The organism is Symplocastrum torsivum (genome assembly GCF_059505465.1).
The window spans coordinates 1-57,671 of record NZ_JCACKQ010000026.1; the positions used below are offsets into that span (position 1 = coordinate 1).

Sequence of the window (57,671 nt, forward strand, 5' to 3'; positions counted from 1 at the left end):
AAGTATATTGTCTCATTGACAACAATTACTTTGCCTTAACTTGTCACGAATGGGTTAGGACAGATGTAACGACGCAAACGACCACATACCAGTAATAAACCTTCTGCCCTCTGCCGCCTACCTTCTGCCTTTCTTAGTCAATTAATAGCGGATACGTGGGTCAATTAAAGCATTAATAATATCGATCGCGATACTCGCGACAACGACAATGGTTCCAAAAAACACCATAATTCCTTGCACAGTTGGGTAATCTCTCAGCTCAATTGCCTCATACAGCCGATTGGCAAGTCCCGGCCAAGAGAAGGTTACCTCTGTCAAAACAGCACCCCCCAGTAGAGAGGCAAAGGTCAAGCCCATAATTGTAATAACCGGAATCAAAGCATTCTTCAAGGCATGGCTGATGAGAATTTTGCCTTCTTGAATCCCTCTAGCACGAGCCGCTTCTACATAATCTGCTTGGAGTGTCTGCTTGAGATTTACCCGAACAATGCGCTCAAAAATCCCACTGAGAAGAATCCCCAACGTCAAACTCGGCAGAGTGAGATAGTAGAGCGTGGTGAAAAACTGAGCCAAATTACCACTGAGGAGACTATCAACTAAATACAGTCCCGTTGGCCCAACCGGAGCGACTTCTGAGGGGGGAAAACGCCCACCAATCGGGAACCAACGTAACTGTACAGAAAAGATTAATTGCAACACCATGCCCGCCCAAAAGACAGGAAGCGCATAGGTGATAATCCCAAACAAGCGTCCCCCAACGTCAAAAGCGGTACCAGGGCGAGAAGCAGAAAGAATACCAATGCCAACCCCAACAGTCAACGCCACAATCATGCTGCACACCGCTACTTCTACGGTAGCTGGAAAGTACTGCTGGATTACTTCCCAAACATCTCGACCCTGATCAGTAATTGAACTGCCTAAATCCAACCGCAGCAAATCTCCTAAATAGCTAAGGTACTGCAACGGCAAAGGTTTGTTTAGCCCTAAGCGTTCGCGAAATGCTTCTTTGACACTATCGGGAGCGCGATTACCGATAACGGCATCAATTGGATCGCCTGGGGTGGCACGTAGCAGCAGAAAGACAATCGTGACGATTGTCCACATCATGAGAGGGGCAAGAAGTAGCCGGGTTAGGACGTAATACTGTAGGGCGCGAGAACGAGACATTTTATTGGGAAGGTGAAGAGGTGGGGAGAGTGGGAGAGTGGGAGGTGGGGAGGTAGGAAGTTAATATACATAAACTTTGGGAGTTTTTCACTGATCACTCCATCTCCCCATCCCTAATTTTTAGGCTTGTTTATCTACCTCCCAGAAGGACAAACCAAGAACTGGGTTAAGTTCAACGTTTTTTATGGGCTTTTGGGCAAAGGCGTAGTCAACTTTCTGCAAAAAGGGAACATAAGGGACATCCTGTGCCAGTAAGGTTTGGATCTCAGCAAAGATTTTTTTGCGGGCTTCGGTGTTTTGTTCTTTGCGTTCAGCCTGAATCAACTGATTAATTTTTTCGTTGTAGTAGAAGAAGCCTTGGCTTTGACTTGCACCTTCCTCACAACCTGTTGCTGCTGACCCTTTGTTGCAGGCAAATAGAGGGCTAACGTAGTTATCGGCATCGCCAAAGTCTGGGAACCAAGCCACTAAATAACTCGGATAAATTCCTTTGGCAACGTTAGCGAAAAGTGTGGTCGATTCGACGGGTTGCGGTTTGACTTGCATAATCCCATCGAGTCTTTGGGCGGCATACTCTTTGAGGAGGGTTACCATCTGCTCTCGCTCTGAATTACTAGAGGAGTACCAAATCTCAAACACAAAGGGTTTTTCTTTAGAAAATCCGGCTTTCGTTAGGAGTTCTTTCGCCTTTTCTACATTGCCGTCGCCATAAGGTTCTTTAAACGCGGGTACGTTGGTTTCAAAGCTGTTGGGAACGATGCTGTAGGAGGGTTCAGCGAGGTTTTTGTAGACACGCTCAATAATTAGGGGACGGTCAATCATTGCCGCGATCGCTTGTCTTACTTCTACCTGATCGAGTGGCTTTTGCTTGACATTTAGCACCAGGTAGTCAACACGAGTACTTGGCTTGTTTACAACCTGAAATCCTTTGGATTGGGCATCATTTTTGAGACTGACAACCTGTGAAGAGTCCAAGTCTCGATAGGCAATGTCTAATGCACCTGTTGCAAAGGAATTATATAAGTTGGCGGAACTACTTAGAGATTGAAAGTCAATTCCTTGATTGGCTGGTTTTTCTCCCCAATATTTGTCAAAAACATCAAGCTTAACGAGGTTGGGATTAAACGAAACGAGTTTATACGGCCCTGTTCCTACAAACTCATTTGGCTTAAATTTCCCTTCCCCAATTTCGTAAGCTTTGGGCGAGACAGCAGACATTCCAGAGAAAGCTAATAGCGATGGGAAGGGTGCAAAGGGGCTTTTAAGTTTAATCGTAAGTTCGTAATCCCCAGTCGCTTCCACTGATTCCATAACGTCGGAGAGCAGTGCTGAGGGTTTACCGCCGTTTTTGCTAAACCGTTCTAGGGAAAATGCCATTGCTTTGGCGTTGAACGGTTCCCCATCGTGGAACGTGACACCTTGGCGTATAGGGATGGTGTAGGTTAGACCATCCGCGCTCACTTTGGGCATTGCGGTGGCAAGTTGTGGCTCGATCTTGTCGGTGTCTCCGACGTAGGTATAAAGGCGATCGCCTAAATTGGTGATGATGTCGCTAATTGCTACTTCATAACCATCGGCAGGGTCAAGTGTCCGTGGCTTCTCGATTGAGCCGACGGTAATGCGATCGCTACTAGCGCCAGTGGCTGGACTAGAGGAACCAACCGGGGTTGATGTTTTTGGTGCCCCACAACTGACAATTAGCGCACAGCAAGCAATGGATAAGCCTAAGAATTGCCCAATAGACTGCCACTGTCTTAAACCCAACTTTGGGGAAACCGAGCTTAACCCAGAATTAGGTCGCTTTCTACGAAACAGACGAAACCAGTTCATAACAACTTGCATTCAGATTTTTTGAAATTGGCGATCAGCTACAAACAACTATCCCTGGATATACATTAAAGCTGAAACCTTATCTTTGCGTACTGTTCGTCATGAACTCAATTCAATCAGCAAGGTGGATTCAATAATTTACAAAATTCAAAACCCTTAGGGGCAGTACCCTGCCATGCCCCTTTCCTAGGAATTAGCGCTCTTCTGTCAGTCTAGGTGATCGCAAAGGCTGTAATCCTGATAGGACGTGAGTTTTCCCAATTGGTCTACATTTTTGAGTTTCTGATAGAAACTCACCCCTCAAATCGTTATGTGGAAAAGCTCTCAAGCTTTTACTTTGAGCGTGATTTTCCGAGACTGACAGAAGAGCGTTAGAGATCAATAAATCCATGCTCCTAATTCTAAATTGAGTAGTGTAGGGGGAAAGCCTTAGCATCCTTGGGCTTAACATACACCCACTGCTGTGGCTCCAGCTTCAACTCTTTAAACCGTTCCCGCGACAAATGTGCTGTAACGACCTGACCATCTTCTAGGGTTAACTCAGCTTGAATTTCCCAACCCAGATGAATCACCCGCGTTACTCTCGCTTTAGCGCTAGCACCATTGGATGTTGTTTCTACAATGACATCGTGAGGACGTAAGAAAATTTCTGGATTAGCAGAATCAAAGCCGCCATCCTGGAAAATCCGGGATGTGCTAGGCAAGACATTTACCGGACCAATGAAACTCATCACAAACGCCGAGGTAGGGTTATCGTAAATCTCTGCGGGTGTCCCTACCTGTTCTACCTGTCCTTTGTTCATTACGACGATTTCATCCGCCACTTCCATCGCTTCTTCTTGGTCGTGGGTAACGAAAACTGTTGTGACATGGACTTCATCATGAAGGCGACGTAACCAAGCGCGTAAATCTTTACGCACTTTGGCATCTAAGGCTCCGAAGGGTTCATCCAAGAGCAAAACTTGCGGTTGCACTGCTAACGCCCGTGCCAAGGCAACCCGCTGTCGCTGACCACCGGATAATTGAGAAGGATAGCGATCGCCCATTCCCTCCAAATGTACTAGCTTCAACAATTCCTCTACCCGCGCCTTGACTTTTGCCTTGGGCATTTTACGAATTTCCATGCCAAAGGCAATGTTCTTGCGTACCGTTAGGTGCTTGAACAAAGCGTAGTGCTGAAAGACAAACCCAATTTCGCGGTCTTGCACATTTTGGTGAGTGGCGTTTTTGCCAGTAATCCAAATATTGCCGCTATCGGGCATCTCCAAGCCAGAAATCAGCCGCAGTAATGTGGATTTCCCCGACCCGGATGGCCCCAAAAGGGCAACTAAGGAGCCGCTTTTGATCTCTAAATTTACTTGGTCAACAGCTTGAAAACTACCGAACCGTTTGGATACATTTTCAACAACAATAGCCACGGTGATGAACCTCTTGATGAAGCTTTCTATTATCTTTGGTGGTGTGGCGCGATCGCCAAGAGCCTATCTATAGCAGTAGCCACTGAGGTTAGGACATCATCGGAAGCCGAGTTCCTTAACCGGAGCCTATTTCACTGGAAGCTGACCGCCCAAAGCTGACTGCTGATTGCTATAAAAAGTGCTTTCGGCTTGTTGACCGCTATGACAATGAATTACCGATTCCCTGAGAGGATTACTGTAGTCTTATAGCACAAATCAACGCGATAACTATTGAGTTTAGCCTTATCGCCTAGCTGCCTATGGCATAACTAGTGAGCGGCAGCATCACTGTAAACGTTGTACCGATACCCAAAGCGCTTTCTACAGCAAGCTGACCGCCATGCAAGTCTACAGACTTTTTAACAATCGATAGTCCTAACCCCGTACCTTGGATTGAGCCGACATTGCTAGCTCGATAGAAAGACTCAAACAATCGAGAGAGGTCTTCTGGCGGAATTCCCATACCCTGATCTTGAATACGGAATGTCGCTACCTCATCTTGACAGGCGAGTTCAAAATTCACTGTCTCACCTTTAGGAGAGTATTTAACCGCATTAGAGAGCAGATTGGTCAGAATTGGTCGCAGGAGGTTCTCATCCAGGCAGGCATTAGAGCATTCTCCTTGACAGGTAAAGGTAAGACTGTGATGACTGTTGAAATTGCTCCGGAGTTCTTCAACTAAGTTACGACAGAACTCTACTAAATCTATAGCAACGGGCTTAAACTCCATTTTGCCAGCCTCTGCCTTACCGATGAGCAGCACATCATCCAGTAACTGAATTGTCTGATTAATAGCAGCTCGAATTCGCTGAAAATGTTTGCTTTTTTTCTCATCCATGACATCCCGGCAATAACGCTCCAAAAGTTCTGCGGAGGAGCGGATAGTGGTTAGTGGTGTGCGGAATTCGTGGGAAACAACTGAAACTAAGTCTGATTTAAGTTGGTTGAGTTCGCGTTCCTGTTCCAATGCGTTAATAATTTCTGTTTCAGCTCGTTTCTTGTCGCTAATATCTCTGCCTTCCCCAATCAGCATCACCACTTTCCCGGTTTCGTCTTTTAATGGCTTAAGGGAAAAATCAACCCACACCATTACGTTAAGAGCGTCCCGCACCTGGATTTCATCGCGAACCAAATGACCATCACGGGCGTTGGCAATAGCTGTTTGCAACCACTCTTGACTAGCTTGGGAGTAATTCCAACACTTCATCTCCCATAGCGGCAGACCCAGACAATCTTCTTGATTAGCGTGACTGAAGTCAAGGGCAGCCTGGTTAAATTCCAGAAGATTTCCTTCGGGTGTCAACAGCACCATTAATTGAAAGGTTTGGTCAAAAACCACTCGAAAGCGTTGTTCACTCGCTTGTAGCTGCTTGAGAATATGCCCGCGCTCGATCGCATAACGGATAGCACGGACAAGCGATTGAGTAGTGATTTGCTCCTTAAAGAGATAATCCTGCGCCCCTTGTGCTACGGCTTGTAGGGCAAGTTCCTCATCATTAACCACCGTCAGCACCACAACGGGGATATCGGGTACGGCTGTATGGAACTCGACTAGCGTGTCTAATCGATCAGAGTCTGGGAGAATCAGGTCTAAGAGAACCACATCAACTGTGAGATTGCGGCAAGCCTGGATAGCATTACTTAGCCGCTCAACATGTACCAAGTCCCAACCTTCCTTCTCTAAGCGAGAGAAAACTTGGCGCAGCAAAGTAGCATCACTAGGGCTATCCTCCACCAATAGGATGCGAATCGGTGTGTTGGACATAGTAGGAGGGTTTTTAGCTTAGAGTTCACCTTGGGGAGGAGCTAGGGGTATTTTAAAGTAAAAAGTGGTTCCTAGTCCGGGCTGTGATTCTGCCCAGATACTGCCACTATGACTCTCTACGATCTTTTTACAAATCGCCAGCCCGATGCCAGTACCAGAAAACTCGGTACGGCTATGGAGACGTTTAAAAACCTCAAAAATCCGCGTAAGATACTTAGATTCGATGCCAATTCCGTTATCACGCACGAAAAAGAGCCATTCCTGATTTCTCAATTGTGCTTGAATGTGTACTTCGGGTGGCTCATCACGGTGGAACTTAACCGCGTTGCTAATCAGATTTTGGAATAGCTGTATGAGTTGAGTTTTGTCTGCCTTAATCGTTGGTAGAGACTCATGAGTAACGGTGGCGTTACTGTCAGCGATCGCTACTTCCAAATTTGCGATCGCTTGACGCACCACAGCATTGCAGTCAATCGCGGCAACTCCTTGATGGTCAGTACCCAAACGACAATAGGTGAGCAAGTCTTGAATCAACTGCTGCATTCGCGTTGCGCCATCTACGATATAACTCATGTATTCCTGAGCTGACTCATCTAGCTGGTTTTGGTAGTCTTGCCTCAGAAGTTGAGTGAAACCCGTTATCGCTCGCAATGGCTCTTGCAAGTCGTGAGAAGCGACATAAGCAAACTGCTCTAATTCCTGATTGGAACGTTTTAAATCCGTCGTTAGTTGCTCTAGTTTCTGTTCGGTTCGCTTGCGCTCAGTAATGTCGGTGGAAATGCCACAAACTGCATAAGGGACACCATTGGCATCAAGTAGAGGAAACTTATTAACAAGGTAGGTGTGTATCCCATCATCAAGAGGGGCAACTTCTTCTGTTTCGATAGAGAGGCATTGGTCGAGGACTTGTTTGTTAATGGTGGCGTAAGCCTCAGCAAATTCAGCACCCCAAACTTCATAGATGCTCTTACCAATTAGTTGCTCATGAGTCGTGGACAACAGGTTTTCGTAGCTGCGGTTGCTCAGTAGGTGCCTGTTCTGCTTATCGATTACGAAAATGAAGGTTGGTGAGTTATCCAGGATTGCCTGTAGCTGTTGTTGACTCTCCCACAAGTCTGCTTCTGCTTGCTCGCGCACTCTAATTTCAGCTTGCAGTCGGGCGTTAGTCTGCTCTAACTCCGTTGTCCGTTGTTGGACTCGCTGTTCTAGTTCTTGATTAAGCTGTTGAAGGGCAAATTCTGCTCGTTTGCGATCGGTAATATCCTGGGTAATCCCAAGAATTTGAGAAATTTCCCCTTGTTCATCTAGCAGTGGTACATAATTGACAACTATCGTAAACGAACCAACCCTAGGTAAAGTGATATCACATTCACCTGTTTGAATGGTTCGAGTTTCCACAGCACGCTCAAGAATCGGCAGATACTTGGAAGTGATTTCACCAGACCAGATTTCCTCGTCAGTAAGACCGATAAGTTCTTCCAAAGGCTTTTCGGTGCGCTTTAGTCCCTCAAGATTGACAAACTGAAACTGCCGCTTAGCGTTGTAGATGATAAATGGGTGAGAAAAGTTATCAACGGCTAGCCGGAATCGCGCCTCGCTTTGGCGCAGTGCTGCCTCTGTTTCCTTACGTGAGGTGATATTAAAGGATGCTGCCAAGTATTGAATCGGCTTCCCTTTGGCATTGAGGAAAGGAAAAATAGTGGTATCTAGCCAGTAATCTGTCCCATCTTTAGCCCGATTCTTGACTTCTCCTTTCCAGATTTTCTTCCTAGCAAGGGTTAGCCACGGCTTTTGAGCGAATTCTTGGAAATGATTATCGGCAGTGAGCAAGCGGTAGTCTTGCCCGATGAGTTCTTCACTGGAATATTGGGAGAGTTGACAAAAATTGTCGTTGACATGGGTGATTATTCCGTTGGGGTCAGTAATCGCTACAAGTGCCGACTGGTCTAAAGCGAGGTCAAGCCGTTGGGCTTGTTCCTTTGTTTGGAGGTAAAGGTGAGATTGGGTAATTGCGATCGCGAGTTGGTCAGCAACGGCTTGCAACAGTTCCTTTTCTCCATCAAGACTGAACCAATTGGTGTCTCTGACCAAAATTAAATAGGCTATCAGCTCATTTTCAGCACGAACGGGGAGAGCTAAATAGCTTTGAGCCTTGAGTTCTAGATGAATGGGTTGAGGACTTGGTTTGACTTCTTGGAGTTGTATCGTCTCACCTCGTTGAGTTCGCACCTCAAAATCTGGTGGCACAGAGAACCGTCCGACTTGCGGCAACAGATTTTCCTGACAGTAAACCCGCTGAATCTCCAAGGAAAGCTCTGTGGGTTCATACCAGCCAAAAACCGCTCGTTCTAGTTGCAGCAGGGTTCCCACTTCTTCCACTGTTGCTTGCAGAATGTGATCCAACTCTAAGGAAGCACGAATCCGCTCGATCAAGCGGTTGAGCAGGGCTTCTTGAGACGCACGGGCGCGAGAACGCTCAGATACTAGCACAAGCCGTAATCCTGCCAGAGTCGCGATCGCTAGTAGTCCCCCCACCACTGTTGCCAACAAATTGAGGGCACTCAGTTGGGATTCAATATTGTGTTTGGGAATCACCAACGCGATCGACCAATCCGCTTCGTGCAGGGGCAAATAGCCAACATAAACCCAATCGCCAGCTAGCTGCACTAGCTCAATTCCCCGCTGCTTGCCGATCATTCTTGTGGCAATGTGCCGTAAATTCGGGTCGCTCGCTTGCAAAAAACTGGGAGCTGGTTTTTCCCATGTTCCCATTACTCTGGCATTCGGATGGACAATTGGCATTCCTTCTGAGGTGAGGGCAAAGGCGTAACTACCAGAGCCATATTTCAGACGGTTTACTACCTCAACAATCCGATCTATTTTAATTGCCGCCCCAATTATCCCAATTGGTCGTCTCTGAGCAGGAGGAATTGACCACACGGGAGCGCCCATTGGCACTGTCGCCCCATTGTGGGTGCGGCTAATAACGGGATCGCTCACATATACTTGTCCAGACATTGCTCGCTTAAAGTATTCGCGGTCTTTTACATTCTTCGCTCGACCCTTTCCGGTGGTGTTTTGAGAACCATCGGGGTTAATCATCGCAAAAAAGTAGAAGTCCTTCAGCCGTGACGCTTCGGATGTGAGATAAGGCTCAGCTACCGACCAATCCATCGTCCGAAATGTAGGAGTATTGGCAAGCATTGCAATCTCAGCCTTCCGAGTGACTAGCCAATTATCAATTTCGTCAATTCCGACCTGAACTCGCAACAAGGCATTTTGCTTTAAGTTGCCCAAGAGCAACTCTCGCACGACTTGATAGCTCAAGATAGCGGTTGTGCTTACTGCCAAAGTTGTGCTGCCGATGATTAGCAGCACCAGCAAATTCCGAGGCTGCCACCCTTGATGAGAGCGGCTTTTCCACAATTGGGTTAAACTCTGCCACTTTGACATTGTTAAGCCCCTTCTGATTTGACCTAAGTATGCTTCAGCTAGCCATAACTAGGAGTTTAGACTGTTCAATCGGTTCAGAGGAAAAAAGCTCTGGATTACTACGCCTGTGTTTGAAGATCACTGATTAGTCACCACACTAATTGTTAAGCTGTGTTGCGCTTAGTTGTTAAGGTGTATTTCAACTTGAGCGGATATCTAACGATGTTGGTTAGATAACCCGAAAGTCCGTGATACCATGCAGTCCGTAGCTCAAAGATTGATTGGGAGAAAACATGCCAGCACTAAGGGTTGCTGTTGTTGGATCAGGCCCAGCAGGCTCTTCTGCCGCCGAGACTTTAGCAAAAGCCGGAATCGAAACGTTTTTGTTTGAGCGCAAGCTCGACAATGCTAAGCCTTGTGGCGGTGCAATTCCACTGTGTATGGTGAGTGAGTTTGACCTACCACCAGAAATCATTGACCGACGGGTGAGAAAGATGAAGATGATCTCACCATCGAATGTCGAAGTCGATATCAATATTGAAAAAGAACACGAATATATTGGGATGTGCCGCCGCGAGGTGCTTGATGGCTTCATGCGCGATCGCGCCGCCAAATTAGGGGCAAAGTTGATTAATGGCACAGTTCACAAACTTGATATTCCACTCAAAGATTCCGATCCCTATACCCTCCACTACGCTGACCATTCAGACGGAAGTTTGGAAGGAACGCCAAAGACACTGAAAGTAGACCTTGTGATTGGTGCCGATGGCGCGAATTCTCGTGTCGCTAAAGCGATTGATGCTGGGGATTATAATTATGCGATCGCCTTCCAAGAGCGGATTCGTCTGCCAGAAGACAAGATGGCGTACTACGAAGACCTAGCTGAAATGTATGTCGGTAACGATGTCTCTACCGACTTCTACGCCTGGGTTTTCCCTAAATACGACCACGTTGCCGTTGGGACTGGCACGATGAAGGTCAACAAAGCTGACATCAAAAAACTGCAAGCGGGTATTCGCGCTCGTGCGGCCAAACGCCTAGCTGGTGGTGAAATTATTAAAGTTGAGGCTCACCCAATTCCCGAACATCCCAGACCTCGCCGTGTTGTTGGTCGGGTTGCTCTCGTGGGAGATGCCGCTGGTACGGTTACGAAGTCTTCCGGTGAAGGCATCTACTTTGCCGCAAAATCCGCCCGGATGTGTGCGGAGACGATTGTTGAAACCTCCAATGGTGGGACTCGCATTCCTACAGAAGCCGACCTTAAGCTCTACCTGAAGCGTTGGGATAAGAAGTACGGCATCACCTACAAAGTCCTGGATATTCTACAAACTGTCTTCTATCGCTCCGATGCCACTCGTGAAGCATTTGTCGAGATGTGTGCCGACCGAGATGTCCAGCGACTAACCTTCGATAGCTACCTCTACAAAACGGTAGTCCCAGCTAATCCTCTCATCCAGATGAAGATTACCGCTAAGACTATTGGTAGCTTGCTGCGAGGCAGTGCCCTTGCTCCCTAGCTGTAGTGAGGTTTGAGCTTTGGCAAATGCCAAAGCAGAGCGCTCTAGATTATCACGTCTTAATTGACTTGAACTTCTTATTAAGCCAGTGTTTCGAGGTCTTTACCTACCTAACACTGGCTTTTTTCATGTACTCACTGGACTTGTTTCGCCACCAGAGGTTTTCGGTATCGTGGCACTTAAGGTACTAAGGACAGTTGTTAGGGACGTTAGTGTGGTGAAGGTCTACCCCTAACTAAATTGATGACTATGTCCATGTCTTAGACCGTCACTGAGTCAACATCTGTCGTTTGCTGTTCACCATTAGGCAACTCTAAGCAGTAACCTGCTCCGTATACTGTCTTGATGTACCGAGGATGGCGTGGGTCAGGCTCTAGCTTGGTTCTCAGATGGCGGACATGAACCCGGATTGTTTCGATGTCGTCATCGGGATCGTAGCCCCACACTTCCTTGAGGATTTCGCTTGGAGAAACGGTTTGACCGTGGCGCTGGAGTAGGCAATGTAGTAGCTCAAACTCCAGATGCGTCAGTTTTACCGTCACATCAAACCAAATTGCTTCAAACCGTTCTGGCACGAGGGTCAAAGGCCCGTAGTTAAGAATTTCTGCGTGCTTCGCCGCTTGGGGAATCCGGTCTGTGCGTCGTAGTAAGGCTCGCACCCGTGCCAGCATCTCTTCAAGCTCAAATGGCTTCGTCAGGTAATCATCGGCACCAGCGTTAAAGCCTTCCACCTTATCTTGGGTTTGACCCAAGGCTGTCAGCATCAGTACTGGAATGTCAGACGTGCGCTCATCCCGGCGGAGTCGTTGACAGACGGTAAAACCATCTACCTTGGGCAGCATTAAGTCAAGCATGATCAGGTCTGGCTGAAGTTGCAGGGCTAGCGCCTGACCCTTGATGCCATCTGCTGCTTGATTAACTTCGTAACCAGCCATCTCCAAATTGATGGAGACTAATTCTGAAATTGCAGGGTCGTCGTCGATGACGAGTATCCGGGGCATCACTTAAGAGGTTGATTTGAGGTGTGTTTGTTAACGTTCAATAAGAACTGGAAAGAAAAAGTCAGAATACTTCACCGATTATAATGGCTGATTCTAAATTATTTCTAAAGAATATGTAGGGATTCAAAATATTCTGAGGTACAAGCTAAGATTTGCAAGCCTTTTAGCCCGAAGCAAGCGAATTGATTCTTGTTTTCATCATTTCTTTAACCGCGAGTGACTACGAACAGTCAGTCATGTTTGTCCTCTAACTTTACTATTCCTTTATGACCCATCCTGTCTACACTCCCCCTTGGTGGCTTGCAAATGGTTTGTCAATGACTCTCTACACGTCTTTGCGGGGTAGTCGTGATTACAAAAAGTTCGCGATAGATCCGGAACCGACTTACCAAGAGAAAATCTTTACCGGGGCTTCTGGAGTGCCGATTTTTGGGATTGTTGCCATACCGGAGAACCCTAGAGCCACGATTATTGGCACCTATGGGATTACAGGTGATTTGGATAACCAGTGGTTTCTAAGGCTACTAGAGCGTAAGGCGTGTGCTAGAGGGTATGCGGTGGTTCTCTTCGACTGGCGTGCCCACGGCAAAACGGCTGATTTATCTCCAACGTTGACTTCTGATGGCTTATACGAGGGAGAAGATTTTGTCCGCATTGCGGCAGAGGCTAAGGCAATGGGTTGTCCAGCCCCTTTTTGGTTTACAGGGTTCTCTCTGGGGGGACAACTGGCATTATGGGGTGTTAAAGCGGCACAAACAATTGCGACCTGGGGAGAGGATTTAGAGCTTCTTGAGTCAGAAATTGGTGGTGGTGCGGTGATTTGTCCGAGTTTGGATTCCAATCGATCGCTAAATTATTTAGTCAAAGACAGATGGGGCAGACGTTTGGAACAAGCGATCGCAAAACAACTCAAAAAACTAGCTTGGCGGATTTATGAGGCTCACCCTGGAAAAATAGACCGAGACGCAATCGAACGAGCTAATAGTATTTGGGGTTTCGATCACGAACTGGTCATTGAGCGATTAGGCTTCTCATCGGTAGAAGAGTACTACGACGCTAGCAGTGGTCTGCATCTGTTACCTCAACTCAAAAAACCAACTCTAATCTTATATGCTGCCGACGATCCCTTGTTTGAGCCAACGATTGTCCCGGACTTGCAAGCTGCCTGTGCTAACAACCCAGCAATTGACTTGATGCTAACCGCTTACGGTGGTCATGTTGGTTATATCAGTAGCCAAGCTTGCCAGCGTCAGTTTAAAGACCCTGATTGCTGGTGGGCATGGAATCGGGTTTTGGAGTGGTGCGATCGGCAGATGATGATTGAGGGGAAGTAGGGAAGCAGGAGGAGAGGATTGGTAATGTTTTACGCACGTCAACATAGGAATAGCGATCACTTTCGGGGTTCGCAGGTGCGATCGCACAGCCTTTGTCACTAAATATCACATATTAGTCAACCTAACTCCTAGCTGGGGTAATTTTATTGGTTGACTAAGTGACCAAGCCGCTTTAGCACTCTCAGAACGGTATACAAATCATCTCTGCTATCAAGAGCGAATAGATACGACTGGGCATACTTCGGGGTGCCTTGTTTTGTAAGTTTCAGGAATCTAAATTCAATACCATTCGTGACAAATCCAAATGCAGGTCTTTCAGAATTAGGATTACCCAGCATATAAGTTAGCGCTTGCGGTATGCCCACTTCCAGAGAGTATTTTGCAGCTTTTGCCTCAATTACAAGTATCCAAAACTGAGGGGTAAAAACCAGGAGGTCAAGCCGTCCCTTTACAAGAGTTCCCTCATCATCGGACACAATTTCTACCTCTTTCTCAGCCGTAAGGTAAAAAGGCGCACGATAAAAACCTGCCCATTTCAACAAGGGCGATAGCACTACGAGTTTGACGATGGGTTCGAGTATGGGATACCTAGATAGGTGGAGATAGTCTGCTTTTACCTCGTCTAGTGCTTGCTTTTCTGAATCCGTGAGTTCAGGTAAATCATCCTGCCACTCACTAAAGAACTGCTCATCATCACTGCGTTCTAAGCCAAATTTTTCGATTAAGTCGTTGAGATTTATATTTTGAGCTTGGATAGTTTGAACCATGAATTTATCTCCTTGGCGAATACTTGAGCATTATGACAATACAGGGCGCTGACTTCTCTCCTTAGTAAGGGGGGCTAGGGGGGTGAAGATAAGCGATCGCAAAAATATCGAGCATACAAATTGCACCAAGGCTTCACTTCATTCCTCTCTACCCGCACCAACCCCAAACTTTGTAGCTTAAACGCTTGCATTGATTCCAAGGTATAGACATCTCGTTTAAGGATGATTGATGATGATGCTGTGCCCCTACAATTAATCCCTAGGAACACTACTCATGTCCACAGCCCCTAATCTCGTCTCCGAAAATAAATGCTTCGGTGGTACGGTTGGTTTTTATAGCCATGACTCCCAAACCTGTAAGGGTGAGATGCGATTTTCTATCTACCAACCGTCCCAAGCGAAATCGGAACGGATTCCAGTTCTCTATTTCCTTTCAGGTTTAACCTGTACAGAAGAGAACTTCATGGCGAAGGCAGGAGCGCAGCAGTTTGCAGCTAAGTATGGATTGATTATTGTTGCACCCGACACTAGCCCTCGTAACTCAGGCATTCCTGGTGAAGATGATGATTGGGATTTTGGGACAGGTGCTGGGTTCTACGTTGATGCAACTGTTGAACCTTGGGCAGGGCACTACCAGATGTACAGCTATGTTGTGCAGGAATTACCTGCTTTGATTGCTGAGCATTTCCCCGTAAAACCAGAGCGACAAGGCATCTTTGGGCATTCGATGGGAGGTCATGGAGCCTTGATTTGTGCTTTAAAAAACCCTGAAAAGTACAAATCCGTTTCCGCCTTGGCACCAATTGCGGCACCAATGCGTTGCCAGTGGGGTCAAAAAGCCTTCAGCAACTACCTCGGTTCTGACCAAGAAACATGGCGTGCTTACGATGCTAGCGAACTGGTGTTGACATCTAGCTTTAAGCGTCCAATTCTCATTGATCAAGGTACGGTTGACCCGTTTCTAGAAAAGCAGCAGTTGCTTCCTGAGCTATTTGAGCAAGCTTGTGAAAAGGCAGGTCAACCGCTAACCTTGCGCTTTCAGGAAGGTTATAACCACAGTTACTACTTTATCGCTAGCTTTATTGAAGACCACATTAATCATCATGCGGCGGCTTTGTGTGAGTAAGCTTGCTAACGCTTGTTTGTCTCAAGTTGCGATCGCTTTTTCCAGTTTTCTGGGAGTGGTGTATATCTCTCGGTCTAACTGAGCGATCGCATTTTACTCCGGGAAATCAGGAATAATCCACTGGGGTGGCTGCATCAGCTTCTTTCTTCGTGCTTCCTCAGCAATCTTCAACATAGTGTCTAGAGAAGTCTCATTGATGAACTTTGTTGCATCTGCGGCAAACTCCTTGTTTGGGCATTTATCACCTAAAATGCAGCCGTTGACGCAGGCTTCAGCACAGTTTACGGTAGATTCCACAGTAACCTCCTTGCTCTAATTCTCAGGATAATCAGAGAGCAGATTCTTCAATCGAGTTGGTAAAAGGCTTTTACCTAACTAAATTTTTCTTAATCCATGTTTATCTTCTCTTTATATAGCATTAAACGAATCACTACGTCCAAAGCTTCGTCGTCTCATTAACTTGCACCCAAAAAGACACACTACTCGTCGATGACTCGTATCACTTAATCTATAACAAAGCATCACTAGCCCTCATCCCCTTTGATCACCTGTAACTAAAGAGAAATCACGACAATTGAAAATAGCCGTAGTTAGTAGTTATTCAGTGGCAATAAGGAGGTGTGTCGAATGCTAGAGAAGCTTGTGTTATCCATAATGGTTACGTTTTCTCTCTATCTATCTGTAGAATATAAATTTGGAACAGACCTAATTTCTTCAGTTATGCAACTGTTAGCATCTCCCAATCAAACAGGGAATTCAGTTGCGACAAGCCAATATGACGATTAGCACAGATTTATGGCAGTTTAATCAAGACCTTGCACAAGCTTGTCTTGAAAACCCTTTTGTCCAAGGCATTGGTTCTGGTACCCTTGACCGTTCTAAATTTGCCTACTACGTTGGTCAAGATGCCTTTTTCCTGGAAGCATTTGCTCGTGCTTACAGTATTGCTGCTGCCAAAGCTCTCGATTGGGAAGGATTTAATACCTTTCATACGCTTGCTGGAGGGGTTCTCAAAGAACTGACACTCCATGAACGTTACGCTACAGAATGGGGAGTAGATTTGCGAAGCGTTGAACCCGCTATGGCAACACGCCGCTACACTGATTTTTTATTAGCAACAGCTTGGGGTAGTGACGTTGGGTTAATCACAGCCGCAATGACACCCTGTATGCGTCTGTATGCATTTTTAGGTCAAAAACTCGCTCAGGGTGGAATTCCAGAACATCAATATGCTGACTGGATTCGCACTTATAACGATGAGGAGATTGAGAAATTAGCTCAACAGTTAGAAAGTTTGACTGACCAGTACGCCACCCTCACTACCTCGGTAAAATCGACGTATCGCTATGCGATGTTGTGTGAGCAAGACTTCTTTCAAGCTGCATGGGATGTTGAGTCCTGACTAGTCAAATTCAACAGCGTACACTGCCATTTATAGGAATAAGCTACGTGCATTCAAGTTGCATTTTGCTCTTGAACGGGGAACAGAGAAGGGGTAGGATTGAAAGGAAGACTTCCCTTAGTCCTCTACTCTCAAGCGATAATTTCAATTGCTAATTGAAGGCTTATTAGCTTACAGGCATCGTCACAATTCTCTAAATTTTTGCCCATCCCTAACTTCTCTCGCCACATTAGAGCGGTTTGTGTCATCATGGGCTGTTAAAGAGTTTGGAAGTATAGACTTGATAACAGAACAAGAGCTTTGCACTGGTAAATCCGTACATCTAGTTCTAACTATGACAGCACTTAGGCAAGCCACGTCGGGTTACAGCGTTATGGTCTCTTGAGTTCACGCTAACTAACTGTAAAACTATGAACTTATAACAAACTTAGAGCAAGTCAAGGCTATGTTAGCACTAGCCGTAGTTTAATCCTACAACACCTCAAACAGACTAGTGCAAGAAGGCAGGAGGCTCTTATGCAGAAGCAATATTGCTTGTACAGTAAGCCTTTTAGCCAATGTCCAACTGGATAGTTATTGCCGCCCCGCTGCACTAGAAGCCACCACCCTTGATATTGAACTAAGTTCGAGATGTCCTTGTGCCGCGCTCAAACTTTTATGCCACCAAAAAAACAAAACCGTAAAAAACTTGACCTAACTCATCTTGCCGGACTCAGTACCCCTGTTACGCCTGAGCCGGACAAAGTGAATCAAGAGTTATCAGATAGTTCAGCCCAAGACTCTAGCGAAACGGCTGACGATGCCTCGAATCGCTTACTAGTCAAGAGCGAGAACATAGAACAGTCTGTACCTCAAGATAGCGAAGCTACGACAGAAGAGTCAGCAACTGCCAAGCCAGAAGTGGAGCCTTCTTCTCATGAAGACGTTGAGCTGAGTGACCGTCGCCAGGAGATTAAGAAGCCACAGCGATTGGAATACAAGTCCTCAAAGATGCTCTCTTGTGTCACCAACACGAACGGTGAGGTCTTCAAGCCCGGAGATAGGATTCTAGCAAAATCTCCTTGGGGAGCAAGAGTCCCTGTGGAGATTAAGACTGTTTACCAAGACAGCGAGGGTAACACTTGGGCGCATTATCTTCCCAATGAGGAGCAATTGCCCTCTGGCTGGAGTTGGCTAGGAGGATGTACCCGCGCTACGCTCTTGCTGAAAGCTTGACTCAATTGTGAACTAGGGATTAGGGATTGGGTAATGCTGGTTCTCGGAGGTTCCCTCCAAGAAAGGAAGTTCTAGTCGTAGAGACGTTCCGCCGGAACGTCTCTACAAAGTTTTATGGGTTGCCGAAAAAGGGGGTAGCTGACTCGGATTAGTATGAAACATCAACAACTCTTGCGCCTATACCTTAAAACAACAACGCCCACCACTCTCGGCAGGCGCTTACATACTATCAAACTTCCGCAATATGGACGTTAGTCTGGATATTAACTTACCACTTGAGGAGGTTAAATTGCTCCATATCCACCGTATCGCGGTTGCGGTAAATCGAAAGAATGATCGCTAAACCCACTGCCGCTTCCGCCGCTGCTACAGTAATAACAAACACTGTAAAAACCTGACCTTTAATCTCTTGCGGGTCGATGAAGTTAGAGAACGCCATTAAATTCAGGTTCACGGCATTTAATAGGAGTTCAATCGACATCAGCACTCGGACAGCATTGCGGCTAGTAATTAAGCCATAAATGCCAATACAAAACAGAGCAGCCGCTAAAAGTAAGAAGTATTGGAGTTGGAGTTGCATGAATCTTTACAGCTATAAACAGAATTTGAATGAAGTGCCTTAACGTGCCCTTGGAGTCACACCACTTGATGAGACCAGTTCGCGAGGACGCTCTGGTAAAGTCGAAGCAGCGATTGCTTGGCTATCCTCAGGCATTAGCTCATCTGGAATGTAATCCCGACGGGCAAGGATAATTGCACCCACCATCGCCATCAACAATAGAACAGAAGCAAGCTCAAACGGTAGCAAAAAGTCGCTAAAGAAGTGCATACCCAGTTCCACAACCGAATTCTGTCCAACAACCGCAGGACCCGTATAAATAGACCAAGGTGTTGCCAGTACCATTGTGCTGAGGAGCGCAAACAAACCGAGACAAACTAGAGCCGTTGACCCTTGGCGAATCCAGCGATTGGCGATCGGGGCAAAATCTTCTCGTTTGTTCACCAGCATGATGGCAAACAAAATCAGAACATTGACGGCTCCCACATAAATTAATATTTGTGCCGCCGACACAAAATCAGCATTCAGCAACAGGTATAAACCAGCAATGCTGATGAAGACACCACCGAGTAAAAAAGCGGAGTAGACGATGTTGGAAAGCAGGACAACCCCCAACGCCGCCGCTATCATCATCCCCGATAGTAGACCAAACGAAACAAACTGAACCCCTTCGGCTAGATTCACAGTGACTTAATCTCCTTGCAATGTGTTGTGACTCGCAATGTGCAACTTTGTGTTAGCTTCAACCCTGAATATTTTCCCCCATAGCGCAGACTTTCAGGCTACTCCCAAAGTGAGTAGACGAGATATCTTCCCTATACAAGGTTGAGAAACGTTGCACAAAGCTTAAGCATTGAAATGGGGTTTGGGAGGATATGGACAAGAATTCAGACCCTGCCCAAATCCTTGAAGAAGTTTTTTCCTTCCTTTTCCCCTGTCCCAGTTCGGCAGTTCCTCTTTGTTCAGAAGAAGGGAATCCTCGCCGCAACCTGTTGAGGGCTATTTCGTCGCGGCTTCTTCTTCCTTAGGTTCTAGCTGCTTGGCAATTTCCTCTGGAGGCAAACCTGCACGCTTAGAGCCAGTTGGCAAATTATGGGGGTCTATCACACCTTTCGGCAGATAGGCAAACTCACGCAAGGGAGTCACCATCGGGTCTTGTGTCACCTTGTACGGTAGTCGTCCCATTGCCACGTTGTCAAAGTTCAGTTCGTGGCGGTCATAGGTAGAAAGTTCATACTCTTCCGTTGCAGACAGACAGTTAGTCGGGCAATATTCGATGCAGTTAGCGCAGAAGATACAGACCCCGAAGTCGATGCTATAGTGCTTGAGTTTTTTCTTTTTACTCGCTTTTTCAAACTCCCAATCGACTACTGGTAAGTTGATAGGACAAACCCGAACACAGACTTCGCAGGAGATGCACTTATCGAACTCAAAGTGAATCCGACCGCGAAACCGCTCAGAAGGGATAAGTTTTTCGTAAGGGTACTGCACGGTTACAGGACGCCGCTGCATATGGTCGAAGGTAACAGATAGACCTTGACCAATGTATTTAGCGGCTTGAACGGTTTCTTTGGCGTAGTCACCAACTTGTTTAAGGAACTTCAGCATAGTCTAAGTGTCTCTCTCTCTTTTTAAAGTCCTTTGTCAGTTGTCAGTTATTTTTTGCTGTCAATTGCGGTCTTCGCAAATGACTACTGACTAACCGCCAAAGGCAAAAGGAAATGCTAATTTAAGTGCAGCGGTCAGTAGTAGATTGACCAAACCCACAGGCAACAGGAACTTCCATCCTAGATTAAGTAGCTGGTCAATGCGAACGCGGGGAAGTGTCCAGCGCAGCAGAACGGCAATAAAGACTAGGAAGTAAGCCTTGAGCAAGGTCATGGTAATTCCTAAAGCTGCCTCAATCACCTGGAACCAGGAACTGGTTTCGCTGGCACCCAGCCAGTTAGCTAGTTGGTGAATAGGAATTGGAAGCTCCCAACCACCGAGGTAGAGTACAGCAAACAGCAAGGCAGAGAGAACTAGGTTGATGTAGGAACCAATGTAAAATAGACCAAATTTCATACCAGCGTACTCGGTCTGATAACCAGCAACTAGTTCTTCTTCTGCTTCCGGAAGGTCAAAAGGTAGTCGCTCACATTCTGCTAGGGCAGCAATCCAGAAGATTAAGAAGCCTATTGGTTGACGCCAGATGTTCCAGCCAAGAATGCCATAAGCTGATTGCTGCTCAACAATGTCGATGGTACTGAGGCTATTGGACATCATGACAACAGCGAGTATGGCTAGTGCTAGAGGAATTTCATAGCTAATAGACTGTGCTGCTGCTCTCAAGCCTCCTAGTAGCGAGTACTTATTGTTAGAGGCATAACCCGACATCAGTAAGCCAATTGGCGCAATGCTAGACAGGGCAACCCATAAAAAGATGCCAATGTTGACATCTGTAATCACCAGGTTCTGTCCAAAAGGCACAACTAGGTAGGACAGAAACACGGGGATAACGACAAGGATTGGTCCGAGGGTAAAGAGCCATGGATCAGCCTTCGCTGGGACAACGTCTTCCTTGAAGACTAGTTTCAGACCATCTGCCACGGGCTGGAGAACACCCAAAGGCCCAGCAAATTCAGGACCAATTCGCTGTTGCGCGGCAGCAGAAATCTTCCGTTCTAGCCAGACGACCACGAGGACACCCACAGTGGCACCGATAATCATTAAAAACATCGGTAACGGCATCCAAATGGCTTTGGCGGCACCAGCTGGGATGCCCAAATCCCTGAGTGATTGAATAAAGGTTCCTTGTAGGTCAATTCCTGGATTCATGTTTACCAATCCGACTATTTACTTAGGCAAGATAGATCTAAGATCGAATAAAGCGATCAGTAGGTTTGTGAAGATTCTTTTACAGCCTCAATGCTTAGTATATCGTTGGATGGTTATCCGCCCAGCGAGGAACCTAAGAATTTCTACTTATCAAGACGGTTAGTTTCTCTTCTTACTTCTTATAAATTGCGCTCCTGTCTATAAGTTTCATAGCTATTGTTGATGCTCATCTAACTAGGGAGTTAAATTTGTGGTCGCTTTAGAATTCAATAGCCACTCGCTAGTTATGCGGGGATGAAGCGATCGCCTAAAAAATTCCTTGCAAATGTTGCTCAGTCCTTTAAAGCGGGGCATCTTTAAATAGAACATTACGTTCTAAGCTCCTCCTCTCTACCAGCTATGACTCAGCCGAATATTCTGGAACTTGCCAAGCAGGGAGACGAAGAAGCGATCGCCTCTGTGATGAACCACCTTCTGAAAGACAAAGGCATTGCTGCAAAAGCTGTTCAGAAGGATGATTGCCTAATGGTGATACTCGTATCAGATCAAGCACCAGAGCAAACATCATCAGTCGAATTCATCCATAAACTGATGATGAAGTTAGAAGTCGAATCGATCAAGTCTGTAAAAGTCTACGGAAAACAGGCAGGGCAACCCTCCTCAGCCTGGACGAAAACTCTAAATTTAACTTCTAAGCTCGAAGAACAAAAAAAGCAGACTATCTCTTCGGAAACGCCCCGCCAGGGTAAGTTTAAAGCGATCGCTGACCGATGGTCAGCATGGTTTCCCTATCCCAGTTCTTGGCTAAGGACGTTCGCTTTACTTCTGTGGATGGCTGTTATTTTAAGAATTGCCGGATTTTGGAGCCTTGCGTTAGGTGGAGTTTTAGCAGTAATTACGAATCACATAGAATTATTGCTTTCATTTGTGGGATTAGGGCTGTTGGTGTCCGTCCTTGCATTCTCCTACCCTCACCATTTTCTGTTTGGGAAGTCAGTACCTCGATATCCACGATGGCTACCCAGTCCTAGGAGTTTGTGGGAAGGCTTTTATGCACCGATCGTAATGCTGTTACAGCAATTTTCATACTGGTGAGGTACAGTCAATTTTTCTCTCTTCTCCTATAGAGAATGGGAGAGTAGGATAGATGTACCTCATTAGCCTAGAAAACGCTGTAGCTTTTGTAGCAGTATTACTGATTCTCATACCATTTCTTATCCCAAACTGTAACTATGGAACATCAGAGCAAATAGGCTACTGCATTGAACTAACAGGAAGAGAGCTAGCTAACTACCAGTACCATATGGCTCAGATTGCATCTGTAATCTGGTTTGTTAGTGCAGTCTATCTTTACCAAGCTGAGTATCTAACCCGGCAACGTCTCATTCCCAAGCTGAACGCGGCACTCCGTAACTCTCAGTTTCTAAGCAATGCTTCTAGGTGGAAGTCTCAAAAGCTAGCTAAAAAACTGCTAATAATCCTTTTGGTTCCCTTGGTTGCTGTAGGAATTTACTTGTTTTCCAGGTTGCCAGAATTGAAAGAAACTATACCTGTTCCCGTAGCTTCTCAATCTCCATCTGTCACACCAACGCCCGTTACTTCCGCGTCGTCTGCTACTGCTTCGCCTCAGCGCGACTTCTTTGGGGAAGCGGTGAATAAAGCAATGAGTGCAGCAACTACCACCCAATCTGCCAAATCTAAGAATGACTGGAACTTAGTAGCGAGTGAATGGCAAGAAGCGATCGCACTGATGAAAGCCGTGCCGCCTTCCCATCCTCAACACAGCGTAGCGCAGCAAAAGGCAGTAGATTATCAGCGCAATCTCGACTATGCCCAGAAAAATGCAGCAAGTACTCAGTAAAGCGATCGCCTCTTAGCTAATCAGCTAAAAAGCGATTGCCTTACTTCATCCCAAGTCTTCCTAACCCTAACGTTGATCGATAGGAACGTAGTCAGCGTTATGAATCCCGTTATAGATTTGGGTGGGGCGGAAAATGCGGTTTTCTGCAAGCTGTTCTTTCCAGTGAGCAAGCCAACCCGCTACACGTGCGATCGCAAATACTGGAGTAAACAAGTCTGTAGGAATGCCCAATTTGCGGTAAACTACACCCGAATAGAAATCTACATTTGGGTAGATACCTCTATGACCCAGTTTTTCTTCTACTGCCCGTTCTAACTCCACCGCAATGTCATAGTACTTATCGTGACCAAACTTCTCAAACAGTTTCTCTGCTAGGTCTTGAAGAATCGTTGCTCGTGGGTCTTTCACCTTGTAAACACGATGACCAAACCCCATAATTTTGGATTTTCGCTGCAAACAATCATCCAAATAGGGGCGAACATTTTCCACGGAACCAATTTCTTCCAGCATTGTGATCACTTCTTCATTAGCTCCCCCATGTAAGGGACCAGCCAGAGTGCCAACGGCTGAAGCAACTACAGCGTAAGGGTCAGTCAGGGTCGATGCCGTGACCATTGCGGAGAAGGTAGAGGCGTTCATTGTATGTTCTGCGTGCAGGGTCAAGCAGACATCAAAAATATGAGCGGCTAGAGGATCGGGTTCTCGCTCATTGAGCATGTACAAAAAGTTAGCCGCATAGTCCAAGTTATCATTTGGACGTACAGGGTCATTACCTTTTCGCATCAACTGGAAGGCAGCAACCATCGTTGGGATTTTCGCCAACAAGCGCACCACAGCTTCCCTGATGTAGTCGGGGTTATCCAAAGCGCGTTTAGAGTAAAAAAGACCCAGTGCTGCCGCAGAAGCTTGCAGGGCATCCATCGGATGACCTGTTTCGGGGAAGCACTTCATCATGTCCCGAATCCGATACTTGACTCGTCGATGATGGAGAATCTCTTCTTCAAAAGCAGTGAGTTCTTCCTTCGTCGGCAACTCACCCCAGATGAGAAGATACGAGGTTTCCAGGAAAGTACTTTTTGTTGCGAGGTCTTCGATGCGAATACCACGATACTCCAATATTCCCTTTTGTCCATCGACATAGCTGATACTGGATTGAGCGGCGGGAATACCTTCTAGACCTGGCTTGTATTCGCAGACAGTCATGTTGCCACCGAATAAGTGTGAAACGTTCTCAGGCTAACTTATCAGAAACTTCTATATTAGTCGTCGATGTTACAAATATAATTAACTCGCCTTCAGAGAAAAAAGGATTGGTAAGTTTCCCTGATTGTGCTGTACCGGACAGTACAAGACAATATTTTATCGAGAACCGCTATTTTCCAATTCTCGATTCCCAATTCCCAGTTCCCAATCCCCCACCTCACAACAACCACTTAGGGGAGGTCAGCAAAAACAGCTCGCTCTGACCTATGGGCATTTTGGCTTCTGGAAGATTTAAGCCAATGACCCCAGCTTTCTTGAGGACAAACTTTTCTTGGGTAGTACCACACACTAGCGTTTCCGCCCAGTTACCTAAATCTGGTTGATGACCAACCAGCGCTAAACATTTGTTAGTTGTACCGTTTTCCCATCGTTCCTCTAGCCAACTGACCCAGGCGTGGATGTCACCATCAGGAGCAAGATTGGTAAATTCTTCAACATGGGAACTAAGACCAGCATCTTGGAGGATCGTGGCAGTTTCTCGTGCGCGTACCAAGGGACTCGTCAAAATCAGGTCGAAACGTAGTCCATGCTTACGCAGTTGCTTTGCTACTTTTTCTGTTTTCTTACGCCCTTTATCGGTAAGTGGACGCTCTTCATCATTGGCGTAAGTCTCTCGCTCAGCCGCTATGCCGTGGCGAATTAAATACAGTTCCATAATTACGCCGATCTCATGGTGTCTAATCTAAAGTTCAAAATTGTCTAGTTAAGTTTGAATGAGATTGTCTTCTGGATTAACCAATCGTAGAAGTTTTTGCTTGATTTGGATATCAAACACTTCCCACTTCAGCTTGGCGTACTCCGCGTTGTCATTAAAACTACCCAAAAACCCGATGGGGATTTCAAAGCCGCCTGCCATCATGCGACCACCACCAAAAAAGCGCCCAGTACGATCCTGACCAAAGGCTTCTTTGATGAATTCGTCGGGATCGAGGGTGAGTTTGTTGGTTCTTAAAGAACCAATTACAACTTCTAGTTCTTCGTCTTCGTCGTGAACAATCCCGTAAACAACAGCCGTGTGGACATTTTCTTCAGTAACAAGAAAGTCTGCGGCTTGGGGAATCGCATCTCGGTCTTCGTAGCGAAGATAACCAACGCCAGCGATCGAGAAGTTATTGTACACCTTGCGATTTTTGAGCGATCGCTCAATCACATCCATTACACGACGCGATCGCGATGTTTGCAGTACAGCATTCAGCAGTTGGGAGTCGTAGAAACGGCTGAGGTACCCTGCCGCCATAAAATCTTCTTCTCCTGCCTGCATCAACCGGTTCGTATCTGACCGCAGACCATGCATCAAGGCAGTAGTGCACTTGACGTGTTCACTGATGTTGCTATCTAGTTTTAGTAACCCTGCCTGAAGATACTGGGTCAAAATTGTTGCCGTGGCTTTTGCTTGAGGGCGAACGTCGGCAAATTCTGCCTTCAGATCACCTTGAATGCTGTGATGATCAATCAGTACGACCAGGGGGAGACCTACCTGCTGGATCAAGGACATTAGCTGCGTCGTTGTTCCCTGATTGTCAATCAAAACATAGCCTTGATAAACAGATAAATCCCGATCCTTCAAGCTTGGAATACTCCAGCGTTTTGCGGGTAAGTTTGTTAACTTAACCAGAGCAATATTCTCTTGGTGAGAGAGAGTACCCGCGTAGACAATATCGCATTGAATGCCATGCTGTTGGGCAATGAGTTGGTAAGCCCAAGCGCTAGAGAGAGCATCCGGGTCTGGGAAGTCTTGAATGACGACGAGTTGGCGCTCAGAGCGGTGACGTTCTAACGTCTGTCGTAGGTTTCTTATTGTTGGCTCTGATGAGGCTTCTAGCCACCGTTTCTCACGGGAACTACTAAGGTTACTACTGGGTGGTTTCTTAGCTACCTCTGTCAGTAGAGCATCATCAGTAACTGCATCTGCCTTAGGCATAGCGGTTTGGAGAGAGTTATCGAGAGGCGTAAGCGAATTCGATGGCATGTCGTGTTGGGGTTAGGAGATTCGTGCTGTCGCTAGCGCTGCATTTATCGTGGTTTCTACAGCGGATGGTTAAACATTATGTGATCGACACCCCTCCATTTTCGCAAAGTAAGCCGTTAGCCAGATCCTCTCTTAGGTCGAATCTTTCGACATTAACTTTGCTGGCTCTGTGCTGGAATCTCTGTCTAAACTCTACTAAATCGCAGAATGTTAGGTAACTTGGCACAATTACACCTATACTTGTCGTTCTGGGGACTAGAGATGGGTTAAGAAAGCGATGACGAAACTTTGCCCAGTCCCTAGTCCCCAATCACACTCAAGCAAGAATGTTTATTTCCACCAACCTACTTAAATCCCGATTACATACTTCCGCCACTCTTGATGTAGACCACCCTTGACGTGTTTAGCGACTTCAAAGTGAAGGCTACTGTAGGGTTTACGAGGCTGATGTCGTAGCGTCATGTTGGCTTCTTTCGGAGTACGGCTACCTTTTTTGACATTGCAGCGCACACAGGCTGTTACAATGTTTTCCCAGGTATCACCTCCCTGACGCGATCGAGGAATTACATGATCTAGAGTTAAATCGTCACCCGTATAGCCGCAGTATTGACAGGAGTGACCATCACGGTGGAGGATATTTCGGCGGGTCAGAGGTATTTCCTTGTAAGGAACTCTGACATAGTGACGCAGCCGAATAACTGTAGGGAGAGGAAACTCTTCGTAGACGTATTTGCCGTTGTGTTCAACCTGCTCCGCTTTCCCTTTGATCAACAAGACAACCGCCCTTCTCCAGTTGGTGATGTTGAGCGGTTCGTAGGAGGCGTTTAACACCAGAACCTTGCCCATTTGTGATCGCGATTAAGAGAATATTTTCCCAGATAGTAACACAGGTTACTCAGGCTCGGTTATAAGATGCTGTTTTATTGGATCAGACAAATCATCAGGATCTAGCGATTTTGGACCAATCAGGAGATAGGTTGTCATTTCTCCCTTACCTTTGACCTGAATTGGAGAACGCTCTTCAAATACAAACTCGTCTTTCAACCGTTCGTAGGTGGCGGCGCTAACTTGAATACAACCTGGCAAACCATGGGATTCCATCCGAGAGGCAGTATTTACTGTATCTCCCCAAAGGTCATAGCTAAATCGTCTAATACCGATGACACCAGCGACGACAGGACCACTGTTAATGCCAACTCTAAGATTGAACGATTCACCAAGTTCCGTATTCAATTGAGCGATCGCTGCTTGCATATCCAATGCCATTTGTGCGATCGCTTGGGCATGATCCGGACGGGCTGTTGGTAAACCAGCAACAACCATATAAGCATCGCCAATCGTCTTAATTTTCTCTATATCAAGCTGCTCCGCGAGTCGGTCAAATCGTGAGAAAATAATATTGAGAATCTCTACGAGTTCCGTGGGAGAGGTTTGAGTGGAGTACTCAGTAAAGTCAACCAGATCGGCAAACAGAACTGTGACTTCCTCAAAACTTTCTGCGATCGTGCGCTGACTTCGTTTCAAACGCTCTGCCACGGCTTGGGGCAAGACATTGAGCAGCAAGAGTTCGGCTTTTTTTCGAGCTAGACGCAAAGACACTTCCGCCTGTCGGCGCTCTGTAACGTCAGAAACACTGCCTTCGTAGTAGTCCAAACTACCATTACTATCTCTGACAGCGCGTATATTCTCCGAAATCCAAATAATACTGCCATCTTTGCGATAGACCTGAGACTCCATGTCAGCTAACGTATCGTACTTCTGCATGAAGGTTGCTAAATCTTCACGTCGCATCGGTTCGACATACAACTGCTGTGTGATATTCGTAACCTGAGTCATTAGGTCGTCTGGTGAATCGTAACCATAAATCTTTGCTAAGGCTGGATTAGCAGTAATGTATCGTCCGTCTGGTGTTGCCTGGTAGATGCCTTCAGTGGCATTTTCAAAGATGCTACGATACTTTGCCTCTGCTTGTTGGAGTGATTGCTCTGCTCGTTGTTTTTCTTGAATTTCCTGTTGCAACTGCTCATTTTGCAATTGGAGTTTCTTTTGCAGGTTCCGGAGTGCTAGGTGAGTGCTGACTCTAGCTTTCACTTCTTCCTGTTGCACTGGCTTAGTAACAAAATCTACCGCGCCTAGATTAAACCCTTTAACCTTATCCACAGTTCCTGACAGCGCCGTCATAAAAATTACGGGAATATCTTGAGTTGAAGGATTTGCTTTTAGGCGACGACAAGTTTCAAATCCATCAATTCCTGGCATCATTACATCTAATAAGATAAGGTCGGGATGGGCATATTCAACTTTCTGGATCGCACTCTCTCCATCCTGAGCAACTAAAACTTTAAAGCCAGAATCTGTTAAAAAATCGAACAAAACGCCCAGATTTGTCGGTTTGTCATCAACGATAACGATAACACCTTTGCTATAATTCTCATCATTCATTTCAGTAGAATTTTCTTGATCATGTAGATAATTAACATTAAGATTTAACATCGAATTTACTCAATAGATTGCATGAAGTGTTTAACATTCTTATGGTCACCTGTTAGTTTTTATGATTGCCAAAAAACCAATGCGATACTTCAGTAATAAGCTACATCTAAAGACTATTGATAGTTTATGATTCATTGTAGTCGTTCAACTGAAATTCTTGAGAGTAGCTTCCTTTTATAGGTGAGGTAAGAATCCTTATCTATGATTGTCTTGTGAACTCCAGCCAGTTCCTCCATTCTCCCCTCCTTTCAAAGCAACTGCACTTTGGTAGCGGGACAATTAATTACACCCCTACTGACAAATACCCAGATCGATAAGCCTCTAGCCTTAGCAAAGCAGTACTTTACTCATAAGCAAAATGAAATCTCGCCTAGTGGCTCTCTTAGGAAGCTAGTAATGTAACAAGATTTGGTATGAGAATACGGTCAAGTAGATGCACTCATTATGAAAAGACTACAACCTGTAAAGGAGAGGTTGCTATAGCCTAGAGATTTTGTTGTGCTTGCTGCTGTATTGCCGTGGTATTCCAGTAAACACAACGTTCTAGATTTTGAGTATGGCTAAAGCGGATAAAAACAGCGCGATCGCGTCCTGACGCTTTGGCTCGATACAGTGCCTGATCAGCAACCGCAATCAGTTGTTCTGGACAGCAATTATGGCAGGGAACCGTAAACGAAACACCGATACTCAGCGTGACATACTGGCTGATTGAGGAATTAGGATGAGCGATCGCCAACGCTGTCACTGAGGAACGAATTTGTTCTGCAACTTGGAGAGCACCTTGTCCATGCGTGTTTGGCAGAATCACCGCAAATTCTTCTCCCCCATAACGCGCCACTAAATCAGCCGGACGCTTGACAGCACGCTTCATCGCTTGAGCAACCTGATGCAAACATTCATCTCCCGCTTGATGACCCCTACTATCGTTATAGAGCTTAAAAAAATCAACATCACACAACAGTAAAGACAACGGCAACTGCTCCCGAACTAAGATACGCCACCATTGGTTCAAGCACTCATCAAATCGACGCCGATTCGCTAGCTGAGTCAAGCTGTCTAGAGTGGCTAATCTGGAGAGTTCCTCATTAGCCTCTTGTAGCGCGGCTTCTGCCTGATGACGCTGCTGAATTTCCTGTTGCAGTTGCTCATTTTGTGCTTGAAGACTGCGCCGAAGCTTCTGGATCGTTAAGTGAGTCGTGACACGCGCAAGAATGATTTCCTGCTGAGTCGGTTTGGTGATATAGTCCACCGCCCCAAGCTGAAACCCTTTGACGACTACAGAGGTTTGGGAAAGGGCAGACATAAAAATCACTGGGATGTCTTGAGTTGACTGATTCGCCTTCAAGCGGCGATAGGTTTCAAACCCATCAATCCCAGGCATGATTATGTCCAACAGAATGACATCTGGACAAGTATGTTTGACTTTCTCAATAGCGCTTTCTCCATCGGGAGCCATTAAAACTTGAAAGCCAGCCATCGTCAAAAAATCAAACAACGCCTCCAAACTGCTAGGGCTGTCATCGACGATCAGGATTGTCCCTTTGTCAGGCTGTTGGACACTCATGCATTTTCCGCCTTATACCTTCTCACAAATTCTAGAATTTGTTTTTCCTGAAAGCCCTTAGCCAGTTGACGTAGTTGTTGTGCAAATGGCATAAATTGTTGATCCAATTGCTCAATTCTCTTGGCTTGCTCCAGTATTCCTCGAATGTCGCCCATCATGGCAAGTTCATACAAGGCATTAATTTCATCTGTAGGTGGAGCGACAAGAACATTCCCTTCCCCATTTAGGCTTTGGGAAACTGTACAGGCAGTGGGCGATTGAGCGAGAAAATCCTGTGCAAGAGAGTTTTGCGGAACTAACCTGGCGCGAGTGGGCGCAATTCCTTTTGAGTCAACGAAGGACTCTGGAAGCGGTTGGCTAGACGCTTCATCAAGCGGTTCCAACTCTAAATGCTGACTTAGCTGTTCTAAAAGCTTTTGAGCCTGAACAGGCTTAGAGATAAAACCATCACAACCCGCCACCAAGGACTTTTCTTGATCGTCGTCAAACGTACTTGCTGATGTGGCAATGATAATCAGATCTCTGTGATTTGGTAACTGCCGTAGTCGTCTTGCGACCTCAAAACCATCTAATCCCGGCATCACCATGTCAAGCAAAATCACATCAGGCTTAACTGCAAGTACCTGATTGAGACAGTCTTGACCGTCTATCGCTTCTATGACTTCAAACCCCAAAGGCGAGAGAAGGTCAACCAGAACAGACCGATTTTCCCACTTATCGTCCACTACGAGCACCCTGTACTTCTCTTCTTTTAACCCAAGGTGATTACCAACGCCCACCTTTGGGGTTTCAGCCCATTCCGAAACGGCAGGTAAATCTAAATCCAGCCAGAAAACGCTGCCTTGACCTAATGTGCTTTTAACATTTAGCTCAGCACCCATTAACTGTACGAGTTTTTGGCTAATTGCCAGACCTAACCCAGTCCCTTCAACCCGGCGCGTTGGGTCGCCAATTTGATGGAACGGCAAAAAGATTTCGGCTAATTGCTCTGGTTCCATCCCGATACCTGTGTCTTCGACAATGAAGCGCATTTTGTAAGTAGGGGGGATTGAGGATTGGGAATTGGGAATTGGGGATTGGGAATTGGGGATTGAGGGCTGGGAAGATGCCCAAATGTAAGGAGATTCTATAGAGATGTTCTCCGGATTAGACTGTCTTCCTATCGGGCTATCCTCTTTCCCATTCCCGATTCCCCATTCCCGATTCCCTAATCCCGATTCCCCATTCCCTCCTGCATAGCCAACTTTAAACGTTACCCCACCTGCATCGGTGAATTTGACGGCATTGCCTAGGAGGTTAATCAAGACTTGCCGCAGGCGTCTTTCATCTCCCATCACACGGGAAGGTAGAGTGGACAGTGGTTGATAACGAAAGAAAATATTTTTTTGTTCGGCACCGATACGGACAATTTGGACGATGCTCTCCAGAAACTGAGGCAAGTTAAAATCACTCAGGTAGAGTTCCATTTTCCTGGCTTCGATTTTGGAGAGGTCGAGGATGTCGTTGAGCAGGGTAAGTAAGTGTTCGCCACACTGCTGAATGATGCCGACTTGTTCCTGTTGTTTAGTCCCTAGACTCGGTTCTCGTTTGAGGATTTGGGCGTATCCCAAAATGCCGTTCAAGGGGGTACGCAATTCATGGCTCATGTTTGCCAAGAATTCGGTTTTAGCACGATTAGCGACTTCAGCGGCAACCTTAGCTTGTTTGAGGACAATCTCTGCTTGTTTCCGTTCGGTGATGTCTCGGTTGTACCAAATTCGGCCGTAGCAACTTCCTGAGGGAGAACACACCGAAACCGAGTAAAACTCAATAATGCGTCCATCCTTGAGTTTAAATTCGTTGTAGCTTGTTTTCGTGGGATGAGTATAGAAATCCTCTATCTTGAAAAATTCCTGCGGGTGTTCTAGTTGAGACATTAGCCACGGCCGCAGTTGTTGCTCATCGCTAGCTTGGATAAATTCAATAGGAATATGCCACAACTCACAAAAATGCTGATTGTACGAAGCAACTCGACGATTTTCGTCAAACACTAAAATGCCATCAATAGCTGCTTCTTGTTGGGCTTTGAGCATGACATTGCTGCGAAGTAAATCGTCCTGTTCACAAGAGCGCTCGATCGCGATTTTGGCAAGTTGTGTGGCAATCGTCTTTAGTTCTTGCTCATAATGGTTGGGGGTATGGGGTTCACTGTAGTACATCGCAAATGTAGCCAGCACCTTCCCCTCGGTGGAGAAGATTGGCCAAGATGAACAGGCTCTCAGTCCATGAGAAAGTGCCAACTCCCGAAAATCCTTCCATAAGGGGTGAATTGCAATATCGTTGACAATTACAGGTTCCCCTCGATAGGCAGCCGTACCCTCCGAACCCGCAACTGCGCCAATCGTCAGTCCATTGAGTACCTGGTTATAAGATTCTGGAAGATTGGGAGCAACACCGTGCCGTAGATTTACGCCATTTTTGTCGAGTAGGAGGAAGGAGCATCGGCATCCTGGAGATTGCTGCTCAATTAACTGCGTAAGGCGAGTCAGAATTTCAGAGAGCTTTGCACCTTTAGCAATCATTTCGAGGACATGATTTTGTCCTGATAACAAGGTTTTTTTTCGTTCGCATTCTTGGATGTCACGACCTTCAGCCATTAATTTTACGACTTGCCCGGTTGCGTCTTTCAACGGCTTGAGCGAGAAATCAATGGTGATTATGACATCATCTGTTCCCTTGACATCTACGTCATAACGCACGAACTTCCCCGTCGCCGCTATTGCAATCGCTTGACGCACTTGCTCCTGAGTTTGAGGAGAAATCGTCCACAACTTGGCTTCCCAAAACGGACGATTGATTACCTCTTCTAGTTTCTGCTCAGTGGCATTGGCTGGTGTTTGGTTTGCTTCAAGGAGGGTGCCATCCGTTGTCAGGAGTCCAATGAATCCAAAGCTATGGTCAAGATTCAGATTTATCTGGGCAATCTTTTGAGCGAACGGTTGATTTTCCCGCAATGTCTCTTCTCCCATCTGATGAACCCTAATTTCCTCTATCTAACACATATTTCTTTCTTCTCAAATTCTTGCGATCGCTTCTTCCTCTTCATTCTCGCGTTTGCTAAGTAGGGCTTAGGATTATTCCTAGAATTGCTTTAATTTTAAACAGATTACTTCTGCTTGATTCAAAAGAAAGCTAAATCAAGGGAATTACAGCCGTTTCTAATTGTAGGTAACATAGATTGGGGAGGTTAGCTTACGTGAAAATACTTATTCTTTTTCTACCAAATATTTTTTTACAAGCTCCAGAATTTGTTTTTCTTGAAAACGTTGGGCTAAATCACAGATTTGTTTGACAAACGGGACGAATTTCTCATCTAACTGTTCAAGGCGTTTGGCTTGTTCACTGATACCTTTGATATCGCCCATCATCGCAAGGTCGTACAAGATGGCAAGTTCTGAGGGGGGTGGGGGAACAAGAGTGTTTTCTACTGAGCTAAGAGGAACCTCTAGCTTTTCCCCTTTTTTCTCTTCATAAATCCATTCCAGCCCCAGATGCACCTCTAACTGCCTAAATAAATTTTCGGCTTGTACAGGCTGGGGAATAAAACCATTGCAGCCTGCGGCTAAGCACTCCTGCTGCTTGTACTCAAAGACACTGGCGGATGTCGCAAGTACAACAACATCTTTCAACTCAGGTGATTGCCGAAGTTGGCGAGTTGCTTCCAACCCGCCCATTCTTGGCATCATCAAGTCCATAAAAATTACGTCAGGCTTGGTTGCTAGTGCCTGATAAAGACAATCTTGACCATCTACGGCTTCAATCACCTCAAACCCCAAGGGTAAGAGGAGATTGGCAAGGACAGAACGATTTTCCCACTTGTCATCAGCAATTAAGGCTTTACGCGCACGACCCTGAAAGCCTGCGATCGCTTTTTTATTAGCAACAGCTATATCCTGCCAATCCAATACTTGCGGCAAATCTAAATCCACCCAGAAAACGCTACCTTGACCGAGTGTGCTTTTTACTCCTAGTTTGCCCCCCATCAACTGAACTAACCGTTGGCTAATAGCAAGGCCCAATCCAGTGCCGTTATGCCGACGGCAAGTGTCGCCAATTTGATGGAATGGCAAAAAGATTTCGGCTAATTGCTCTGCTGCCATGCCGATACCTGTGTCTTCGACAATGAAGCGCATTTTGTAAGTTGGGGGAATTGGGAATGGGGAATTGGGGATTGGGAATTGGGAATGGGGGATTGGGTGACGCTGGTTTACGTCCGGTTCTTCCGAGAAAGGAAGTGCAGACTGGTTGGGGGATTGGGAAGATGCCCAAATGTAGGGAGATTCTGTAGAGTTGTTCTCGGAATCAGACTGTCTTCCCAAGGGGATATCCTCTTCCCGATTCCCGATTCCCGATTCCCCATCCCCTCCTACATAGCCAACTTTGAAGGTTACTCCACCGACATCGGTGAATTTGACGGCATTACCCAGGAGGTTGATTAGGACTTGCCGCAAGCGTTTTTCATCACCTATCACGCCACTAGGCAGTTCTGAGAGCTTCTCGTAACGAAAGGTGATGTTTTTTTGTTCGGCATGGATGCGGACGATTTCGACCAGGTTTTCTAGAAAGTGGGGAAAGGAAAATTCACTAGGATAGAGTTCCATTTTCCCAACTTCGATTTTCGAGAGGTCGAGGATGTCATTGAGCAGAGTGAGCAAGTGTTCGCCGCACTGCTGAATGATGTCTAAGCCTTGTTGTTGCTTAACGCTAAGTGATGATTCTCGTTTGAGGATTTGGGTATATCCCAAAATGCCATTCAAGGGGGTACGCAATTCATGACTCATGTTTGCCAAAAACTCGCTTTTGGCACGATTAGCTGCTTCAGCGTCTCGTTTAGCTTGCTCTAGGTGGAGATTTTGCTCAGCTAATTGCTGTTTTGTTGTGATTTCTTGTTCAAGGAGTTGGCTTTGAGCTAAGGCAATCCCCACTTGGTCAGCAAGTTGGCGTAAGAGTTCCGTCTCGAAAGCCTCCCACTGCCTGGAACCATCACACTGACGAGCGATTAGCAAGCCCCAGAGTACGTCCCGTTGGAGAATCGGCACGACCAAGTTGACTTTTACATCAAACGGTTGGAGCATTTCGAGATAGCCGCTTGGCACTTCAGCTTGATAAAGGGTACTGTTACGCTTTCCTCCCTTGCCATAGGGTTGTAGCGAGGATTCAGCCAGGGAGAGTTCGTGGATATCCTCCCCCAAGATGCTCTGAAAATCAGTCACTAGCGCCTCGGTAAGAATCGTTCCCGAACCATCCGATCGGAGTTGGTAGACTAAAACTTGCTCAACTTGGAGAATACGCCGTACTTCTGTAATCGTGGTTTCGAGAATCGCTTCGAGTTCCAGCGACTGACGGATTTTGAGAGTAATTTCCGCAAATAGCTGCCGTTGTAGAGTTTGGCAGTGTAATTCGGCTTCAGCTTGCTTGCGAGTTGTGATGTCTTCGGCAATCCCAGCTAAACGGTAAACTGACCCTTGTTCATCATGGATCGGAAAGACACGATCGCGTATCCACCGGATTGACTCGTCTGGTCGGACGATCCGATACTCTTCGTCATACTGTCCTTGCCTTTGGTATTTCAAGGCAGCGAAGATGCGATCGCGATCAAGCGGATGAATTGCCTCTAACCAAGAACATGGCTGTTGATACAAGCTTTGTGAGGTGCGCCCCCAAATCCTCTCATAAGCAGGGCTAACGTAGATTAACTGGTGGGGTTCTAGCGAACTCATCCAGAAAACTTCATCAATGTTTTCTGCGAGTTGGCGAAAGCGTTCTTCACTGGCGCGTAGTGACGATACCACTTGTTTGCGATCGCTAATATCGGTGTGAGTCCCTACCAAACGCACTACCTCACCCGTTCCGTCCCGAATCACCAAACCGCGTGAGAGTATCCAGGGAACTGAACCCTCCGAGTGAAGGACTCTAAACTCTAAATCCCACTGCGATCTTTGACCAACAAAAATTTCCTCCCAACAGGCTTTTACTGCCTCCACGTCGTCAGGATGAACCCATTTTATAAATTGGTCAAAGTGGACACCATCCCTGTCCAAAGGGGAGCCAATCAGTTGACGATATTGTGGTGAATAATAGTAGGTGTTTGTCTTCAGGTTGACATCAAAAAGCCCACTGTTATTCGCTTGAATCGCCAGAGCAAACCGCTCCTCACTCTCTCGTAGGGCTTCTTGGGATTTCTGGCGTTCAGTGATGTCCAGTGCCATAGAAGCAACTCCGAGGACATTTTCTTGAGCATCAATCAGGGGTGTATGATACCACTCACAAACAATAGCGCTACCATCTTTTTTCAGACTTTCATGGCAAGAGTGCCTGCCACCTTTGCCGGACAAAAGGTCTTCTTTGATTTGCCTCACCTGTTGAATAGCACTTTCAGGCATAATCAATTCGGCAACATCACACCCTAAGGCATCAGCTTTGGTATAGCCAAAAATTGCTTGTGCAGCAGAGTTCCAATCAACAATTTCAAACTCGGTATTCCATTCCACTACCGCCAAAGGAGTGTGCTGAATCAGGAGAGACAGCCGTTGCTGAGAGGCTCTTAGCTTTTCTTCGCTCTCCCTTCGGGCAATTTCTGCCTGTTTATGTTCAATCACCTCACATCGCAGTTGATGATTTGATGCCCTTAAAGCCGCTGTTCGCTCTTCAACACGATTTTCCAGCTCAGCATTCTTTCTTGCCAGTTCCTCAAGAGTCTGCTTGTACTTCGTGATATCTTCAACCGTGCCTTCGTAGTAGAGGATAATGCCCTTAGCATCACGGACAGCACGCACATTTTCCGAAATCCAAATCACCGTGCCATCTTTGCGATAAATTTGTGATTCAAATGCCGACACCGCATCATCCTCATGCAGCCGTCGTGTTAACTCGTTAGACGCTGAAGGGTCAACGTAAAGTTGGTGTCTGATATTGGTCAAACTAGCAATCAGTTCAGCGGGAGATTCATAGCCATAAATCCTTGCCAGCGATGGGTTCACGCTCAGGTATCGTCCATCCGGTGTCGCCTGAAAGATACCTTCAACCGCGTATTCAAAAATATGGCGATATTTGGCTTCGCTGATTTGTAACAACTCTGCCATTGTTGCTCGTTCTGTTACTGTCGCTGCCAAGACAAGCGCCGTTACCGCTACAACGTCCATCGAAATTTGTAGGAGTAAAACGGTCTCAGTCCTATCGTGAGCTTCGGTAATGAAAAGACCAATACCGACAGCCGCTTCCCAAACAGCAATGCTCGCAATAAGTAAGGTGCTAAGTACAGCAACTAAGTATCGCCAAAACCGATTTCGAGTCAGGATCATGTTGAGAAAATTTCTAACCGTCGTTTTTAAAAGAGTTGTAGGGATGAATGAGTAAGACAGTAGAGTTTTTAATTTGTAAATCCAAAACTATTAACCGGATAACTAGATGTTGTTGGAATTACTACGCACCACAAATGTAAAAGGGTAGTTTGCGAAGTGAACTTTCCTCATTCATAGCTCATCATTTCTGAATTCATCAAAATCCACGAATTATTAGAGCTGAGCTTAAATAGACTATAAACTTTCCTACAGGTAGAGAAATTTGCAGGACAAAATATTTGATAAAACAGCAGTTATCTGTTGCTTTTCCTATAGCTGGTGCTTTATCCGGAAATAAATCACCGATACCAGCCTCCTCAAATTGATTGACTTGCGATAAGCCTGATTTAAGATCAACTGACAACTGACCAAGAACGATGCCGTAGTGTTGCCTCCCACCCTGATGAAGGACTAGCATAACGCCACCGCTCGTTGTGAGTGATTGAGGAGTGAAGAATGATGCAAGAACTAAAGCCAACTACGGATGTTACGCCTAGACAGCGTGAAGAAACGCTCAAGAACACTGACGAAGCCAGAGGCGGGCTTTGTCAACGGGCTTGGGTTGAAATTGATCATGGGGCATTATCCGATAATGTACGGCAACTGAAGACGCTTTTGACTCACCCGACGCAACTGATGGCGGTGGTGAAAGCAGATGCTTATGGTCATGGTGCAGTGATGGTTGCCCAAACGGCGCTAGAAGCGGGTGCGGCTGGACTTTGTGTTGCTACATTGCCCGAAGGAATTCAACTTCGGGAAGTTGGAATTTCAGCACCAATCTTGCTTTTGGGGGCGACGAATACGCCAGCGCAAATTGAGGCGATCGCACATTGGCAGTTGCAACCGACGATTTGTACTCCCCAGCAAGCATTAGTGTTTTCGGAAACGCTTGGGGAGTTGAAAACAACACTGCCAGTGCATCTAAAGCTAGACACGGGAATGTCACGCTTAGGGATGCCCTGGCAAGAGGCAACGCAGTTCGTGCAATTGGTACAGCGGTTGGCTTATCTGGAAATAAAGAGTGTCTACTCTCATCTAGCTACGGCTGACAGTCCTGACCCTACAGTGATGAGATTACAGCATCAGCGGTTTGAAGAAGCGATCGCTCAGCTTCATAAAGCGGGTATCACTCCCCCTAGTTTGCACTTCGCGAACTCGGCTGCCACCCTCGCTGACCCAGCATTGCACTACGATTTAGTACGGGTAGGGCTTGCCCTTTATGGACTTTACCCCGCTGAACATTTGCGACCTGTAGTTGACCTTAAGCCAGTGATGCAGGTAAAAGCACGGGTAACCCAAGTCAAAACAATTCCCCCTGGAACGGGTGTCAGCTACGGTTACCAATTCATTGCTGATCGAGAACTGCGCCTTGCCGTTGTTGGGATTGGCTACGCTGACGGCATCCCTCGCAACCTCTCCAACAAGATGAAAGTACTCATCCGAGGTCAACAGGTGCCGCAAATTGGGGCGATTACAATGGATCAACTAATGCTTGATGTTAGTGCAATTCCCGACTTACAAACCGAGGAAGTCGTAACGCTAATCGGACAGGATGGAACTGCTCAAATTTCCGCTGATGATTGGGCACAATCGTTGGGAACAATTTCTTGGGAAATTCTTTGTAGCTTCAAGCATCGCTTACCGCGTGTAGCTGTTGCTAAATAAGAAGCATATTTCTTGCTTGTAGGACGGGCTGGAAAGCCCGTCCAGATTAGGCAAATTAGTCGTTAGCGCTAACGGCTTAGCCACCGCTAATTTTCGCTTTGTAACCAAGCTGTATCAGAACTTCAACAAGCTTCTGAGTATGGTCACCTTGAATTTCAAGGCTATCGTCCTTAACTGTGCCACCACTACCACACTGATTTTTGAGTTGTTTGAGTAGCTGAGTTAAGGTTTCAGGTTTAACTTGAAAACCAGTAATTACTGTTACTGTTTTTCCCTTACGACCCTTACGTGAAGCTTGGACTCTTAGATTTTGCTGGTTAGGCGGTAGTTCCTGAACAGAGCGTTCAACAGCAGCGGGAGTGCTAGTAGAACCAAACTCACTATAGACAATTCGATTGCCAGAAGAATGCGAGTCGGAAGACTTATTTTTGGATTTTGATGAAGCCATATCTAGTAATGTCTCTAACAGCAATTTTACTTAACTAAGCGCAATTCTACTGTCCCGATCTGTTCCCTCTAAACAGGAAGTAGAGTGAATTTCTCTTGAACCTTTTCCTTTTCTGTTTGGAGGCAGTCCTCTAAACCATCCTGATCATAGGAGATGTCCCTTGAACACCAAGAGTATTCACTTAAGCTCGAATCCGATACTGCGGATTCATAACACAGGTACATCAAGCGGCTATCACTGCTTTGGACTAATTCCTCAGAGCTAAAAACAATCATCCAGTTGATTGAAGCGACTGCATGAATTGTGATCGCTTTCGTTCACCGTACCTTGAGAATAGCTCGATACCACACTTCCTTAAAGCACAGCCATACTGCTACCCACCAGGATTCATTCATCATGAGTACAACTCTGAACACCACTTCGACCCCTAGCCGCGAACAACTAAGCCAAACTCGACAGAGAATTGACAACCATATCCACAGTATTGACATCCATCCAGACCGTCGAGCCGGTTCCTACCCCTACTATTTGTTCCACGACGCTGGACAAGCCGTTCGCGGTACAGTACTCATCTTTCATGGCTTCAGTGGTGTTCCTCATCAGATGTGGCGTCTAGCGGACTACTTGTTTCGGAATGGATTTAATGTCTATCAGGCAACCCTAGCTAACCATACCTTTCTCCCTGCCGCGAAATATTGGCCCCAAGTCGATCTCAAGCCTGAGATTCTGAATCCCTTGCGGGAGAAGGTGCAGCAAGACCCTGTGTTACAAAATTACTTAGCCAATTTTGCCGCACAACCGGATTCTCAAAGCCCTAGTCCTCAACAACAAGCTGCCTTGGTAGCACGGCTACTGATGCTTGAGCCGCGTTTATTGGAGATTGTGGCAGCCGCAGAAAATGAGACTGACCCGAACTTTGAGCGCTACTTTGATTCGTCTCACATGGATTTTTTGACGGATGCACAAGCACGTCTGGCAGAACTAGGGGCGATGCCTGGACCAATTTTCACAGTGGGGTTATCAGTTGGTGGTGCAACCGCACTTGCCCTAGCCGCTGCTAGACCAGACCGCATTAAGCGAGTCGTTGCCTTTGCACCACTGCTGAAGGTTTATGACCCACAGCGTGAGCGATATATTAATTTGGCGGGTCCCTTGGATATCAGTGAGACAGGTTGGGACCCCTCTCTACGTTTTCCTGTAGGCGCATTTACAGCAGCCGCTCGATTTGGTACGTTTGTGCGGCAACCGAAAAACATCAGTGTCCTAAAGAACATTCCCACGTTTCTGCCTCTGACAGAAAATGAAGATGCCGCCCATGTTCAGACTAACCTAGACTTTTTTGAAGCGATCGGTGGCAAGAACAAGGGGCATTCCTGCTATCTCTATCCTGCTAGTGATTTGGTGCCACATCCAATGGTAGACTCAACGATTGTTAGCCAAGGAATGACGAATCGTTTTTGGCAAAGTCTCTACCAGGAAACCTTCCACTTTCTATGTACTGGTGCGATCAATGCTGGCAACATGAGTAATCTGGAGCAAGATCCTAACTTACCGCAGGTGCCACCGCTTAATTCATGAAGTTGGGGAGTTGGAGAGGGAGGGAGATGGGGAAGGTGGGATAGAAATTACTCTCTCATCTCCCTTAAACTGCCCTTTCATCAGTACCGATATAACACCTTGTGCAGGGGGACTGGGGGCGGCACTCTGCCCCCACCGGAGCTTTAGTGAGGAGGGGGTTTGGGGGGCAACGTCCCCCAATCCGGGTTTTTCCAACAAACGATTACTTTTCGCTTAAGAAGAGTGCCATTCGTCCTAAGTCCGATAAGCAAGAGCAAAGCGGTCAATACCTGCTAAATCTGGAACTATCTGAACCTGGCAATAACTACCTTGCTGATGCAGCAGATGGACAACGGTATCAGCTTGCCCTGCCATCATTTCAATTAACCAGATACCACCAGAACGCAGATAATTCGGCGAGATTTCAATTAGCTGCCGAATGCAATCTAGACCATCAATACCACCGTCAAGGGCGAGATGCGGTTCATGGTCACGCACTTCTGGTTGCAGCTCTTGTAGCCAACTGCTGGGGATGTAAGGAGGGTTTGCGACCATGCCACTCACCTGACCTTTAAGAGCGTCGAGGGGTTCCCACCAAGAACCTTGATGGAACTGAATTCGCTCTTGCAAGCCGAGCTGTTGAGCATTAAGTTGAGCAATGGCTAAAGCTTCAGTACTGTAATCAACAGCGTGAATTGTGGCAGTTTTAAACGAATCTGCCAGCCCAAGTGCGATCGCACCACTGCCAGTTCCTAAATCCGCCCAATGCCCCGATTCTAGCTGTGGAGTTGGACTATTCTTCACAGCCTCCACAGCTAAGTCAATCAGATATTCTGTTTCTGGGCGAGGAATTAGGACAGCAGGTGAAACGTTTAGGGAAAAATGACGCCAAGGGGTCACTCCAACCAGGTATTGAATTGGCAATCGCTCATAAAGACGTCGGTGCCATAGCTGGGATAGTACCGACAGAGGATATCGTAATTCAATTTGCGATCGCGCTTTGAAGGACTCTAAACGTAGCGTCAGCGAGTCAAGCCCAGCCACTTCTTGCAACAGCCAGTCTACTTCTGCACTAGGAATCCCCACCTCCACAGCAGATTTTTGGGCATCGTGACGCCACTGCCAGAGTTCCACTCCTGTTACAACAGGACATGCTGGAGAGTTTTGGCTTTTAAAACTCTTTTTTAGCATCACGACTGCCCAAACCTTACATCCTTACCTTATTGCTGTGGACGTTGAGGTGCAGCAGGAGCTTGCTGTGAACCTTGAGAAGCGGAGAGACCACGTATGTATTCTAAAGATTCCCGCGATGGCACAAGTACGATGTTATTCAACTGCTCATTATTGCTACTTTGCAAGGTCTGAATTACGCCCTCCAGAGTCACAGCTTCCACCTTGACTGTGGATGCCATGTTCGGCTGTTGCTGCTTAAAGCGGTCTACCAATCCCTGCAATTGCTCTTTCTCAAAGAAGAAAGGAATAACCTGCTGACCATTCTGCTGAATCGTTAAATACCCCTGATCTTCACCACCTTTCGCGACAAACAAGGGTGTACCTTGGAATTGTTGCGCTTGCTGACCACTTTGGGTCATCAATGCCTGTGCTGACTGTACCTGCTGCTGCACAGGAATGAAGGCAAAATCCAAGCCTTGTGGCTTGTTCTGATTTTCTCGATCTAGCTGGTAAACTTCCCCTAGCGAGACAGGCACAACTTGCACAGTTCTGCCCAGTTCAGGACTTTCCGCCTTCAACCGCTCAACAAAACTTTGAGCATCCCGTTGGCTAATAAAGACACCTGCAACTGACACAGCTTGATTTTGGTTTTGTCCCTGTCCCTGTGGCACTGAGGCTACTAGAGGTGACCCTTGTGCATCAGTGACAGTAAAGACAGGTACAGAGCGCAGCTTTTGAAAAACCTGATCTTCTGTCAATGCTAGCGCCCGCAGATTTTCTGTAGAGAAGGAGCCTATCAGCGCACTCCCGACTAAACCTAATATTGCGCTCAAGCGAACCAATGATTTCATCAAAATTACCTCAGCGTTTGACCTTAGATACCTCGTCACAATAGAATACCGCTCTCGCAATAGGATGACATATTGAGACGATTTAGTGAACTCACTGCATCCAATTCAGATTTTTCCACCCTATCGATTTTGCGGGCTAATTTCCACCGTTAACTCTTAATTTTTTAGTAACTCTACAGTGACCCTTTTTTTTGGGTCAATTTTCCTGACTCTGTTCAATATCGAATGTTCCATCCACTATCTTGATGGTCAGTGAATTAAAACGCTCAAACCCAACGTTAGGGTCTTAGCTCTGAAATCAAGAAAATTTAAATCGGGATGACAGGATTTGAACCTGCGACATCCTGCTCCCAAAGCAGGCGCGCTACCAAGCTGCGCTACATCCCGTTTGCATACCTAGCTAGTATAACTTGCTTTTTGCTCTTGTGTGTCAAGTTCCTCACAATCCTAACACTCAATCTGGATACCAGAACATACCTTTGATGCCTTCTGGGTCTGCCATAAAGCCCATTCTTCGATAGAAATTCACAACATGAGGGTCTGCAAATAGAGTGATATTACTGATGTCCTCACTCCGCAGTTTCTTGATCATGTACTTCATCAACGCCTTACCAAATCCTTTACTTTGGAATTCTGGATGAACCACTACATCCCAGATTGTGGCATTGAACGCATGGTCAGATGTTGCACGAGCGAAGCCGATGAGGCGTCTAGTGGTACCTCGTTGCTGCCACATCGAAACCACCAGGAAACTATGCTGAATAGCTTTTCTAACTTTTCGCATAGGACGCCGAGACCAACCAACGGCATCACAAAGTTCTTCTAATTCATAAAGGTCTAGTTCTCGCTCTGTACTGAAAAATATGCGAGAACCACCATCGGTGCGATCGATCGTCCCTTCCACTGCATCCCCTTCCAACTGTGTCTGTGGCGAGGCAGCGTCAGAACTGCTAAAAAAGCTTTTCCAAAAACCCATGCAGGTGCAGCTGTGGCATTTTCATACGTTGCGCTCCACAGTTTTGCAGGACTTCTTTTCCTTACGGATAGATGTTCTACTCTGTAGAGTTCAAACTTGACTATATATGAAGTGTATCCCAAACCCCAGAGGGACAACCAAGAGTGGGCTTGTTGAACTTTTGTCAGGTTTATGCTGTCTACGCAGCGATTAATGGCTGCTAGTTTCACATACCGCCCTGTGTCTTTGGTATGAACTGAGAATTTTTAAGAATTCTTATCGCACCAAATCTCGCCAAAACTTCGTGAACTTGATAATAACACAAGAGCTAGATTGTTTTCTCTTGTCCTGCCATAAGATGCCTTAAAAAATCAGAAAGTGCAATCTGGTTATCCTCCGAGACTGCCTGAAGATGCTAGGATGCTTCTTTCATCTAGCAAAGAAGGAAACTCCAGGAAAAGACCTTCTTTAGTTAGACTGAGGCTATTGAGCAGGATTTGTGAGAGATTAATCCAGATATAGCAGCTTCTTCTCTAAGAAGTGTTTTTGGCATTTCTCTAGCAAAAAGCTTTGACAAAAGCGATCGCTTAAGCCGACTTCATTCCTCAGTTCGCATCTTCCCCTACTTATGGCTGCGGGTTTAAAATCATCCACACTAGAGCTACTGAAGCGCTTCAATCGGGCGTTTCCTCAGTTCTATGAGCAGTTTGTCAGTAGTGAAATCCAACTACAAAACCTCAGGCTTGCCTATCGGCTTTACAAAACTAAACGTGCGGTAATCGAGCTAAAACCAGAAGGCTCTAAAAGTGCCCTGCATTTTGCTTACCGTAACCAGTCTTTTCTCCTGAGTGACATCTTTGGTGTTCTGGCTGCCTATGGGCTGACGATTCACAGTCTCAGCCTCTATGGTCAAATCACTCCACCCATGCTGGTATTTATCAAGCTAGTTGTATCTCGTGGCAGCAAAGCCCTAACTAATAAAACAGCAGAAAATGTCTGCCGCGCTGTTCGCGAAGCTTTGGCAGGGCGTTTTGAAGTAGAAGAAATGCTAGCCGTAGAGTTTAATCTCGACGCTGGTTTGGAGCAGGTAGAAACAGAATTTTATGTCGATCCTGTTTTCCACCTCCCAGCGCTGTTGATCGAAGCAGACAACCAACCTGGCTTATTTTACAAAGTGATGTACGCTATCTGGCAAGAAGATTTACTAGTCGTCAATGCTAATTTGCTTGTATGGCGCGGACGAACTCGTCTGATTTTGTACTTACTCGGACCTAACGAAAGCTTAATTCCTGAGTATTTGGGTCAAAAAATTGCCGAAAGTGTGCGGCAGCGATTACTAGGGCGCCGATTTTAGGAATTGAGAGAACTGCTTCCTTGCCCTCCTGATCTCCCTTCTCTTCTTCTCCACTCCCATGACAGCCCCAGTACTCATTCTCCGATAGGATGAAAGTATGGCAACCATTAATATTTTGGGAGCGCCCCACGCCTACGAATTAACACCTCCCACTGAACCCTCTTCTCCCGTCCTTGTTTTCATCCACGGCTGGCTTTTGAGCCGTAGCTACTGGCAACCCTTAATTGATAGGTTGGCACCTGATTATCAATGCCTAATTTATGATCTGCGAGGCTTTGGGGAGTCTCAGCCCCCAGTAGATAAAACTCACAGGACACGCTCAAACCCTGACACTGAATTACTAAACAAGTTGAATACTGGGGAGGTATCAACCTCTCGCTACACCCTAGCTGCCTATGCGGCTGATTTAGGTGTTCTGCTCAAAGAGCTAAACATTGACAAAGCATGGCTGATTGGTCACTCTCTAGGCGGTAGCGTTGCCCTCTGGGGAGCATCTGTTGCCTCAGAGCGTGTTAAGGGAGTCATTTGCCTTAATGCTGGGGGTGGTATTTATCTTAAAGAAGAATTTGAACGCTTTCGGGCTGCGGGTCAAGAGTTTTTGAAACGACGCCCCCGTTGGCTATGCTACATCCCTTTAGTTGACTTGTTGTTTACACGAGTTATGGTTGCACGCCCCTTGGAACGTCGATGGGGGCGTCAGCGCATCATTGATTTCGTTGTTGCTCACCCTGAAGCCGCGCTTAGAGCTTTACTGGATTCCACAACAGAAGCTGAGGTTCACCGTTTGCCTCAGGTAGTGTCACAACTCCAGCAGCCAGTTTATTTTATTGCTGGTGCTAAAGATACAGTTATGGAACCCAAATATGTACGCCATCTCGCCAGCTTTCACAAGCTCTTTCAAGGCTGTGGGGAGAATGTGATTGAAATTCCTAGTTGTGGACATATGGCAATGGTAGAGCAGCCAGATGCCGTTAGTATTCAAATTCGTAAGATTATTACTAGCTACGATAGTGTCAAATCCGAGAATTAGAGAACTTGCACAAAATCCTCTGGGGATGGCAAACACGTAAGAGATGGTTACGCTTTGTGTAACTGTTCTGCCTGAGGACTTAAGACGAGACATATTAGCAACAGTTGTCATCTTTGAATCCAATGCCGTTAAGGGTCGGGTGAAATCCTACCAATTGTGTCAAGTGAAACTCGTTTCGTTAAGTTAGGCAACAGTTGCAACTATTTTCCTCCCTACCCTACCTAAATTGAGGACAAAGACAAACGTCATCTTCTGTACTAGGTGGGTAATGCTGCGACAAGATCCCCGAAATTACCAAATACTGTTTCTCTCACTCTTCTTATTTTTAGGTATTGGAACAAGAGACTGGACATTACGACCTGACTTGATTTTAGTTGTGATAGTTACCTGTCTTCTGACTCAGTGGTTAGCGATATTTGTCTTAGAAAATTCTCAAGGAAAGCTTCTAAATCTGCTGACAAAAAAGTCAGAACTTATTGATAAAAGCAATCCTGCTTTTATCACTTTTTTTAAACTGGCTTCACTCAAGAGTGCAATGATTACCGCTTTAGGTTTGAGCTTACTTCTGCGGGCTGATCATTACACCACAATGATTCTGGCAGGTTCCTTAGCAATCCTCAGTAAATTTCTATTTCAAGTTGAGCGCAAGCATTTTTTTAATCCTGCAAACTTTGGCATAATTGCTGCTCTCATCTTTACGAATGATGCTTGGGTTTCTCCAGGACAGTGGGGAGATGATGGATGGTATGCCCTGTTGTTTTTAGGTACTGGAGGTATGGTCTTAAAACGTGTAGGTCGCTGGGATACAACAGCAGCGTTTTTAGGTACTTATGCATTACTTGAAGCGATTCGGAATCTATGGCTAGGTTGGGCTTGGGATGTCTATTGCCACCGATTAATGAGCGGTTCTTTGTTATTGTTTGCCCTATTTATGATTACAGACCCTCGCTCAATTCCTAAGGCACGGATTGGTCGATTAGTTTGGGCTGGGTGTATCGCTATCCTCAGTTTTATTTTGCGAAACTACTTCTTTGTTTCTAGTGGAGTCTTCTGGGCTTTGTTTGCTCTTTCACCTTTAAGTGTGCTGTTGGATGTTATTTGGTCTGCACCCCAGTTTTCTTGGTTATCAACGGTTTCCAATGCAGATAGCCGTTGTATTGAAGTAGCAACTGAGCGAGAGTCTGAGCAATATTCTAGAGCCTGAACTTAATCACCTCATAGGAGTTTGTCATGAAGTTTATTCGTGTCCTGATTAGCCTATTGCTAGCTGTTGTGATTGTTATTGGTTTTACTCCAACAGCCTTGGCATTTTGTGGGTTTTATGTGGCAAAAGCTGATACAAAGCTTTACAATCAAGCGTCTCAAGTTGCGATTGCTCGTAATGGCGATCGCACTATTCTCACGATGGCAAATGATTATCAAGGGGAGGTTAAAGATTTTGCGCTTGTGGTACCAGTGCCTGTCGTTCTCCAGCAAGACCAAGTGAACGTTGGAGAACCCAAAATTATTGAACGGCTTGATGCTTTTAGTGCCCCTCGACTCGTAGAATATTTTGACCCAGACCCCTGTAATCCTCCTAGAAGGCAGGCTCAGGTGCGCTCTCCAGAACCGATGGGAGATGCAGGAAGTCGTACAGATGAGAGTGCTTTGGGTGTAACGGTAGAAGCTCGTTTTTCAGTCGGGGAATATGACATTGTTATTCTCAGTGCTAAGGAATCTAACGGTTTAGAAACCTGGCTAAACCGCAACGGTTATCGGATTCCACAAGGGGCAAATCAGCTACTTCAACCCTACATCCGGCAAAACATGAAATTCTTCGTTGCCAAGGTCAATCTCGAAGAATTTGAAAAGGCTGGCTACCAATTCCTGCGTCCCATCCAGATGGCTTACGAATCGCCAAAATTTATGCTGCCGATTCGTCTAGGCATGATGAATGCGACCACTGAACAAGACCTGATTGTCTATGTGCTATCGCCGAAGGGTCAGGCAGAGATTACGAACTATCGCACTGTAAATGTGCCTTCGGATGCGGAGATACCCATCTTCGTCAAGAATGAGTTTGGTGATTTTTACAACGCAATGTTCCAAACCGCATACACTCGTGAAGGGAAGAAAGTAGCCTTTCGGGAGTATGCCTGGGATATGGGTAGCTGTGACCCTTGTTCGGCTGACCCTCTGAATCCAGAAGAACTAAGGAAGGCAGGAGTATTTTGGCTCACGCCAAATATGCTTAATAATGTTTTTATTACTCGTTTGCATGTTCGCTACACTCGCGATAAATTTCCAGAAGATTTGATGTTTCAAGAAACGTCAAACCGTCAACAGTTTCAGGGTCGCTATATTTTGCGTCATCCCTTTACAGAGGAGATGACGTGCCGAGCTGGGCGAGTGTATCAACGGTCGTTGAGCCAACGATTTGAACAAGAGGCTCAGACTTTAGCGAAACTAACAGGGTGGAATATTCAGGATATCCGCAAGAAAACCAGTGTCACTACTTCCGATCAGCAAACTCTTTGGTGGCGAAATGTTTGGCATTGAGGGTATTGACTTAGGCAGTAGTGCCAATAGTAAGGGCGCAAGACTTGTGCGCCTAGGAGGCTGAACTACTAATCAGATCAATTTCATCTGTTAGTCCAAATCTGAATTTTTCTTATCTTGAGGAGGTGCGATGAAGCAATTTCGGCTTTTAGTAATGTTACTGCTAGCGTTGGTGATTGTTATTAGCTTTGCTCCAACAGCTTGGGCATTTTGTGGGTTTTATGTGGCAAAAGCAGATACAAAGCTTTACAATCAAGCGTCTCAAGTCGTTATTGCTCGTAATGGCGATCGCACTATCCTCACGATGGCAAATGATTATCAAGGAGAGGTTAAAGATTTTGCACTTGTTGTCCCAGTGCCTGTAGTTCTCCAACAAGACCAAGTCAATGTTGGTGACCCTAAGATTATCGAACGGCTTGATGCTTTTAGTGCCCCTCGACTCGTAGAATATTTTGACCCCGACCCCTGTAGTCCTCCTCCTGTAAATAGAGTAGGTGGCGCAACTAGAGGAGGGGATGGCGGGGATGTCGCACTCCAATCTTCAGCAGCCGATAATGCCTTAGGTGTAACGGTAGAAGCCCGTTTTTCCGTAGGGGAATATGACATTGTTATTCTCAGTGCTAAGGAATCCAATGGTCTAGAAACCTGGCTCAACCGTAACGGGTACCGGATTCCCCAAGGGGCAAATCAGCTACTTCGACCCTACATCCGCCAGAATATGAAATTCTTCGTTGCTAAGGTTAATCTCGAAGAGTTTAAAGAAGCTGGTTATCAATTCCTGCGACCGATTCAGATGGCTTACGAATCGCCTAAATTTATGTTGCCGATTCGCTTAGGCATGATGAATGCAACAACTGAGCAGGATTTGATTATTTATGTATTATCCCCTCAAGGTCAGGCAGAGATTACAAACTACCGAACTGTTAATATTCCCTCAGATGCGGAGATACCTGTCTTCGTTAAAAACGAGTTTGGTGATTTCTACAACGCAATATTCCAAACAGCCTATACTCAGGAAGGTAAGAAGGTCGCTTTTCGGGAGTACGCTTGGGACATAGGTTGGTGTGACCCTTGTTCCACTGACCCGCTAAGTCCAGAAGAACTGAGGAAATCAGGTGTTTTTTGGCTTAGACCAAACACCCCCAGTAATGTTTTTCTTACCCGTCTCCATGTTCGCTATACACGAGATAAGTTTCCAGAAGATTTGATGTTTCAAGAAACGTCAAATCGCCAACAATTCCAAGGACGATATATTTTACGCCATCCGTTTGTTGCTTCACCCTTTACAGAAAATGTAAGTTGCCCTGCGGCTCGACAATATCAGCGGTCGTTGAACCAACGATTAGAAAAGGAAATACAGACTTTAGCTAAGTTGACCGGATGGAATGCTCAAGATATTAGAAAGAAAGCTAATCTTTCTCAAAGTCAATCGGCTCCTTGGTGGCAAAATGTTTTGCCTTATTGACACTCCCCTGGCTCTCATCCGAGGGGATTCTAGTTTCACAGACAGAACTTGCTCTACCAGGGTTGCCCCAAGTAGCGTAGAGGCTCCATCTCCACTAGCGTTACTTCCCGGATGCCCTCCGGTAGTTGCTTTGAGCAAAATATTTCTTGCTGCGTTGGTATCCCTGTGAAGAACGCAGCCACACGAACAAATATGAGTACGAGTGCTGAGCGATTTCTTGACAATCACCTTACACTGACTGCACTCTTGGCTTGTGTACTGCGGGCTTACGGCAGCAGCTAGTCTCCCAAACTTGGTAGCAAAATGCTCTAGCCACTGCCTGAACTGATACCAACTAGCATCAGCAATTGATTTTGCTAAACAGTGGTTCTTGAGCATATTCGCTACTCTTAAGTCTTCATAGGCGATGATGTCGTTAGACATACATACGTTACGCGCTAGTCTTTTAGCGTGTTCATTCCGTTGCCTACTTACTCTCAAGTGTTTTCTGGAATACTTAGCCCTTGCTCTCTTGCGACCTGATGACCCTTTTTGCTTCTTGTAGATTTGACGCTGCACCCGTTTGATGTCGGTTTCAGCCTTCCTCAAGAATTTAGGATTGGGTTCTTGATGCCCATTCGAGTCAGTGTAAAACGATTCAATGCCCACGTCCAAACCAACAGACTGACCCGTGGGGGGTTGAATATCAACACATTCGACATCTACCGCAAACTGACAGTAATACCCATCAGCACGTCGGACTAAACGAACTCGTTTGATTGATTTGACATCGTATTGATGGACATCCCATTTACCTAAAAGCTTCAGTTCACCAATTCCCTTTTTGTCAGTAATTGTGATGCGTCGCTTAGTTTTATGGAGTGACCAGCCTGATGTTTTGTACTCTACAGAACGGTTGTCTTTCTGAAAACGTGGGAAGCCTTTCTTACCAGATTTCTTAGACTTGCAGTTAGACGCTCGTAGACTCGCTACCGCTACGCTATCGTAAAACCGAGAGATTGCCAGCCATCCACGTTCAGCAGCAGCTTGTACTGCCATTGAGTTGAGGTCTTTTACAAATGAGAACTCATTGCGTAATTCTGTCGAATATTTGTTCAAAGCAAATCGATTGATTTTGGCATCTTTAGGCGCGTCCATCCAGTAACGAATGGCTTTGTTTCTGATGAATTGCACCGTTCTGATAGCTTCCTCAATAGCCTTGTACTGACTTGGCTTTGCTTTGATTTTGTATTCGAGAACTCGCATCTTGTTTTCCCCTCCTTGGTTTTATTATACTAAATGTATAGCTACTTGACAGGACGCTTGGATGAAAACAGAGAAAATATTTTTAAGAGTCACTGAATACGAAAAACGGCAACTTAAAGAAGAAGCCGCTAGACGTGGTATGACCCAATCGGAACTAATTAGAAGTTTAATCGCTCGTTTCCCTGAACCAACGCAGGATAAATCCTGCTAACTCCCTTTCATCCCTCCTCTCTCATAGAGAGGGTTTTCAGGCTTGTTCCTTATAAGCTGTTGTACCTCTAGAGCGCCAGTCCATTACTCAAGATTTTGGGGTTATCAATGTTTGAGAAGGGGCAATTGATGAATTGTCCCTTGGACTAGAATGACAGTACTTGTAGTAAGCATAGTCTTGGTTAATGCGATCGCCTTTTAGCTACCTGGGATGAAAGAAACGCGATCGCGTCTACACAATTTCATCCAAGCTTTCCACTGAATAACGTGCCATTGTGATAGTCTGCGGCAACACACCCACTAAAAGTGCCAATGCTTCGTCTGGCAGTTGAGCCATTGTTTCAGAGTCAAAGTATTGCTCAAATTGGTTGAGAAGCAGCTGAGCACGCCGCAAGGGTACGGGGTTGTCTGTAATTTGTCGTGTTAGGCGAATCCACTGCCGCCGAATCATATAAGACCGCTGTCGCTCATCAGCTGAGCCAGGGCTGTCCAATAATAAATTACCGAGTGGTAGCACTCCCTGACAATCCCAATCAAATTCTCCTCCTACTGCGGCACCAGGTCCCGCAAACTCAGCATGATAGCGCTTGTAGAGAATTAAGCCATTCCGACGTCGGCTGTTAACAATCCGCAGGTCATTCAGGGAAATCAACTCATCGTTGAACCAAAACCCTCCGGAAAAAGGAGGTCTTTTCCTTGGTGGTTCTGGTGGCTCTCCTGAGCCATCATCTTCAGTATTAGGTGTTACCGAGTCATTCAAGGATTTAGGCTGAGAGGCATGTATGACTACAGGATTCTTCGCTATTATCTCCCAACTTGAGATCTTCTGCTGGTTCATAGGCGTAAACGGAAACTCTCAAGAAAGTAAGTGGCAATAAATTTAGGAGAATACTTGTTAGTAAAAAGAGTGAAAAATACCTAAGCTAACATCAATGCTCCCTCAGAAATTGCTCCGCTAAGCTGAGATATGACACTTTACTGCACTAAAGTAGTGTTTGATTGATTGTTGATTATCACTAAATTATTAGCAAGAAAAGGATAATAATTAATAACAACCAAGCAAGAGAACTAGAAACAGAGTAGTAATTGTTATATGGCTCTTAATCCTCAGCTCCAGCCGCCTTGAGTAGTTGTACAACTTCAGGGTAACTATTGAATTGTGCAATCATCAAGGCAGTATAGCCACCCTGGTTTTTCACATTTATGTCTACACCCGCGTCAAGCAAGGCTTGCACTGTATCGGTATAACCTCGATGCGCTGCCCACATCAAAGCCGTTGCACCTGCATTATCAATGAAGTTAGCCTCTGCCCCGGCGTTCAATAAGTATCGCATGACCTCAGTGTCGCCTCGGTCGGCTGCCTTCATCAAGATTGTTTTTCCGTCAGCATATCGCTTGTTGGCATCTGCCCCTGCATCTAGCAAAACCTTAACCGTTTCTGCATGACCCTGAGACACAGCTAAGGTTAGTGGGGTTTCACTTAAGTTTGTCGCGTTGATGTCTGCCCCTTTCTGCAGCAAAGCTTTGACAATTGCTGTATGACCGTGCAAAGCTGCCAGCATCAACGCGGTGTCACCTAGTTGATTTCTAGCATGGACATTAGCTCCTCGTTGGAGAAGGGCATCCACGACATCGCTATAACCTTCTACAGCAGCAAAGTGCAAAGCTGTCTCTTGGTCTTTATCCTTAGCCTTGATGTCAGCACCCGCATTGAGTAAAGCCGTAACAACTTTTGTCTGCCCTCCAGCAGCAGCTGCCATCAGAGCTGTCCCTCCCACTAGGTTGTGGGCATTTACATTAGCCTCAGTATCTAGTAAAGCTTGTACCACAAAATCGTGACCTTGGTCAGCTGCCAAGGTTAGAGCCGTCTCACCCTCTTCGTCTTGGGCATTAGCATCAGCACGACTGGCTAATAAAAGCTGCACAACTGATAAATACCCCAGCTCAGCCGCTTGCATCAGAGCGGTTCTACCGTCAATGTTAGTAGCATCTGCACTTACCCCTAGCTCTAACAAAACTTGTACCGTCGGGGTGTGACCTTCACTTGCTGCTAGGCTTAAAGCTTCCACACCAACTGTGGCATCGCGGCTAGCTTCTAGCAAGAGTTTCACAACTGTACTATGACCTTCTTGAGCAGCTAGGCTTAAGGCACTATCTTCATCCTTGTCTTTGGATTTGACATCAGCACCAGCAGCTAGCAGGATTTGTACGACTGTTGTAAACCCTTTATGGGCTGCCACCATTAACGCTGTGCTACCGTCATCATTTTTGGCGTTGACATTAGCACCAGCAGCAACCAACGTTTGTAGAACGTCAACTCGATTAGCGGCTGCTGCTAACATTACGGCTGTCAGACCATATCGTTTTCTTGGCAAGTCGAGATTCGCACCCGCCGTGATTAATACCCGAACAATCTCGGTGTATCCCTGCTGAGAAGCAAACATCAAAGCGGTGGTGCCGTCTTGGTCTGTCGCATTGACATTAGCTCCTTTAGCCAAAACGGCTTGGAGTTCAGTGAGATCGCCGCGTTGAGCTGCTTTTAGCAGTAGGACATTTGTGTTCAAGGTCATCTCTCAAGCCTTGTCAGTAGCGCATAGCCAACTTAGCGTTAAATTGGCTATTTGAGAAGTAGCTCTAAAGAGGGATGCCCTCAAAAGCTAATCAAACCTTAGAGAAAACAGTAGCTGTGCTAAGTTAAGTTTCATCAAGATTCTTAAACCGCTCTCTTGAACACTATGAACCTCGAAATCCCAGAATCAGTTAAAGTCTGGTCTCAATTCATTCACCCCGTATTAATGTGGGCACTGCTAGTAATCTCTGTTTATGCGTTGTATCTGGGTCTGAAAATCCAGCAGACTAGAAATGCTGAAGGTGATGCCAAAAAAGAGCTGATCAAGGGTCGGTATAACGTCAAGCACTACCAAGTGGGTTCAGTGCTGTTAGGCTTGATGGTCGTTGGTGCGATCGCAGCACTGGCTGTTACCTACATCAACAATGGCAAGCTATTTGTTGGTCCCCACTTGCTGGCTGGCTTAGGCATGACTGGACTCATTGCGGTTTCTGCATCTCTTTCGCCGTTCATGCAAAAAGGCAACAATTGGGCACGCTTCACCCACATTGCCTTAAACATTGTTCTTCTAGGGCTATTTGGCTGGCAAGCGATAACGGGTATGCAAATTGTAGAAAGGATTATCAGCAAGATGTAACGTTGTAGCTCCAAAGCTGTCAGCTATCAGCTATCAGCTTTTTTGTTTTCCTTGCTGTGTCTAGAGGCGAGTCCCACTTGCTTCGAGCAGATTTGGCGGAAAGCTGACTGCTGAAGAGCTATAATTTAGTGCCTTTTGGATTTTTTTGGCATCGGTAAACCCAGGCTGGTGTGAAAATCTTCCTGGACTTTATGGGTTAGGCGGCGGGAAACTTGTCGCACAACTTGGCGCAAAATGCGATCGCCTGTGCTTTGAATTAAGGAATGGGGCAACTTATGGATAAACTTGGGGAACCTTATCGCAACACTCAGGTCAAGATTCCACTCAACGCGGGTGACAGCTTTCGGTAGCGGCAAACCCTTATGCTCTGACTCCTGAAAATACTCACCTGCCGGGACTTCTACAAATGCCTGAGATGCCTGAAAGTCCACATCATAGCCTGGAGCTTCATAGTTCGGAACGGGGACTGTCTGAATTCGATAGATCCCATCCTGTTGCGGTAACAACTCCAAGCCAACTTTCGGCTCTACTTCATAGCCAAATGCCCCAAATTGCCCAATTACTACAGCATAGGCATTTTGTCCAATTGGTTCTACCTTCATAGGGTGGGCACAATGGCTAAACCAATTCTGGTGAGCATCCAGATAGTCAATAACTTGCTCTTGCTCAGCATACATCTCCATACAGTCTTGAAAATGACTGTGAAAATGAGTCAGCTCACTGGCTGATAGGGGTGATTGTGGCACAAAAGTGTCAGTTTTTGAGTAACTTGATTGAGCATTCAAATGCGCTTGCTCTACTTCAATCTGTCGATTGTCAGCGAAATGCGACTGCATAGTAAGCTTCCTTAGTATTGGTTGCCTTTGCTAGGTTAAGGATTCCCACTGAAGGTTCAAATTTTCACTTTAACTCTGAGCAATTTACGGTAAAGACGAGTACATATTTAGAAAGTTCATACAATTAAGGAGTAGATTTCACTGCCATAAGAGAGATTTCTCGCTCACTTGAGCATAGCTTGTGAGTCTTGCAGTCAACCATGTTGGTTTACGGAGAGGAACGATGAAAGCATTTGTTGCTGGAGCGACAGGCGAAACAGGACGTCGGATTGTGCAAGAGCTGGTTAAGCGCAACATTCCGGTTCGAGCTTTGGTGCGGAACTTAGAGAAGGCGAAAGAAATTCTGCCTGCGGAGGTGGAATTAGTGGTAGGTGATGTGTTAAAGCCAGAAACTCTTAGTGCAGCAATTGCAGATAGCACCGTCATCCTCAGTGCTACTGGAGCAAGCCCCAGTATTGACCCCACTGGACCTTATAAAGTGGATTATGAGGGCACCAAAAATTTAGTAGATGTTGCAAAAACGAAGGGCATTGAACACTTGGTTATGGTTTCTTCTCTGTGTGTCTCCCAGTTTTTCCATCCCCTCAACTTGTTTTGGCTGATTTTGGTATGGAAGAAGCAAGCAGAAGAATACCTTCAGAAAAGTGGCTTGACTTACACGATTGTGCGACCAGGGGGTCTTAAAAACGAAGATAACCCAGACCCTGTGGTGATGTCATCGGCTGATACATTATTTGACGGTAGTATCCCGCGTACGAAAGTAGCACAAGTTTGCGTCGAAGCACTCACACAACCAGAGGCGCACAATAAAATTGTAGAAGTGGTTGCTAAACCAGAAGCTACCGATAAAAGCTGGGAGCAGCTATTTGCTAGCGTGGCTTGATAGGTGAGGTGCAACCGCCTCTTTTTAGCCTTGTCAAGGACTATTAAACTTGGAACGTTCATCATCCTTGTGGAAGTCTGTAAGTTTAAAATTTCAGGAAGAGTTTTTCCGGAAATCTACCTTGAGGAATTTACTTGCTAGCATCGGTGCCTTGGGGTTAATGGTCTTGCTCCTAGAGTTCTATGCAGGACAGTTGGCACAGCGATCGCATATTTTTTCTAATTATCCCACAGGTACCCACGGAACCCCTCCGTTGGTCATGAAGGGGGGCGATCCTTACATTCGCGCTTTAATGCGAACTATCACTGCCAGCGAAGCGAATGACTCCGAACCCTAT

48 protein-coding genes and 1 tRNA gene (1 of these 49 running past the window's edge) are annotated in these 57,671 nt (G+C 46.1%); 18 read left to right on the forward strand and 31 right to left on the reverse strand.

Annotation, left to right across the window (positions count from 1 at the left end; genetic code table 11):
* Positions 1–141: 141 nt before the first annotated feature.
* The 5 genes from AC5JL3_RS08845 to AC5JL3_RS08865 form a co-directional block, all read right to left on the reverse strand.
* Positions 142–1,167, reverse strand: a complete 1,026-nt coding sequence (locus AC5JL3_RS08845; protein WP_192222481.1) for an ABC transporter permease — start codon at positions 1,165–1,167, stop codon at positions 142–144.
* Between the two features lie 120 nt (positions 1,168–1,287).
* Positions 1,288–3,009 carry an ABC transporter substrate-binding protein gene (locus AC5JL3_RS08850; protein ID WP_496074137.1) on the reverse strand — a complete coding sequence of 574 codons (1,722 nt, stop codon included), beginning with the start codon at positions 3,007–3,009 and terminating at the stop codon, positions 1,288–1,290.
* A gap of 389 nt (positions 3,010–3,398) precedes the next feature.
* Positions 3,399–4,415 carry a sulfate/molybdate ABC transporter ATP-binding protein gene (locus AC5JL3_RS08855; RefSeq protein ID WP_192222483.1) on the reverse strand — a complete coding sequence of 339 codons (1,017 nt, stop codon included), beginning with the start codon at positions 4,413–4,415 and terminating at the stop codon, positions 3,399–3,401.
* A gap of 289 nt (positions 4,416–4,704) precedes the next feature.
* Positions 4,705–6,219 carry a sensor histidine kinase gene (locus AC5JL3_RS08860; RefSeq protein ID WP_496074138.1) on the reverse strand — a complete coding sequence of 505 codons (1,515 nt, stop codon included), beginning with the start codon at positions 6,217–6,219 and terminating at the stop codon, positions 4,705–4,707.
* Positions 6,220–6,237: 18 nt separating this feature from the next.
* Complete coding sequence (locus AC5JL3_RS08865) at positions 6,238–9,672, reverse strand: PAS domain S-box protein (RefSeq protein ID WP_496074139.1); 3,435 nt, start codon at positions 9,670–9,672, stop codon at positions 6,238–6,240.
* 272 nt (positions 9,673–9,944) lie between these two features.
* Between AC5JL3_RS08865 and chlP the strand changes: the two genes are divergently transcribed.
* On the forward strand, positions 9,945–11,168 hold the full coding sequence (gene chlP / locus AC5JL3_RS08870) for a geranylgeranyl reductase (protein ID WP_496074140.1): 1,224 nt from the start codon (positions 9,945–9,947) through the stop codon (positions 11,166–11,168).
* A 260-nt stretch (positions 11,169–11,428) separates the two neighbouring features.
* Here chlP and AC5JL3_RS08875 read toward each other — a convergent pair whose 3' ends face one another.
* On the reverse strand, positions 11,429–12,169 hold the full coding sequence (locus tag AC5JL3_RS08875) for a response regulator transcription factor (RefSeq protein ID WP_496074141.1): 741 nt from the start codon (positions 12,167–12,169) through the stop codon (positions 11,429–11,431).
* A gap of 266 nt (positions 12,170–12,435) precedes the next feature.
* Here AC5JL3_RS08875 and AC5JL3_RS08880 point away from each other — a divergent pair, with 266 nt between their 5' ends.
* Positions 12,436–13,503, forward strand: a complete 1,068-nt coding sequence (locus tag AC5JL3_RS08880; protein ID WP_496074142.1) for a YheT family hydrolase — start codon at positions 12,436–12,438, stop codon at positions 13,501–13,503.
* A gap of 143 nt (positions 13,504–13,646) precedes the next feature.
* Here the strand turns inward: AC5JL3_RS08880 and AC5JL3_RS08885 are convergent, their stop codons facing one another.
* Together AC5JL3_RS08885 and AC5JL3_RS08890 are read right to left on the reverse strand one after the other, a co-directional pair.
* A complete protein-coding gene (locus tag AC5JL3_RS08885; protein ID WP_496074143.1) occupies positions 13,647–14,270 on the reverse strand; it encodes a type I restriction endonuclease in 624 nt (207 codons plus the stop codon).
* 74 nt (positions 14,271–14,344) lie between these two features.
* Positions 14,345–14,539: an AAA-like domain-containing protein gene (locus AC5JL3_RS08890; protein ID WP_496074144.1), complete on the reverse strand. Its 195-nt coding sequence runs from the start codon at positions 14,537–14,539 to the stop codon at positions 14,345–14,347.
* 5 nt (positions 14,540–14,544) lie between these two features.
* On the opposite strand from AC5JL3_RS08890, the gene fghA reads away from it, so the two are divergent.
* Complete coding sequence (gene fghA, locus AC5JL3_RS08895; RefSeq protein ID WP_496074145.1) at positions 14,545–15,396, forward strand: S-formylglutathione hydrolase; 852 nt, start codon at positions 14,545–14,547, stop codon at positions 15,394–15,396.
* 93 nt (positions 15,397–15,489) lie between these two features.
* Here the strand turns inward: fghA and AC5JL3_RS08900 are convergent, their stop codons facing one another.
* Positions 15,490–15,693: a hypothetical protein gene (locus AC5JL3_RS08900; protein ID WP_496074146.1), complete on the reverse strand. Its 204-nt coding sequence runs from the start codon at positions 15,691–15,693 to the stop codon at positions 15,490–15,492.
* Between the two features lie 478 nt (positions 15,694–16,171).
* Here AC5JL3_RS08900 and AC5JL3_RS08905 point away from each other — a divergent pair, with 478 nt between their 5' ends.
* Positions 16,172–16,798 carry a TenA family protein gene (locus AC5JL3_RS08905; RefSeq protein WP_496074147.1) on the forward strand — a complete coding sequence of 209 codons (627 nt, stop codon included), beginning with the start codon at positions 16,172–16,174 and terminating at the stop codon, positions 16,796–16,798.
* 657 nt (positions 16,799–17,455) lie between these two features.
* A complete protein-coding gene (locus AC5JL3_RS08910; RefSeq protein WP_496074148.1) occupies positions 17,456–18,013 on the forward strand; it encodes a hypothetical protein in 558 nt (185 codons plus the stop codon).
* A gap of 268 nt (positions 18,014–18,281) precedes the next feature.
* Here AC5JL3_RS08910 and nuoK read toward each other — a convergent pair whose 3' ends face one another.
* The 4 genes from nuoK to nuoH all read right to left on the reverse strand — a co-directional run bounded on the left by nuoK (position 18,282) and on the right by nuoH (position 21,389).
* Positions 18,282–18,593, reverse strand: coding sequence for an NADH-quinone oxidoreductase subunit NuoK (gene nuoK, locus AC5JL3_RS08915; RefSeq protein ID WP_348259660.1), 312 nt, complete (start codon positions 18,591–18,593; stop codon positions 18,282–18,284).
* A gap of 39 nt (positions 18,594–18,632) precedes the next feature.
* Positions 18,633–19,256 (reverse strand): NADH-quinone oxidoreductase subunit J, encoded by a 624-nt coding sequence (locus AC5JL3_RS08920; RefSeq protein WP_496074149.1) that lies wholly within the window; start codon positions 19,254–19,256, stop codon positions 18,633–18,635.
* A 315-nt stretch (positions 19,257–19,571) separates the two neighbouring features.
* Positions 19,572–20,177, reverse strand: a complete 606-nt coding sequence (ndhI, locus tag AC5JL3_RS08925; RefSeq protein WP_496074187.1) for an NAD(P)H-quinone oxidoreductase subunit I — start codon at positions 20,175–20,177, stop codon at positions 19,572–19,574.
* 93 nt (positions 20,178–20,270) lie between these two features.
* The gene (gene nuoH / locus AC5JL3_RS08930; RefSeq protein WP_496074150.1) at positions 20,271–21,389 is read right to left on the reverse strand and encodes an NADH-quinone oxidoreductase subunit NuoH; all 1,119 of its coding nucleotides are present in this window, start codon (positions 21,387–21,389) and stop codon (positions 20,271–20,273) included.
* A 399-nt stretch (positions 21,390–21,788) separates the two neighbouring features.
* On the opposite strand from nuoH, the gene AC5JL3_RS08935 reads away from it, so the two are divergent.
* Both AC5JL3_RS08935 and AC5JL3_RS08940 read left to right on the forward strand, forming a co-directional pair.
* Positions 21,789–22,484, forward strand: coding sequence for a hypothetical protein (locus AC5JL3_RS08935; RefSeq protein WP_496074151.1), 696 nt, complete (start codon positions 21,789–21,791; stop codon positions 22,482–22,484).
* A 52-nt stretch (positions 22,485–22,536) separates the two neighbouring features.
* Entirely contained in the window at positions 22,537–23,250 is a 714-nt protein-coding gene (locus tag AC5JL3_RS08940) for a hypothetical protein (protein ID WP_496074152.1), read from the forward strand.
* Between the two features lie 66 nt (positions 23,251–23,316).
* Here the strand turns inward: AC5JL3_RS08940 and AC5JL3_RS08945 are convergent, their stop codons facing one another.
* The 9 genes from AC5JL3_RS08945 to AC5JL3_RS08985 all read right to left on the reverse strand — a co-directional run bounded on the left by AC5JL3_RS08945 (position 23,317) and on the right by AC5JL3_RS08985 (position 38,336).
* Positions 23,317–24,453 carry a citrate synthase gene (locus tag AC5JL3_RS08945; protein WP_496074153.1) on the reverse strand — a complete coding sequence of 379 codons (1,137 nt, stop codon included), beginning with the start codon at positions 24,451–24,453 and terminating at the stop codon, positions 23,317–23,319.
* 217 nt (positions 24,454–24,670) lie between these two features.
* Positions 24,671–25,168, reverse strand: coding sequence for a phosphohistidine phosphatase SixA (gene sixA / locus AC5JL3_RS08950; RefSeq protein WP_496074154.1), 498 nt, complete (start codon positions 25,166–25,168; stop codon positions 24,671–24,673).
* Positions 25,169–25,216: 48 nt separating this feature from the next.
* Complete coding sequence (locus AC5JL3_RS08955) at positions 25,217–26,482, reverse strand: DHH family phosphoesterase (RefSeq protein WP_496074155.1); 1,266 nt, start codon at positions 26,480–26,482, stop codon at positions 25,217–25,219.
* Between the two features lie 348 nt (positions 26,483–26,830).
* Positions 26,831–27,328: an HNH endonuclease gene (locus tag AC5JL3_RS08960; protein ID WP_192222502.1), complete on the reverse strand. Its 498-nt coding sequence runs from the start codon at positions 27,326–27,328 to the stop codon at positions 26,831–26,833.
* Between the two features lie 45 nt (positions 27,329–27,373).
* Positions 27,374–28,924: an adenylate/guanylate cyclase domain-containing protein gene (locus AC5JL3_RS08965; protein ID WP_496074156.1), complete on the reverse strand. Its 1,551-nt coding sequence runs from the start codon at positions 28,922–28,924 to the stop codon at positions 27,374–27,376.
* 535 nt (positions 28,925–29,459) lie between these two features.
* The gene (locus tag AC5JL3_RS08970; RefSeq protein WP_496074157.1) at positions 29,460–30,539 is read right to left on the reverse strand and encodes a diguanylate cyclase domain-containing protein; all 1,080 of its coding nucleotides are present in this window, start codon (positions 30,537–30,539) and stop codon (positions 29,460–29,462) included.
* Positions 30,536–33,547: a GAF domain-containing hybrid sensor histidine kinase/response regulator gene (locus tag AC5JL3_RS08975; RefSeq protein ID WP_496074158.1), complete on the reverse strand. Its 3,012-nt coding sequence runs from the start codon at positions 33,545–33,547 to the stop codon at positions 30,536–30,538. Before AC5JL3_RS08975 ends, AC5JL3_RS08970 begins: the two co-directional genes overlap by 4 nt.
* Before the next feature lie 237 nt (positions 33,548–33,784).
* Complete coding sequence (locus AC5JL3_RS08980) at positions 33,785–37,879, reverse strand: PAS domain S-box protein (protein ID WP_496074159.1); 4,095 nt, start codon at positions 37,877–37,879, stop codon at positions 33,785–33,787.
* Positions 37,880–38,075: 196 nt separating this feature from the next.
* A complete protein-coding gene (locus tag AC5JL3_RS08985) occupies positions 38,076–38,336 on the reverse strand; it encodes a hypothetical protein (RefSeq protein WP_496074160.1) in 261 nt (86 codons plus the stop codon).
* 38 nt (positions 38,337–38,374) lie between these two features.
* On the opposite strand from AC5JL3_RS08985, the gene alr reads away from it, so the two are divergent.
* On the forward strand, positions 38,375–39,583 hold the full coding sequence (gene alr, locus AC5JL3_RS08990) for an alanine racemase (RefSeq protein WP_496074161.1): 1,209 nt from the start codon (positions 38,375–38,377) through the stop codon (positions 39,581–39,583).
* Positions 39,584–39,659: 76 nt separating this feature from the next.
* On the opposite strand, the gene AC5JL3_RS08995 is transcribed toward alr, so the two are convergent.
* On the reverse strand, positions 39,660–40,031 hold the full coding sequence (locus tag AC5JL3_RS08995) for a translation initiation factor (protein WP_496074162.1): 372 nt from the start codon (positions 40,029–40,031) through the stop codon (positions 39,660–39,662).
* A 396-nt stretch (positions 40,032–40,427) separates the two neighbouring features.
* Here AC5JL3_RS08995 and AC5JL3_RS09000 point away from each other — a divergent pair, with 396 nt between their 5' ends.
* Positions 40,428–41,609, forward strand: coding sequence for an alpha/beta fold hydrolase (locus AC5JL3_RS09000; protein WP_496074163.1), 1,182 nt, complete (start codon positions 40,428–40,430; stop codon positions 41,607–41,609).
* A 234-nt stretch (positions 41,610–41,843) separates the two neighbouring features.
* On the opposite strand, the gene prmC is transcribed toward AC5JL3_RS09000, so the two are convergent.
* From prmC to AC5JL3_RS09020, 4 genes are all read right to left on the reverse strand, one after another.
* Complete coding sequence (gene prmC, locus AC5JL3_RS09005; protein ID WP_496074164.1) at positions 41,844–42,779, reverse strand: peptide chain release factor N(5)-glutamine methyltransferase; 936 nt, start codon at positions 42,777–42,779, stop codon at positions 41,844–41,846.
* Positions 42,780–42,808: 29 nt separating this feature from the next.
* Positions 42,809–43,612 (reverse strand): Tic22 family protein, encoded by an 804-nt coding sequence (locus AC5JL3_RS09010; RefSeq protein WP_192222511.1) that lies wholly within the window; start codon positions 43,610–43,612, stop codon positions 42,809–42,811.
* A 313-nt stretch (positions 43,613–43,925) separates the two neighbouring features.
* Positions 43,926–43,999 (reverse strand) — tRNA-Pro (locus AC5JL3_RS09015).
* A gap of 67 nt (positions 44,000–44,066) precedes the next feature.
* Positions 44,067–44,588: a GNAT family N-acetyltransferase gene (locus AC5JL3_RS09020; protein ID WP_192222525.1), complete on the reverse strand. Its 522-nt coding sequence runs from the start codon at positions 44,586–44,588 to the stop codon at positions 44,067–44,069.
* 607 nt (positions 44,589–45,195) lie between these two features.
* Between AC5JL3_RS09020 and AC5JL3_RS09025 the strand changes: the two genes are divergently transcribed.
* From AC5JL3_RS09025 to AC5JL3_RS09045, 5 genes are all read left to right on the forward strand, one after another.
* A complete protein-coding gene (locus tag AC5JL3_RS09025) occupies positions 45,196–45,921 on the forward strand; it encodes a hypothetical protein (RefSeq protein ID WP_192222526.1) in 726 nt (241 codons plus the stop codon).
* A gap of 97 nt (positions 45,922–46,018) precedes the next feature.
* Positions 46,019–46,951: an alpha/beta fold hydrolase gene (locus AC5JL3_RS09030; RefSeq protein ID WP_496074165.1), complete on the forward strand. Its 933-nt coding sequence runs from the start codon at positions 46,019–46,021 to the stop codon at positions 46,949–46,951.
* A 268-nt stretch (positions 46,952–47,219) separates the two neighbouring features.
* Positions 47,220–48,155, forward strand: coding sequence for an RnfABCDGE type electron transport complex subunit D (locus AC5JL3_RS09035; protein WP_496074166.1), 936 nt, complete (start codon positions 47,220–47,222; stop codon positions 48,153–48,155).
* 26 nt (positions 48,156–48,181) lie between these two features.
* Positions 48,182–49,489 (forward strand): DUF2330 domain-containing protein, encoded by a 1,308-nt coding sequence (locus AC5JL3_RS09040; protein ID WP_496074167.1) that lies wholly within the window; start codon positions 48,182–48,184, stop codon positions 49,487–49,489.
* A gap of 130 nt (positions 49,490–49,619) precedes the next feature.
* Positions 49,620–50,954, forward strand: a complete 1,335-nt coding sequence (locus AC5JL3_RS09045) for a DUF2330 domain-containing protein (protein ID WP_496074168.1) — start codon at positions 49,620–49,622, stop codon at positions 50,952–50,954.
* Here the strand turns inward: AC5JL3_RS09045 and AC5JL3_RS09050 are convergent.
* Entirely contained in the window at positions 50,853–52,199 is a 1,347-nt protein-coding gene (locus AC5JL3_RS09050; protein WP_496074169.1) for an RNA-guided endonuclease InsQ/TnpB family protein, read from the reverse strand. The two genes, AC5JL3_RS09045 and AC5JL3_RS09050, sit on opposite strands and share 102 nt — an antisense overlap.
* Before the next feature lie 61 nt (positions 52,200–52,260).
* Here AC5JL3_RS09050 and AC5JL3_RS09055 point away from each other — a divergent pair, with 61 nt between their 5' ends.
* The gene (locus tag AC5JL3_RS09055; RefSeq protein WP_496074170.1) at positions 52,261–52,410 is read left to right on the forward strand and encodes a plasmid mobilization protein; all 150 of its coding nucleotides are present in this window, start codon (positions 52,261–52,263) and stop codon (positions 52,408–52,410) included.
* 231 nt (positions 52,411–52,641) lie between these two features.
* On the opposite strand, the gene AC5JL3_RS09060 is transcribed toward AC5JL3_RS09055, so the two are convergent.
* Both AC5JL3_RS09060 and AC5JL3_RS09065 read right to left on the reverse strand, forming a co-directional pair.
* On the reverse strand, positions 52,642–53,247 hold the full coding sequence (locus AC5JL3_RS09060) for a hypothetical protein (protein WP_496074171.1): 606 nt from the start codon (positions 53,245–53,247) through the stop codon (positions 52,642–52,644).
* Between the two features lie 262 nt (positions 53,248–53,509).
* The gene (locus tag AC5JL3_RS09065) at positions 53,510–54,979 is read right to left on the reverse strand and encodes an ankyrin repeat domain-containing protein (RefSeq protein WP_496074172.1); all 1,470 of its coding nucleotides are present in this window, start codon (positions 54,977–54,979) and stop codon (positions 53,510–53,512) included.
* 165 nt (positions 54,980–55,144) lie between these two features.
* Here AC5JL3_RS09065 and AC5JL3_RS09070 point away from each other — a divergent pair, with 165 nt between their 5' ends.
* Complete coding sequence (locus AC5JL3_RS09070; RefSeq protein ID WP_496074173.1) at positions 55,145–55,615, forward strand: DUF4079 domain-containing protein; 471 nt, start codon at positions 55,145–55,147, stop codon at positions 55,613–55,615.
* Positions 55,616–55,740: 125 nt separating this feature from the next.
* Here the strand turns inward: AC5JL3_RS09070 and AC5JL3_RS09075 are convergent, their stop codons facing one another.
* Positions 55,741–56,451: a DUF1997 domain-containing protein gene (locus AC5JL3_RS09075; protein ID WP_496074174.1), complete on the reverse strand. Its 711-nt coding sequence runs from the start codon at positions 56,449–56,451 to the stop codon at positions 55,741–55,743.
* A 223-nt stretch (positions 56,452–56,674) separates the two neighbouring features.
* On the opposite strand from AC5JL3_RS09075, the gene AC5JL3_RS09080 reads away from it, so the two are divergent.
* Together AC5JL3_RS09080 and AC5JL3_RS09085 are read left to right on the forward strand one after the other, a co-directional pair.
* Positions 56,675–57,334: an SDR family oxidoreductase gene (locus AC5JL3_RS09080; protein ID WP_496074175.1), complete on the forward strand. Its 660-nt coding sequence runs from the start codon at positions 56,675–56,677 to the stop codon at positions 57,332–57,334.
* Between the two features lie 49 nt (positions 57,335–57,383).
* Positions 57,384–57,671, forward strand: partial view of a glycoside hydrolase family 24 protein gene (locus AC5JL3_RS09085; protein ID WP_496074176.1) — the start only. 429 nt of this gene lie beyond the right edge of the window; only the first 288 of its 717 coding nucleotides appear in the window; the start codon lies at positions 57,384–57,386; the stop codon falls past the right edge of the window.

Bases quoted from the DNA above. Each gene is read 5' to 3' on its own strand.
- nuoK (WP_348259660.1), bottom strand. From the start codon at position 18,593: ATGCAACTCCAACTCCAATACTTCTTACTTTTAGCGGCTGCTCTGTTT.
- AC5JL3_RS09045 (WP_496074168.1), top strand. From the start codon at position 49,620: ATGAAGCAATTTCGGCTTTTAGTAATGTTACTGCTAGCGTTGGTGATT.
- AC5JL3_RS09020 (WP_192222525.1), bottom strand. From the start codon at position 44,588: ATGGGTTTTTGGAAAAGCTTTTTTAGCAGTTCTGACGCTGCCTCGCCA.
- AC5JL3_RS08940 (WP_496074152.1), top strand. From the start codon at position 22,537: ATGTACCTCATTAGCCTAGAAAACGCTGTAGCTTTTGTAGCAGTATTA.
- AC5JL3_RS08885 (WP_496074143.1), bottom strand. From the start codon at position 14,270: ATGGTTCAAACTATCCAAGCTCAAAATATAAATCTCAACGACTTAATC.
- AC5JL3_RS08910 (WP_496074148.1), top strand. From the start codon at position 17,456: ATGCCACCAAAAAAACAAAACCGTAAAAAACTTGACCTAACTCATCTT.
- AC5JL3_RS09055 (WP_496074170.1), top strand. From the start codon at position 52,261: ATGAAAACAGAGAAAATATTTTTAAGAGTCACTGAATACGAAAAACGG.
- AC5JL3_RS08985 (WP_496074160.1), bottom strand. From the start codon at position 38,336: ATGCTAGTCCTTCATCAGGGTGGGAGGCAACACTACGGCATCGTTCTT.
- AC5JL3_RS08955 (WP_496074155.1), bottom strand. From the start codon at position 26,482: ATGCCATCGAATTCGCTTACGCCTCTCGATAACTCTCTCCAAACCGCT.
- AC5JL3_RS08970 (WP_496074157.1), bottom strand. From the start codon at position 30,539: ATGAGTGTCCAACAGCCTGACAAAGGGACAATCCTGATCGTCGATGAC.
- AC5JL3_RS08945 (WP_496074153.1), bottom strand. From the start codon at position 24,453: ATGACTGTCTGCGAATACAAGCCAGGTCTAGAAGGTATTCCCGCCGCT.
- AC5JL3_RS08860 (WP_496074138.1), bottom strand. From the start codon at position 6,219: ATGTCCAACACACCGATTCGCATCCTATTGGTGGAGGATAGCCCTAGT.
- AC5JL3_RS08880 (WP_496074142.1), top strand. From the start codon at position 12,436: ATGACCCATCCTGTCTACACTCCCCCTTGGTGGCTTGCAAATGGTTTG.
- AC5JL3_RS09080 (WP_496074175.1), top strand. From the start codon at position 56,675: ATGAAAGCATTTGTTGCTGGAGCGACAGGCGAAACAGGACGTCGGATT.
- AC5JL3_RS08975 (WP_496074158.1), bottom strand. From the start codon at position 33,547: ATGGGAGAAGAGACATTGCGGGAAAATCAACCGTTCGCTCAAAAGATT.
- AC5JL3_RS09010 (WP_192222511.1), bottom strand. From the start codon at position 43,612: ATGAAATCATTGGTTCGCTTGAGCGCAATATTAGGTTTAGTCGGGAGT.
- AC5JL3_RS08965 (WP_496074156.1), bottom strand. From the start codon at position 28,924: ATGAATGATGAGAATTATAGCAAAGGTGTTATCGTTATCGTTGATGAC.
- AC5JL3_RS08875 (WP_496074141.1), bottom strand. From the start codon at position 12,169: ATGCCCCGGATACTCGTCATCGACGACGACCCTGCAATTTCAGAATTA.
- AC5JL3_RS08905 (WP_496074147.1), top strand. From the start codon at position 16,172: ATGACGATTAGCACAGATTTATGGCAGTTTAATCAAGACCTTGCACAA.
- fghA (WP_496074145.1), top strand. From the start codon at position 14,545: ATGTCCACAGCCCCTAATCTCGTCTCCGAAAATAAATGCTTCGGTGGT.
- alr (WP_496074161.1), top strand. From the start codon at position 38,375: ATGATGCAAGAACTAAAGCCAACTACGGATGTTACGCCTAGACAGCGT.
- AC5JL3_RS08865 (WP_496074139.1), bottom strand. From the start codon at position 9,672: ATGTCAAAGTGGCAGAGTTTAACCCAATTGTGGAAAAGCCGCTCTCAT.
- AC5JL3_RS09040 (WP_496074167.1), top strand. From the start codon at position 48,182: ATGAAGTTTATTCGTGTCCTGATTAGCCTATTGCTAGCTGTTGTGATT.
- AC5JL3_RS09065 (WP_496074172.1), bottom strand. From the start codon at position 54,979: ATGACCTTGAACACAAATGTCCTACTGCTAAAAGCAGCTCAACGCGGC.
- chlP (WP_496074140.1), top strand. From the start codon at position 9,945: ATGCCAGCACTAAGGGTTGCTGTTGTTGGATCAGGCCCAGCAGGCTCT.
- AC5JL3_RS08935 (WP_496074151.1), top strand. From the start codon at position 21,789: ATGACTCAGCCGAATATTCTGGAACTTGCCAAGCAGGGAGACGAAGAA.
- AC5JL3_RS08995 (WP_496074162.1), bottom strand. From the start codon at position 40,031: ATGGCTTCATCAAAATCCAAAAATAAGTCTTCCGACTCGCATTCTTCT.
- AC5JL3_RS09000 (WP_496074163.1), top strand. From the start codon at position 40,428: ATGAGTACAACTCTGAACACCACTTCGACCCCTAGCCGCGAACAACTA.
- AC5JL3_RS09060 (WP_496074171.1), bottom strand. From the start codon at position 53,247: ATGAACCAGCAGAAGATCTCAAGTTGGGAGATAATAGCGAAGAATCCT.
- AC5JL3_RS08980 (WP_496074159.1), bottom strand. From the start codon at position 37,879: ATGATCCTGACTCGAAATCGGTTTTGGCGATACTTAGTTGCTGTACTT.
- AC5JL3_RS08845 (WP_192222481.1), bottom strand. From the start codon at position 1,167: ATGTCTCGTTCTCGCGCCCTACAGTATTACGTCCTAACCCGGCTACTT.
- AC5JL3_RS09030 (WP_496074165.1), top strand. From the start codon at position 46,019: ATGGCAACCATTAATATTTTGGGAGCGCCCCACGCCTACGAATTAACA.
- AC5JL3_RS09075 (WP_496074174.1), bottom strand. From the start codon at position 56,451: ATGCAGTCGCATTTCGCTGACAATCGACAGATTGAAGTAGAGCAAGCG.
- AC5JL3_RS08850 (WP_496074137.1), bottom strand. From the start codon at position 3,009: ATGCAAGTTGTTATGAACTGGTTTCGTCTGTTTCGTAGAAAGCGACCT.
- AC5JL3_RS08960 (WP_192222502.1), bottom strand. From the start codon at position 27,328: ATGGGCAAGGTTCTGGTGTTAAACGCCTCCTACGAACCGCTCAACATC.
- AC5JL3_RS09035 (WP_496074166.1), top strand. From the start codon at position 47,220: ATGCTGCGACAAGATCCCCGAAATTACCAAATACTGTTTCTCTCACTC.
- AC5JL3_RS09025 (WP_192222526.1), top strand. From the start codon at position 45,196: ATGGCTGCGGGTTTAAAATCATCCACACTAGAGCTACTGAAGCGCTTC.
- AC5JL3_RS09070 (WP_496074173.1), top strand. From the start codon at position 55,145: ATGAACCTCGAAATCCCAGAATCAGTTAAAGTCTGGTCTCAATTCATT.
- prmC (WP_496074164.1), bottom strand. From the start codon at position 42,779: ATGCTAAAAAAGAGTTTTAAAAGCCAAAACTCTCCAGCATGTCCTGTT.
- sixA (WP_496074154.1), bottom strand. From the start codon at position 25,168: ATGGAACTGTATTTAATTCGCCACGGCATAGCGGCTGAGCGAGAGACT.
- AC5JL3_RS09050 (WP_496074169.1), bottom strand. From the start codon at position 52,199: ATGCGAGTTCTCGAATACAAAATCAAAGCAAAGCCAAGTCAGTACAAG.
- nuoH (WP_496074150.1), bottom strand. From the start codon at position 21,389: ATGAATCCAGGAATTGACCTACAAGGAACCTTTATTCAATCACTCAGG.